This window comes from Amycolatopsis camponoti, assembly GCF_902497555.1.
In the GTDB taxonomy this organism is placed as follows: domain Bacteria; phylum Actinomycetota; class Actinomycetes; order Mycobacteriales; family Pseudonocardiaceae; genus Amycolatopsis; species Amycolatopsis camponoti.
This window is the reverse complement of record NZ_CABVGP010000001.1, coordinates 896312-949012: the sequence shown is the minus strand read 5'-3', so window position 1 is coordinate 949012 and position 52701 is coordinate 896312. Positions and strand designations below refer to the sequence as shown.

Annotated in this window: 67 protein-coding genes and 1 tRNA gene (2 of these 68 only partly in view); 26 read left to right on the top strand and 42 right to left on the bottom strand. The window is 71.3% G+C overall.

Going from position 1 to position 52701, the window contains the following annotated elements:
- A protein-coding gene (locus tag AA23TX_RS04660) for a hypothetical protein (RefSeq protein ID WP_196425409.1) crosses the window boundary here: on the top strand, nt 1-292 show its 3' portion. Its footprint begins 143 nt before the window's first position; 292 of the gene's 435 nt are visible here — the last part of the coding sequence; its start codon lies beyond the left edge, outside the window; its stop codon occupies nt 290-292.
- 3 nt (nt 293-295) lie between these two features.
- Here the strand turns inward: AA23TX_RS04660 and AA23TX_RS04655 are convergent, their stop codons facing one another.
- Nucleotides 296-517, bottom strand: coding sequence for a DUF3618 domain-containing protein (locus AA23TX_RS04655; RefSeq protein WP_155541348.1), 222 nt, complete (start codon nt 515-517; stop codon nt 296-298).
- 98 nt (nt 518-615) lie between these two features.
- On the opposite strand from AA23TX_RS04655, the gene AA23TX_RS04650 reads away from it, so the two are divergent.
- Nucleotides 616-689: transfer RNA gene (locus AA23TX_RS04650), tRNA-Leu, on the top strand.
- A gap of 172 nt (nt 690-861) precedes the next feature.
- Here the strand turns inward: AA23TX_RS04650 and AA23TX_RS04645 are convergent.
- Nucleotides 862-1809, bottom strand: coding sequence for a saccharopine dehydrogenase NADP-binding domain-containing protein (locus AA23TX_RS04645; RefSeq protein WP_155541347.1), 948 nt, complete (start codon nt 1807-1809; stop codon nt 862-864).
- A gap of 70 nt (nt 1810-1879) precedes the next feature.
- Here AA23TX_RS04645 and AA23TX_RS04640 point away from each other — a divergent pair, with 70 nt between their 5' ends.
- Complete coding sequence (locus AA23TX_RS04640; protein WP_196425179.1) at nt 1880-2797, top strand: helix-turn-helix domain-containing protein; 918 nt, start codon at nt 1880-1882, stop codon at nt 2795-2797.
- 155 nt (nt 2798-2952) lie between these two features.
- On the opposite strand, the gene AA23TX_RS04635 is transcribed toward AA23TX_RS04640, so the two are convergent.
- Nucleotides 2953-4035: an aldo/keto reductase gene (locus AA23TX_RS04635; RefSeq protein ID WP_155541345.1), complete on the bottom strand. Its 1083-nt coding sequence runs from the start codon at nt 4033-4035 to the stop codon at nt 2953-2955.
- Nucleotides 4036-4175: 140 nt separating this feature from the next.
- Here AA23TX_RS04635 and AA23TX_RS04630 point away from each other — a divergent pair, with 140 nt between their 5' ends.
- The 5 genes from AA23TX_RS04630 to bcp all read left to right on the top strand — a co-directional run bounded on the left by AA23TX_RS04630 (nt 4176) and on the right by bcp (nt 7544).
- The gene (locus tag AA23TX_RS04630) at nt 4176-5069 is read left to right on the top strand and encodes an AraC family transcriptional regulator (RefSeq protein ID WP_155541344.1); all 894 of its coding nucleotides are present in this window, start codon (nt 4176-4178) and stop codon (nt 5067-5069) included.
- 49 nt (nt 5070-5118) lie between these two features.
- Nucleotides 5119-6006 (top strand): hypothetical protein, encoded by an 888-nt coding sequence (locus AA23TX_RS04625; protein WP_155541343.1) that lies wholly within the window; start codon nt 5119-5121, stop codon nt 6004-6006.
- A gap of 134 nt (nt 6007-6140) precedes the next feature.
- Nucleotides 6141-6323, top strand: a complete 183-nt coding sequence (locus tag AA23TX_RS04620; protein WP_155541342.1) for a hypothetical protein — start codon at nt 6141-6143, stop codon at nt 6321-6323.
- A gap of 191 nt (nt 6324-6514) precedes the next feature.
- Nucleotides 6515-7054 carry a hypothetical protein gene (locus tag AA23TX_RS04615; RefSeq protein WP_155541341.1) on the top strand — a complete coding sequence of 180 codons (540 nt, stop codon included), beginning with the start codon at nt 6515-6517 and terminating at the stop codon, nt 7052-7054.
- Nucleotides 7055-7070: 16 nt separating this feature from the next.
- The gene (gene bcp, locus AA23TX_RS04610) at nt 7071-7544 is read left to right on the top strand and encodes a thioredoxin-dependent thiol peroxidase (RefSeq protein ID WP_155541340.1); all 474 of its coding nucleotides are present in this window, start codon (nt 7071-7073) and stop codon (nt 7542-7544) included.
- Nucleotides 7545-7548: 4 nt separating this feature from the next.
- Here the strand turns inward: bcp and rdgB are convergent, their stop codons facing one another.
- Genes rdgB through AA23TX_RS04585 form a run of 5 tightly spaced genes read right to left on the bottom strand, consistent with a single transcriptional unit; the run spans nt 7549 to nt 11204 of the window.
- The gene (gene rdgB / locus AA23TX_RS04605; protein WP_155541339.1) at nt 7549-8157 is read right to left on the bottom strand and encodes an RdgB/HAM1 family non-canonical purine NTP pyrophosphatase; all 609 of its coding nucleotides are present in this window, start codon (nt 8155-8157) and stop codon (nt 7549-7551) included.
- Nucleotides 8154-8930: a ribonuclease PH gene (gene rph, locus AA23TX_RS04600; RefSeq protein WP_155541338.1), complete on the bottom strand. Its 777-nt coding sequence runs from the start codon at nt 8928-8930 to the stop codon at nt 8154-8156. The genes rdgB and rph overlap by 4 nt, the downstream gene beginning before the upstream one ends.
- Before the next feature lie 23 nt (nt 8931-8953).
- Nucleotides 8954-9721, bottom strand: coding sequence for an MBL fold metallo-hydrolase (locus AA23TX_RS04595; RefSeq protein ID WP_155541337.1), 768 nt, complete (start codon nt 9719-9721; stop codon nt 8954-8956).
- Nucleotides 9722-9750: 29 nt separating this feature from the next.
- A complete protein-coding gene (gene murI / locus AA23TX_RS04590) occupies nt 9751-10557 on the bottom strand; it encodes a glutamate racemase (protein WP_155541336.1) in 807 nt (268 codons plus the stop codon).
- Nucleotides 10554-11204, bottom strand: a complete 651-nt coding sequence (locus AA23TX_RS04585) for a rhomboid family intramembrane serine protease (RefSeq protein WP_155541335.1) — start codon at nt 11202-11204, stop codon at nt 10554-10556. Before AA23TX_RS04585 ends, murI begins: the two co-directional genes overlap by 4 nt.
- 92 nt (nt 11205-11296) lie before the next feature.
- Here AA23TX_RS04585 and AA23TX_RS04580 point away from each other — a divergent pair, with 92 nt between their 5' ends.
- A complete protein-coding gene (locus tag AA23TX_RS04580; protein WP_155541334.1) occupies nt 11297-12145 on the top strand; it encodes an arylamine N-acetyltransferase family protein in 849 nt (282 codons plus the stop codon).
- Here AA23TX_RS04580 and AA23TX_RS04575 read toward each other — a convergent pair.
- Nucleotides 12135-12857 (bottom strand): aspartate/glutamate racemase family protein, encoded by a 723-nt coding sequence (locus AA23TX_RS04575; RefSeq protein ID WP_155544248.1) that lies wholly within the window; start codon nt 12855-12857, stop codon nt 12135-12137. The two genes, AA23TX_RS04580 and AA23TX_RS04575, sit on opposite strands and share 11 nt — an antisense overlap.
- A gap of 10 nt (nt 12858-12867) precedes the next feature.
- Between AA23TX_RS04575 and AA23TX_RS04570 the strand changes: the two genes are divergently transcribed.
- Nucleotides 12868-13695, top strand: coding sequence for an MBL fold metallo-hydrolase (locus AA23TX_RS04570; RefSeq protein ID WP_155541333.1), 828 nt, complete (start codon nt 12868-12870; stop codon nt 13693-13695).
- Nucleotide 13696: 1 nt separating this feature from the next.
- Here AA23TX_RS04570 and AA23TX_RS04565 read toward each other — a convergent pair whose 3' ends face one another.
- From AA23TX_RS04565 to clpS, 6 genes are all read right to left on the bottom strand, one after another.
- Nucleotides 13697-14647, bottom strand: coding sequence for a PLP-dependent cysteine synthase family protein (locus AA23TX_RS04565; RefSeq protein WP_155541332.1), 951 nt, complete (start codon nt 14645-14647; stop codon nt 13697-13699).
- Nucleotides 14648-14650: 3 nt separating this feature from the next.
- Nucleotides 14651-14923, bottom strand: a complete 273-nt coding sequence (locus AA23TX_RS04560; RefSeq protein WP_086679767.1) for a MoaD/ThiS family protein — start codon at nt 14921-14923, stop codon at nt 14651-14653.
- Nucleotides 14924-14990: 67 nt separating this feature from the next.
- On the bottom strand, nt 14991-15398 hold the full coding sequence (locus tag AA23TX_RS04555) for a M67 family metallopeptidase (RefSeq protein WP_155541331.1): 408 nt from the start codon (nt 15396-15398) through the stop codon (nt 14991-14993).
- 81 nt (nt 15399-15479) lie between these two features.
- Entirely contained in the window at nt 15480-16469 is a 990-nt protein-coding gene (locus AA23TX_RS04550; RefSeq protein WP_155541330.1) for a P1 family peptidase, read from the bottom strand.
- Nucleotides 16466-17023 carry a DUF2017 domain-containing protein gene (locus AA23TX_RS04545; RefSeq protein WP_155541329.1) on the bottom strand — a complete coding sequence of 186 codons (558 nt, stop codon included), beginning with the start codon at nt 17021-17023 and terminating at the stop codon, nt 16466-16468. The genes AA23TX_RS04550 and AA23TX_RS04545 overlap by 4 nt, the downstream gene beginning before the upstream one ends.
- On the bottom strand, nt 17020-17319 hold the full coding sequence (gene clpS, locus AA23TX_RS04540; RefSeq protein WP_155541328.1) for an ATP-dependent Clp protease adapter ClpS: 300 nt from the start codon (nt 17317-17319) through the stop codon (nt 17020-17022). The genes AA23TX_RS04545 and clpS overlap by 4 nt, the downstream gene beginning before the upstream one ends.
- 74 nt (nt 17320-17393) lie before the next feature.
- On the opposite strand from clpS, the gene AA23TX_RS04535 reads away from it, so the two are divergent.
- Genes AA23TX_RS04535 through AA23TX_RS04525 form a run of 3 tightly spaced genes read left to right on the top strand, consistent with a single transcriptional unit; the run spans nt 17394 to nt 19957 of the window.
- Nucleotides 17394-18695, top strand: coding sequence for a nicotinate phosphoribosyltransferase (locus AA23TX_RS04535; RefSeq protein WP_155541327.1), 1302 nt, complete (start codon nt 17394-17396; stop codon nt 18693-18695).
- Between the two features lie 42 nt (nt 18696-18737).
- Entirely contained in the window at nt 18738-19316 is a 579-nt protein-coding gene (locus AA23TX_RS04530) for an isochorismatase family protein (protein WP_155541326.1), read from the top strand.
- On the top strand, nt 19313-19957 hold the full coding sequence (locus AA23TX_RS04525; RefSeq protein ID WP_155541325.1) for a bifunctional 4-hydroxy-2-oxoglutarate aldolase/2-dehydro-3-deoxy-phosphogluconate aldolase: 645 nt from the start codon (nt 19313-19315) through the stop codon (nt 19955-19957). The genes AA23TX_RS04530 and AA23TX_RS04525 overlap by 4 nt, the downstream gene beginning before the upstream one ends.
- Before the next feature lie 14 nt (nt 19958-19971).
- On the opposite strand, the gene AA23TX_RS04520 is transcribed toward AA23TX_RS04525, so the two are convergent.
- Nucleotides 19972-20589 carry a choice-of-anchor P family protein gene (locus AA23TX_RS04520; protein ID WP_155544247.1) on the bottom strand — a complete coding sequence of 206 codons (618 nt, stop codon included), beginning with the start codon at nt 20587-20589 and terminating at the stop codon, nt 19972-19974.
- Nucleotides 20590-20795: 206 nt separating this feature from the next.
- Between AA23TX_RS04520 and AA23TX_RS04515 the strand changes: the two genes are divergently transcribed.
- The 3 genes from AA23TX_RS04515 (at nt 20796) to AA23TX_RS04505 (ending at nt 23932) form a co-directional block, all read left to right on the top strand.
- Nucleotides 20796-21383, top strand: coding sequence for a biotin transporter BioY (locus tag AA23TX_RS04515; RefSeq protein WP_155541324.1), 588 nt, complete (start codon nt 20796-20798; stop codon nt 21381-21383).
- 102 nt (nt 21384-21485) lie between these two features.
- On the top strand, nt 21486-23531 hold the full coding sequence (locus AA23TX_RS04510) for an ATP-dependent DNA helicase (protein WP_155541323.1): 2046 nt from the start codon (nt 21486-21488) through the stop codon (nt 23529-23531).
- 59 nt (nt 23532-23590) lie between these two features.
- Nucleotides 23591-23932 carry a hypothetical protein gene (locus tag AA23TX_RS04505; RefSeq protein ID WP_155541322.1) on the top strand — a complete coding sequence of 114 codons (342 nt, stop codon included), beginning with the start codon at nt 23591-23593 and terminating at the stop codon, nt 23930-23932.
- On the opposite strand, the gene AA23TX_RS04500 is transcribed toward AA23TX_RS04505, so the two are convergent.
- From AA23TX_RS04500 to ctaD, 4 genes are all read right to left on the bottom strand, one after another.
- Nucleotides 23929-24333: an OsmC family protein gene (locus AA23TX_RS04500; RefSeq protein ID WP_155541321.1), complete on the bottom strand. Its 405-nt coding sequence runs from the start codon at nt 24331-24333 to the stop codon at nt 23929-23931. The two genes, AA23TX_RS04505 and AA23TX_RS04500, sit on opposite strands and share 4 nt — an antisense overlap.
- A 16-nt stretch (nt 24334-24349) precedes the next feature.
- Nucleotides 24350-25129: a peptidyl-tRNA hydrolase gene (locus tag AA23TX_RS04495; protein WP_155541320.1), complete on the bottom strand. Its 780-nt coding sequence runs from the start codon at nt 25127-25129 to the stop codon at nt 24350-24352.
- Entirely contained in the window at nt 25126-26355 is a 1230-nt protein-coding gene (serB, locus tag AA23TX_RS04490) for a phosphoserine phosphatase SerB (protein WP_155541319.1), read from the bottom strand. Before serB ends, AA23TX_RS04495 begins: the two co-directional genes overlap by 4 nt.
- Nucleotides 26356-26470: 115 nt before the next feature.
- Nucleotides 26471-28261, bottom strand: coding sequence for an aa3-type cytochrome oxidase subunit I (gene ctaD, locus AA23TX_RS04485; RefSeq protein ID WP_155541318.1), 1791 nt, complete (start codon nt 28259-28261; stop codon nt 26471-26473).
- Between the two features lie 134 nt (nt 28262-28395).
- On the opposite strand from ctaD, the gene AA23TX_RS04480 reads away from it, so the two are divergent.
- Nucleotides 28396-29217: a phosphotransferase family protein gene (locus tag AA23TX_RS04480; protein ID WP_155541317.1), complete on the top strand. Its 822-nt coding sequence runs from the start codon at nt 28396-28398 to the stop codon at nt 29215-29217.
- On the opposite strand, the gene AA23TX_RS04475 is transcribed toward AA23TX_RS04480, so the two are convergent.
- Nucleotides 29205-29966, bottom strand: a complete 762-nt coding sequence (locus AA23TX_RS04475; RefSeq protein WP_155541316.1) for an alpha/beta fold hydrolase — start codon at nt 29964-29966, stop codon at nt 29205-29207. The genes AA23TX_RS04480 and AA23TX_RS04475 overlap by 13 nt on opposite strands.
- On the opposite strand from AA23TX_RS04475, the gene AA23TX_RS04470 reads away from it, so the two are divergent.
- The gene (locus tag AA23TX_RS04470) at nt 29965-30504 is read left to right on the top strand and encodes a GNAT family N-acetyltransferase (protein WP_155541315.1); all 540 of its coding nucleotides are present in this window, start codon (nt 29965-29967) and stop codon (nt 30502-30504) included. The two genes, AA23TX_RS04475 and AA23TX_RS04470, sit on opposite strands and share 2 nt — an antisense overlap.
- A 36-nt stretch (nt 30505-30540) precedes the next feature.
- On the opposite strand, the gene AA23TX_RS04465 is transcribed toward AA23TX_RS04470, so the two are convergent.
- From AA23TX_RS04465 to AA23TX_RS04455, 3 genes are all read right to left on the bottom strand, one after another.
- Entirely contained in the window at nt 30541-30846 is a 306-nt protein-coding gene (locus AA23TX_RS04465; protein WP_155541314.1) for an Rv1322 family protein, read from the bottom strand.
- 237 nt (nt 30847-31083) lie between these two features.
- Nucleotides 31084-32175 carry an NAD/NADP-dependent octopine/nopaline dehydrogenase family protein gene (locus tag AA23TX_RS04460; RefSeq protein WP_196425178.1) on the bottom strand — a complete coding sequence of 364 codons (1092 nt, stop codon included), beginning with the start codon at nt 32173-32175 and terminating at the stop codon, nt 31084-31086.
- 93 nt (nt 32176-32268) lie between these two features.
- A complete protein-coding gene (locus AA23TX_RS04455) occupies nt 32269-33393 on the bottom strand; it encodes an alkaline phosphatase family protein (RefSeq protein ID WP_155541313.1) in 1125 nt (374 codons plus the stop codon).
- Nucleotides 33394-33438: 45 nt separating this feature from the next.
- On the opposite strand from AA23TX_RS04455, the gene AA23TX_RS04450 reads away from it, so the two are divergent.
- Nucleotides 33439-33651, top strand: a complete 213-nt coding sequence (locus tag AA23TX_RS04450) for an FmdB family zinc ribbon protein (protein ID WP_155541312.1) — start codon at nt 33439-33441, stop codon at nt 33649-33651.
- Here AA23TX_RS04450 and AA23TX_RS04445 read toward each other — a convergent pair.
- Nucleotides 33648-34766 carry a trans-sulfuration enzyme family protein gene (locus AA23TX_RS04445; RefSeq protein ID WP_155541311.1) on the bottom strand — a complete coding sequence of 373 codons (1119 nt, stop codon included), beginning with the start codon at nt 34764-34766 and terminating at the stop codon, nt 33648-33650. The genes AA23TX_RS04450 and AA23TX_RS04445 overlap by 4 nt on opposite strands.
- Nucleotides 34767-34824: 58 nt before the next feature.
- Here AA23TX_RS04445 and AA23TX_RS04440 point away from each other — a divergent pair, with 58 nt between their 5' ends.
- A complete protein-coding gene (locus tag AA23TX_RS04440) occupies nt 34825-35301 on the top strand; it encodes an Lrp/AsnC family transcriptional regulator (protein ID WP_155541310.1) in 477 nt (158 codons plus the stop codon).
- Nucleotide 35302: 1 nt separating this feature from the next.
- On the opposite strand, the gene AA23TX_RS04435 is transcribed toward AA23TX_RS04440, so the two are convergent.
- The gene (locus AA23TX_RS04435; protein WP_155541309.1) at nt 35303-35827 is read right to left on the bottom strand and encodes a P-loop NTPase family protein; all 525 of its coding nucleotides are present in this window, start codon (nt 35825-35827) and stop codon (nt 35303-35305) included.
- On the bottom strand, nt 35811-36275 hold the full coding sequence (locus AA23TX_RS04430) for an Lrp/AsnC family transcriptional regulator (protein ID WP_155541308.1): 465 nt from the start codon (nt 36273-36275) through the stop codon (nt 35811-35813). Before AA23TX_RS04430 ends, AA23TX_RS04435 begins: the two co-directional genes overlap by 17 nt.
- A gap of 93 nt (nt 36276-36368) precedes the next feature.
- Between AA23TX_RS04430 and AA23TX_RS04425 the strand changes: the two genes are divergently transcribed.
- Genes AA23TX_RS04425 through tsaA form a run of 3 tightly spaced genes read left to right on the top strand, consistent with a single transcriptional unit; the run spans nt 36369 to nt 38040 of the window.
- Complete coding sequence (locus tag AA23TX_RS04425; protein ID WP_155541307.1) at nt 36369-37208, top strand: LLM class flavin-dependent oxidoreductase; 840 nt, start codon at nt 36369-36371, stop codon at nt 37206-37208.
- On the top strand, nt 37205-37633 hold the full coding sequence (locus tag AA23TX_RS04420) for a nucleoside deaminase (protein WP_155541306.1): 429 nt from the start codon (nt 37205-37207) through the stop codon (nt 37631-37633). The genes AA23TX_RS04425 and AA23TX_RS04420 overlap by 4 nt, the downstream gene beginning before the upstream one ends.
- Nucleotides 37630-38040 carry a tRNA (N6-threonylcarbamoyladenosine(37)-N6)-methyltransferase TrmO gene (gene tsaA, locus AA23TX_RS04415; RefSeq protein ID WP_230862338.1) on the top strand — a complete coding sequence of 137 codons (411 nt, stop codon included), beginning with the start codon at nt 37630-37632 and terminating at the stop codon, nt 38038-38040. Before AA23TX_RS04420 ends, tsaA begins: the two co-directional genes overlap by 4 nt.
- Nucleotides 38041-38236: 196 nt before the next feature.
- On the opposite strand, the gene AA23TX_RS04410 is transcribed toward tsaA, so the two are convergent.
- The 8 genes from AA23TX_RS04410 to AA23TX_RS04375 all read right to left on the bottom strand — a co-directional run bounded on the left by AA23TX_RS04410 (nt 38237) and on the right by AA23TX_RS04375 (nt 46523).
- The gene (locus AA23TX_RS04410; protein ID WP_155541305.1) at nt 38237-40006 is read right to left on the bottom strand and encodes a 3-hydroxyacyl-CoA dehydrogenase family protein; all 1770 of its coding nucleotides are present in this window, start codon (nt 40004-40006) and stop codon (nt 38237-38239) included.
- A 120-nt stretch (nt 40007-40126) separates the two neighbouring features.
- Entirely contained in the window at nt 40127-40810 is a 684-nt protein-coding gene (gene dhaM, locus AA23TX_RS04405; protein ID WP_155541304.1) for a dihydroxyacetone kinase phosphoryl donor subunit DhaM, read from the bottom strand.
- Entirely contained in the window at nt 40807-41436 is a 630-nt protein-coding gene (gene dhaL, locus AA23TX_RS04400) for a dihydroxyacetone kinase subunit DhaL (RefSeq protein WP_155541303.1), read from the bottom strand. Before dhaL ends, dhaM begins: the two co-directional genes overlap by 4 nt.
- Nucleotides 41436-42437 (bottom strand): dihydroxyacetone kinase subunit DhaK, encoded by a 1002-nt coding sequence (dhaK, locus tag AA23TX_RS04395; protein WP_155541302.1) that lies wholly within the window; start codon nt 42435-42437, stop codon nt 41436-41438. The genes dhaL and dhaK overlap by 1 nt, the downstream gene beginning before the upstream one ends.
- Nucleotides 42438-42514: 77 nt before the next feature.
- A complete protein-coding gene (locus AA23TX_RS04390; protein WP_230862337.1) occupies nt 42515-43519 on the bottom strand; it encodes a DUF3558 domain-containing protein in 1005 nt (334 codons plus the stop codon).
- 47 nt (nt 43520-43566) lie between these two features.
- Entirely contained in the window at nt 43567-43851 is a 285-nt protein-coding gene (locus AA23TX_RS04385) for a hypothetical protein (RefSeq protein WP_155541300.1), read from the bottom strand.
- 10 nt (nt 43852-43861) lie between these two features.
- Nucleotides 43862-45559 (bottom strand): sodium:solute symporter family protein, encoded by a 1698-nt coding sequence (locus AA23TX_RS04380; protein WP_155541299.1) that lies wholly within the window; start codon nt 45557-45559, stop codon nt 43862-43864.
- A 187-nt stretch (nt 45560-45746) separates the two neighbouring features.
- Nucleotides 45747-46523, bottom strand: a complete 777-nt coding sequence (locus AA23TX_RS04375) for a hypothetical protein (protein ID WP_155541298.1) — start codon at nt 46521-46523, stop codon at nt 45747-45749.
- Between the two features lie 432 nt (nt 46524-46955).
- Between AA23TX_RS04375 and AA23TX_RS04370 the strand changes: the two genes are divergently transcribed.
- A complete protein-coding gene (locus AA23TX_RS04370) occupies nt 46956-47546 on the top strand; it encodes a hypothetical protein (RefSeq protein ID WP_155541297.1) in 591 nt (196 codons plus the stop codon).
- Between the two features lie 3 nt (nt 47547-47549).
- Here AA23TX_RS04370 and AA23TX_RS04365 read toward each other — a convergent pair whose 3' ends face one another.
- Entirely contained in the window at nt 47550-47753 is a 204-nt protein-coding gene (locus tag AA23TX_RS04365; protein ID WP_155541296.1) for a DUF1653 domain-containing protein, read from the bottom strand.
- A gap of 2 nt (nt 47754-47755) precedes the next feature.
- A complete protein-coding gene (nucS, locus tag AA23TX_RS04360) occupies nt 47756-48415 on the bottom strand; it encodes an endonuclease NucS (protein ID WP_196425177.1) in 660 nt (219 codons plus the stop codon).
- A gap of 37 nt (nt 48416-48452) precedes the next feature.
- On the opposite strand from nucS, the gene AA23TX_RS04355 reads away from it, so the two are divergent.
- On the top strand, nt 48453-48998 hold the full coding sequence (locus AA23TX_RS04355) for an NUDIX domain-containing protein (RefSeq protein WP_155541295.1): 546 nt from the start codon (nt 48453-48455) through the stop codon (nt 48996-48998).
- Here AA23TX_RS04355 and AA23TX_RS04350 read toward each other — a convergent pair.
- From AA23TX_RS04350 to AA23TX_RS04335, 4 genes are all read right to left on the bottom strand, one after another.
- A complete protein-coding gene (locus AA23TX_RS04350; protein ID WP_155541294.1) occupies nt 48970-49434 on the bottom strand; it encodes a DUF2867 domain-containing protein in 465 nt (154 codons plus the stop codon). The genes AA23TX_RS04355 and AA23TX_RS04350 overlap by 29 nt on opposite strands.
- Nucleotides 49431-49931, bottom strand: coding sequence for a TetR/AcrR family transcriptional regulator (locus tag AA23TX_RS04345; protein ID WP_155541293.1), 501 nt, complete (start codon nt 49929-49931; stop codon nt 49431-49433). Before AA23TX_RS04345 ends, AA23TX_RS04350 begins: the two co-directional genes overlap by 4 nt.
- A gap of 67 nt (nt 49932-49998) precedes the next feature.
- Complete coding sequence (locus AA23TX_RS04340; protein ID WP_155541292.1) at nt 49999-50766, bottom strand: enoyl-CoA hydratase-related protein; 768 nt, start codon at nt 50764-50766, stop codon at nt 49999-50001.
- A complete protein-coding gene (locus AA23TX_RS04335) occupies nt 50748-51728 on the bottom strand; it encodes a GlxA family transcriptional regulator (protein ID WP_155541291.1) in 981 nt (326 codons plus the stop codon). The genes AA23TX_RS04340 and AA23TX_RS04335 overlap by 19 nt, the downstream gene beginning before the upstream one ends.
- Nucleotides 51729-51799: 71 nt before the next feature.
- Here AA23TX_RS04335 and AA23TX_RS04330 point away from each other — a divergent pair, with 71 nt between their 5' ends.
- Entirely contained in the window at nt 51800-52354 is a 555-nt protein-coding gene (locus AA23TX_RS04330) for a cysteine hydrolase family protein (protein WP_155541290.1), read from the top strand.
- Here AA23TX_RS04330 and AA23TX_RS04325 read toward each other — a convergent pair.
- A protein-coding gene (locus tag AA23TX_RS04325) for a protein meaA (protein WP_155541289.1) crosses the window boundary here: on the bottom strand, nt 52347-52701 show its final stretch. Its footprint extends 1664 nt past the window's final position; only the last 355 of its 2019 coding nucleotides appear in the window; its start codon lies off the right edge, out of view; the stop codon is at nt 52347-52349. The two genes, AA23TX_RS04330 and AA23TX_RS04325, sit on opposite strands and share 8 nt — an antisense overlap.

Here is a 52701-nt window from a genome sequence, read left to right as displayed (position 1 = left end):
CGGTGGCGACGGGAAGAACACCGTCGTCCACCTGCTCAACGGCAGCGCACTGGACTTCACCCAGGCGTACATGACCGCCCGGCTGACACTCCCGAAACAGGCACCACTCGAGATCCCGCCGCCCGGCAGCGTGCCCAAGCAGCAGACCACCGAGAAGACCCCGGAAGCCGCGGCCCCCGAGAAGAAGCCGCAGCTGCCGCCGAGCAAGCAACTCCCGAAAGCAGTCGAGGAGAGCAAGCCGGCGGCCGAGCCGGCCCCCGCCACCGAGAAAGCAGCCGAGGCCCGCGCCTGAGCGCTACTTGAGCAGCTTGCGCACCAACAGGACCACCACGAGGATCCCCCCGCCGATCAGCGGATACTTGACCTTGGGGTTGTCCAGCTTGGCGCGCAGGCCGTCCTTCGCCGACTCCGCCAGCTTCTTCGGGTCGGCCTTGACGGTCAGCTGATCGAGCGTCGAAGCCAGAGCCGTCCTGGCCTGCTCGATCTCACGCTCGATCGTCTCGGGATCGCGAGCCACGTGTCCTCCTCGCCGCAGGGACTTCCGAACCCCAACCTAGTCGACCGCCCCACCGCGGCCGCACCGGCCACGCCGCACGCTACGCTTCCCAGTGGCTGGGGCCCGTAGCCCAATTGGCAGAGGCACACGGTTTAGGTCCGTGCCAGTGAGAGTTCGAGTCTCTCCGGGCCCACGCTCATGAGTTCCGGCTTCGGCGCTTCGCGCCTTCGCCGGACTCCCTCGCTTCGTCATTGCTTCTGGGGGTGCAACCCCCAGACCCCGCCCGGGGGCTTCGCCCCCGGACCCCCAGCCGTGGTCGCCTGGCGTTGTGGCCCTCTGTTCGTGGGGGGGTCGGTCAGGTCAGGTCAGGTCAGGTTGACCGTGATGTGGGGGTTTAGGGCCTGTAGGAAGTCTTTTGCGTCGAAGATCTCTCCTGCTGAGGCCACTCCCTTTGTCTTTGTTCTTCCCGTCAGGATTCGGTCCACCGCCTCTACCGCCAGGGGTGCGCTTACCGCGTAGATGTCCTTGCCTCTTGCCGTTGCTCGGCGTTGCCTGCCTTTTGCCCGGACTGTTACCTCGACCACGAACGTCTCGGGTTCGGTGCGCTTGGTGGCTGCGGACAGGTCCTCTGCCGCCTTGGTTGTCATGTAGCTCGTTACCTTGGGGACCTTTACGTGGCTGGGGATTGTCACTATGTCGGCCATTGAGAACTCCGCCAGTACCTGGCGGGGGCCCAGTGGGGTGGGGAAGTTCCACTCTTGGGTTCGGAGGGCGTCGTTGTGGTGCTGCAGGTGGCCGTCTGTGAAACGGATTCGCTTCGCTCCTCGGCGCTCGCGGGATTTCTTGCCTGCCGCCAGGGTTCCCGGGGTGGGGTTCCAGGCGGTCAGGCCGTAGGCCACGTGGATCTCGTCCGCCTCCTTCCAGTCGTCCATCGCCGCCGTCGCCAGCAGGTCGGCCAAGCCTCCGAAGAACGCCATTGCCGGTACCACCGTTGTGTCCACCTTCATGGCGAACGTGTCCAGGTTGGCTTCGATTTCGGCCGCTACGTCGACGTACGGGATGTTGGCGCGTGCTGCTGCCTCGATCAGGGGGATTGCCGTTGTCGCGAACGGGCCCGCGCAGTTGATCACTGCCGCTGCGCCGTTCAGTGCGCGGTCCAGCGATTCCGGGTTGTCGACCGTGGCCGGGCGGCCGCCTGGGAGCCTGGTCGCGTCGCGGCCTGAGAGGATCGGGTCGAAGCCGCGTCTGTGCAGCTCAGCCACTACGAAACGTCCTGTGTGCCCGTAGGCGCCATACACCAGTACCGAAGTCATGGGGCAATCCTTCTGCGGGTTGTCCGTTGGCGACAGTGTCCGGAACGACGTGATGCGTACACTTTCGGACATGCATGCCGTCGCGCTCGCCGCCACCGATGGGATGCTGTCCTTCGAGCTGACCATCGCCGCCGAGGTTTTCGGCGAGGACCCGCGGTACGGCTTTTCCGTCTGTGGCTCGGCTCCGGTGCGGGTCGGTCGCTTCCTGCTCGAACCCGATCACGGCCTCGAACGGCTCGCGCGCGCCGGTACGGTCATCGTGCCCGGCTGGGCCGACGTCGACGCCGACCCGCCTGCGGACCTGGTCGAGGCGGTGCGGGCCGCGCACGCCGCTGGTGCGCGTGTGGCGTCTCTCTGCACCGGTGCCTTCGTACTGGCCGCCGCCGGGCTGCTGGACGGCCTCCGCGCGACGACGCACTGGGCGCACACCGAGGTCCTCGCCGCCCGGTTCCCGCGGGTGACCGTCGACGCGGACGTGCTGTACGTGGACAACGGGAGCGTGCTGACGTCGGCGGGCAAGGCCGCAGCGATGGACCTCTGCCTGCACCTCGTCCGCGCCGACCACGGCCCGGCCGCCGCCAACGCGGTCGCCCGCCGGCTCGTCGTGCCCCCGCACCGGGCCGGCGGGCAGGCCCAGTACGTGTCCACCCCGATCCCCGCCCGCGACGACCACCCGCTCGCCGCGCTGCTCCCGTGGATCACGGCCCGGCTCGACCAGCCCCTGACGGTGGAGGACCTCGCTCGCCAGGCGAAGGTCAGCACCCGCCACCTGACCCGCCACTTCCACGCGGCGACCGGCACGACGCCGCTGCGGTGGCTGCTGGTCCAGCGCATCCGCCGGGCGCAAGAGCTGCTGGAGAAGACGGACTCGGGAGTGGACACGATCGCGGCGGCGGTCGGCATGGGCACGGCGACGACGTTGCGCAGGCACTTCAACCGCACGGTGGGCGTACCCCCGGACACCTACCGGCGCACGTTCCGCGGCTAGGGTTCCCCAACGCCGAAGTCTGCGGCAGCAACCAGGACGTGCTCGACCGCGCCACCACCATCGTCGTCGCCGTGCGCCCGCGAGTCGCCGGAGAAGTGCCGGCGGGACGTCCCCACGAGCCGCGACCTCGACGAAGTCCTCGCCCGCCTCGAGAGTCAGTAGCGCACGTCGCTCTGCAGCAGCGGCGGGTACACAGTGGACGGTTCGCCGTCGACCGTCGCGCCCGCGAACTGCAGCATCGCGCGCTGGGCACCGTGCATCGGGGCCGGGTAGCCCAGCGTCGGCGCGGAAACCTCGTCCAGGCGCGCCAGATCCGCCGCCGAGAGCGTCACTTCGAGACCTTCGAGGTTGCCCGTCAGGTGTTCCAGCCGCCGGGCGCCGACGATCGGGACCACCGTCCCGGGCCGGGCGCGCAGCCACGCCAGGGAAACCGCCGCCGACGTCGTCTCCAGCGCCGAAGCGATCGAGGCCACCTCGTCGATCACGGCGTACTCCTCCGGCGAGGGACCCCCGACGAAAGCCGCGCGGGCGGAGTCCGGCACGGCGGCGTCGCGCCGGTACTTCCCCGACAGGAAGCCGTTCTTCAACGGGCTCCACGGCGTCAGCGCGATGCCCTGGTCGAGCGCGAACGGGGCCAGCTCCCCCTCCACCGTCCGCGCCAGCAGCGAATACTCCACCTGCAGCGCGACCAGCGGCGTCCAGCCCCGCAGCAGCGCCGTCGTCTGGGCCTGCGCCGTGACCCACGCCGGGGTGTTCGAGAAACCGACGTAACGGATCTTGCCCGCGCGGACGAGGTCGTCGAGGGTCCGCAGGGTCTCCTCGATCGGTGTGTGGCGGTCCCAGTTGTGCAGCCAGTACAGGTCGAGGTGGTCGGTCCGCAGCCGCCGCAGCGACTCGTCGAGCTGGGCGATGATCGACGCGCGGCCCGCGCCGCCGCCGTTGGGGTCGCCGGGGAACATGTTGCCGAAGAACTTCGACGCGAGCACCACGTGCGAGCGCAGGCCCGGCCGCGCCGCGAAGAAGTCGCCGAGGATCTTCTCCGAGTGGCCGTTCGTGTAGAAGTTGGCCGTGTCGACGAAGTTCCCGCCGCGGCCGAGGTACGTCTCGAGGATCTTCTCGGACTCTTCGACGCTGCAGCCGGCGCCACCGGCGTCCTCGCCGAAGGTCATCGCGCCGAGCGCGAACGGACTGACCCGCAGCCCGGACCGGCCGAGGGTGACGTACTGGTCGAGTGACATGGAACTCTCCTCTGGTGTCGGATTGACCACCACCAGAAAACCTTGAATCCCAGTTGAACGGTAGATTGATCGTCGCCGTCTCTTGCACGATCCTCTCGATTTCGATGGTCATCGGCAAACCGACGTGCTTTCCTTGAGGGGTGCTGACCGAGCTTCGCGACCTCGTCGCCGCCCACGCGCGCGCCGACCTTCGCACGCCGATCCCGGGCCTGCTGCTGTCCGAAGTGGACACCAGCGAGCCGCACCACTCGCTGGCCGAGCCGCTGCTGGTCGTCATGGTCCAGGGCGGCAAGCGCCTGCTGCTCGGCGAGCAGGTGCACGAGTACCGCGCGGGGCAGTACCTGCTGGTCAGCACCGATCTGCCGGTGACCGGCCACTTCGTCGGCGCGACACCGGAGACGCCGTCGCTGGGTGTGGGGCTGGCCCTGCGGCCCGCGGCCATCGCCCCGCTGCTGCTCGACGCCCCGCCCGGCCGGTTCTCGCGCACTCCGCCGGCGTCGCCGATCGCGACCGGGGACGCCGGGCCCGAGCTGCTCGACGCCGTCGTCCGGCTGGTGCGGCTGCTCGATCACCCCGCCGACGCGCGCGTGCTCGCGCCGCTGATCGAGCGGGAGATCCTTTGGCGGGTGCTGACCGGCCCGCACGGCGACCTGGTCCGGCAGATCGGCCTGGCCGACAGCGGGCTGGCCCACGTCGGCCGCGCGATCCGGTGGATCCGCGAGAACCACGCCGAGCCGATGCGGGTCGACGAGCTCGCGAAGCTGAGCGGGATGAGCCCGTCGGCGTTCCACCGGCACTTCCGCGCGGTCACGGCGATGAGCCCGCTGCAGTTCCAGAAGCGCATCCGCCTGCAGGAAGCCCGCTCGCTACTGCTGGCCGACGCGGGCGACGTCGCGGGGGTCGGGCACCTCGTCGGCTACGACAGCCCGTCGCAGTTCAACCGCGAGTACCGCCGCCTGTTCGGCGCCCCACCCGGCCAGGACGCGGCCCGGCTGCGCGCGGCCGCCGCCCCGGCCGGGCCGCGGCTGCCGTGAGGTCCGATCCGTTCAAGACCCGCGGCCGCCCCGGTGCGACGCTGGGCGCATGGCTGTGAACCTTTCCGCGGCGGCGTCGTTCATGGCGACGCACGCCCGGCTCCTCGACCGACGCCGCTTCGAGCTGCTCCGCGGCGAAACCGGCGCCGACGCCGTGCTGGCCGCCGTCGACGGCTACCGCAACCCCGACGGGGGCTACGGCTGGGGCCTGGAGCCCGACCTGCGGGCGCCGGAGAGCCAGCCCGGCGGCGCCCTCCACGCCTTCGAGGCGTTCGAAGAGGCCGGGCCGGCGACCACCCCGCACGCGGCCCGGCTCTGCGACTGGCTGGCTTCGGTTTCCACGCCGGACGGCGGCCTGCCGTTCGCCCTGCCCGTGGCGGACCCGGCGGGCTGCGCGCCCTTCTGGGTCCAGGCGGACCCGGCGCGGGCCGCTTTGCAGAGCACGGCGTTCGCCGCGAGCGCCGCCCTGCGCGTCGCCCGCCACGACCGGGCCGTGCGCGAACACCCGTGGCTCGCCGCGGCGACGGAGTACTGCTTCCGCGAAATCCGTGCGCTGGACGAGGCCCCGCACGCGATCGCGCTGTCGTTCGCGGTGGGTTTCGTGGACGCGGCCCACGACTTCCACGCCGAAGCGGCGACGCTGCTGGACCGGCTGGCGCCGTTCGTCTCGCCGGACGGCCTGGTCCCGGTGGCCGGCGGGTCCGACGGAGAAACCTTGCGCGCACTGGACTTCGCCCCGCTGCCGGACCGTCCGGCTCGCGCGTTGTTCAAGGACGCCGTGATCGACGCGGAGCTGGAGCGGCTCGCCGGCGAGCAGCACGACGACGGCGGCTGGCGGGTCGATTTCGCGAGTTATTCCCCCGCGGCGGAGCTCGAGTGGAGCGGTTACGCGACCGTCCGCGCGGTCTCGATCCTGCAGCGCAACGGCGTGCTCTGAAGATCTACACGAGCAACGTGGGAGTTCACCCGCCCGTGGCACGTCGTGTCACGGGCGGTGAGCGGTTACGCGGCTTCCGGTGAGCGTGGCCGTACCCGTACTGTGACGGGTAAGCCGGTGCCCGGAGGTGAAGCATGTCGTCGCGCAACCCGTTGAGCTGGTTCACCCGCTGGGCCGACTGGTTCGAAGAGCGCGGTGTCTACGTGCCCGGCGAAGAGAGCCGCGCGGTCGATCCGGTCCGGGATTTCGGCTGGTTGATGGCCTCCTGGGTGGTCGGTGTGGCGATCTTCATCCTGCTGTTCGCCCTCGCGGTTTAAGTGGCATGTCGGCGGTGATTGTCACCACCCGTGCCGTTCCGGTCACGGATTGGCCACGGCGCGGCACCAGGTGCGCGACAACCCCCCGTGTCTCCTCGTAACCACGCGCGATCACGGCCACAGTGGAGCGGGTTCGCCCGGCACGCCCCGTTGCCGAACGGCACCCCGAACCGCCGACTGGAGTACCCGCGATGGCGCTCGCGCGCACGTGCAAGATCATGTTCACCACAGGACTGCTTTCCCTGGCGGTGGCGTGCGGGGTCCCCGCGGCGCAGGAGGGCACCGCGGCGCTCGGCGCGGGCGGCGGCCAGGCGGGTGCGAGCGCGGCGCAGGCGGGCAACGACCTCAAGTTCGGCGCCGACCACCGGTTCGCCAGCGGCGTCACCATTTCGGTCGGCTCGCCGGAGTCGTTCCAGCCCAGCGCGTCGGCGTACCCGCGCAGCTCGCGCGGCGCGGCCTTCGACGTCCAGCTGACGAACGACGGCGCGACGACGTACAAGCTCTCCGGCCTCACCGTCACCGCGACCTCGGCGGGCAAGCCGGTCAAGCAGGTCGTCGACACGACCCAGGGGTTCACCGGCATCACCGACGCGGGCAAGGACATCCCGCCCGGCCGCTCGGTGCACGTGACCCTGGCGTTCGCGGTACCGCAGGAGCCGACGCAGCTGCGCCTGCAGATCCGGCCGAGCGCGACCGAGGCCGCCGCCGTCACGTACTGCGGTCCGGCTTGAGGTTAGGCTCGGCCCTATGACCGAGCGACTTTCCCCCGGCGACGAAGCCCCGGACTTCACCCTGCCCGACAGCGAGGGCAAGGACGTCTCGCTGCGCGACTTCCGCGGCAAGTCCGTCGTCGTGTACTTCTACCCGGCGGCGAGCACGCCGGGCTGCACCAAGCAGGCCTGCGACTTCCGCGACAACCTCGCCGAGCTGAACGACGCCGGCTACCAGGTGATCGGCATTTCGCCGGACAAGCAGGCGAAGCTCGCGAAGTTCGTCGAGACCGAGAAGCTGACGTTCCCGATGCTGGGCGACCCGGACAAGGGCGTCATCGAGGCCTGGGGCGCGTACGGCGAGAAGAAGAACTACGGCAAGACGTACCTGGGCGTCATCCGCTCGACGTTCGTCGTCGACGCCGAGGGCAAGATCGCCCACGCCTTCTACAACGTCCGCGCGACCGGGCACGTGGCGAAGCTGATCCGCGACCTCGGCGTGGCTTCCTGAGGCGTCAGCCTTCCGCGAGCTCCCGCAGCGCCGGGAGCAGGGCCCGCAACGCCCTGCCCCGGTGCGAGACGGCGTCCTTTTCGGACGGTTCCAGCTCCGCCGACGTCCGCGATTCGCCGTCCGGCTGGAAGATCGGGTCGTAGCCGAACCCGTTGGTTCCTCGCGGCGAGCGCACCATCGTCCCGCGCCACTCGCCGCGGACCACCGTCTCCTCGCCCGACACCAGGACCAACGCCGCCGCGCACACGAACTGCGCCCCGCGGCGCTCGTCCGGGACGTCGCCCAGCTGGCCCAGCACCAGGTTCAGGTTCGCCTCGTCGTCGCCGTGACGGCCCGACCAGCGGGCCGACAGCACGCCCGGCATGCCGTTCAACGCGTCGATCGCGAGGCCCGAGTCGTCGGCGATGGCCGGCAAGCCGCACGCCGCCACCGCGTCGCGGGCCTTCGCCACCGCGTTGCCCTCGAAGTCCGGCGCCGTCTCGGGCGCCTCCGGGAACTCGGGGACGTCCGCGAGACCGAGGACCTCGATCCCCGAAATGCCTTCGGCGGCAAGGATTCGCTCGAGCTCGCCGAGCTTCTTCGCGTTGCGCGTGGCCAGAAGCAGCTTCGTCACTTCGAGCCCTTCTTCTTGTCCGGACGCGGCTCCGGCAGCTCGCCCGGGTAGGGCAGCGCCAGCGCCTCGTTCTGCAGCCGGGTCAGCTCTTCGCAGCCCGCCTGCGCCAGGTCCAGCATCTTGTCCAAAGTGGACCGCGCGAAGGTCGCGCCCTCGCCGGTGCCCTGGACCTCGATCAGCGTGCCCGCGTCGGTGGCCACCACGTTCATGTCGACCTCGGCACGCGAGTCCTCCTCGTACGGCAGGTCGAGCCGCACGCGGCCGTCGACCACGCCGACGCTCACCGCGGCCACCGACGACGACAGCGGCTGCGGGTCGTTGAGCCGGTTCGCCGCGCCCAGCCAGGTGATGGCGTCGGCCAGCGCCACGTAACCGCCGGTCACCGCGGCCGTGCGGGTGCCGCCGTCGGCCTGGATGACGTCGCAGTCGATGACGATCGTGTTCTCGCCCAGCGCCGCCAGGTCGATGCAGGCGCGCAGCGAGCGGCCGATCAGCCGCGAGATCTCGTGCGTGCGCCCGCCGATCCGGCCCTTGACCGATTCGCGGTCACCGCGGGTGTTGGTCGCGGACGGCAGCATCGCGTACTCGGCGGTCACCCACCCGAGCCCGGACCCGGCCCGCCAGCGCGGCACGCCTTCGGTGACGCTCGCCGCGCAGAGCACCCGGGTGTTGCCGAATTCGATCAGCACCGACCCCGCCGGCCACTGCTGGAACCCCCGGGTGATCTTGATGTCACGGAGCTGGTCGTCGTTCCTGCCATCTTTTCGAGCCACGGGAGCACTCTAGAACCGGCGGCTCAGACGTCGTAGACGGCACCCTGCTTGACGACCTCGGCCCCCGGGAACTCCACCGACGCCTCGGCCAGTACCGCGCCCGCGTCCGTCCACGGCGCGATGTGCGTCAGCAGCAGCCGCCCGACCGCGGCGTCGCGCGCCAGCTCGCCCGCCTGCTTGCCCGACAGGTGCACGCCGGCCGGGCGTTCGGCCGAATCCGTCCAGGACGCCTCGGCGAGCAGCAGGTCGACGCCGTCCGCGAGCTCGTTCAGCGCCGCGCACGGACCGGTGTCGCCGGTGAACGCGAGGATCCGGCCGCCGTAGGAGATGCGCAGGCCGTACGCCGGGGTCGGGTGGTCGACCTCGACCGCGACGACCTCGAACGGCCCGATCCGGAACGGCTCCGGCCGCAGCGGGCGGAAGGCGTAGACGTCGGTGAGGTCGGTGGTGGCCCGCTCGGTCTCGTTGGGCGCGTACGCGTTCGCGAGCCGCAGGGGCGCGTCGTGCGGCGCGTACAGCGGCAGCAGGCGCGGGCGGGCCGGGTACGGCGGCGCCGGGTGGTAGCGCCGCAGGACGGTGAGCGCGCTGACGTCGGCGCAGTGGTCGGGGTGCAGGTGCGTGAGCACGAGGGCGTCCAGGTCGAACGGGTCGGCCACGGCCTGCAGTTGCGCCAGCGTGCCGTTGCCGAGTTCGAGGCCGAGCAGGAAGCCCTCCGCCTCGACCAGGTAGCCGGACGCGGCGGTGTTCGGCCCGGGGATGCTGCCGGAGCACCCGAGGATGGTCAGTCGCACTTCGACACCCTAAGCGCCAAGACGCCTGATCACGCGGTGGTGGGAGCGAGGACACCCGGGGCGAACCCCATGAACCGCGCGGCCAGCCGGGTGAACGGCTCGGCCGAGCCGGTGGCGAGGAATTCGTGCCGCGGCGGCGTCTCCCGCGTCGTCAGCAGGTCCCGTTCGGTGAGGATCCGGACGACGTCCTTGGCCGTCTCGTCCGCGCTCGAAACCAGGGTGACCTCCTGGCCCATCACGATCTGCAGCACCCCCTGCAGGAGCGGGTAGTGCGTGCAGCCCAGCACGAGCGTGTCGACCTCGGCGTCGAGCAGCGGCTGGAGGTAGCCCTGCGCGAGCCCGAGGACCTGGCGCCCGGAGGTGATGCCGCGCTCCACGAAGTCGACGAACCGCGGACAGGCGACGCTGGTGAGCGTGATGCCGGGCGCGGCGGCGAACGCGTCCTCGTAGGCGCGCGACCGCACGGTGCCCTCGGTGCCGATCACGCCGACGCGGCCGGTGTGCGTGGCCACGACGGCGCGCCGCGCGGCGGGCAGGACGACCTCGATCACCGGCACGTCGTAGCGCTCGCGGGCGTCGCGCAGGCAGGCCGCGGACGCCGTGTTGCAGGCGATGACCAGGGCTTTCACGCCGCTCTCGACGATCTCGTCGAGGGCCGCGAGCGCGTAGCTGCGGGCGGTGGCGATCGGCAGCGGGCCGTACGGGTTGTGCGCCGTGTCGCCGACGTAGCGGAGCTGCTCGGCGGGCAGCTGCTCGAGGAGCGCCCTCGCGACCGTCAGCCCGCCGACGCCGGAATCGAACACGCCGATCGGGGCATCAGCAGACGGAGACGTCACCCTTCGAGGTTACCCGCAGCCGGGGGTACGGCTTTGCGCGACTTCCCCGTGCGGCTGGTCAGCCACGCCGCGAGGACGCCGGCCAGCGCGCCGAAGACGTGTCCCTGCCAGGAAACGCCCGGGTTGCCGGGCAGCAGGCCGGCGAGCATGCCGCTCCACACGCCGAGCAGGACGACGGCGACCAGGATCTGCCCGGCCGCGCGGTTGAAGATGCCGCGCACCAGCAGGTAGGCGAGCCAGCCGAAGGCCAGCCCGGACGCGCCGACCGTGACGGTGTCGGCCGGCCCGATCAGCCACACCCCGAGCCCGGACACCACCCAGATGATGGCCGTGACCAGGGCGAACCGGCCGATCCCGGCGGCCATGGCGAGGAAGGAGAACACGAGCACCGGCACGGTGTTCGCGAACAGGTGCGACCAGCCGGCGTGCAGCAGCGGCGCGAACAGCACGCCGTCGAGGCCGGACAGCATCCGCGAGTGGATGCCGCCCTGGTCCAGGTCGCCGGGCAGGATCACGTCCACCAGCTCGACCAGGTAGAGCAGCAGGGTGAACGAGAGCGCGACGAGCGCGGCCGCCTTCGGTCTCGGCGGCAGCACGCGTTTCGCGGCGTCGGTTTCCGGGTCCGGGTTCACGGGCAGTGTGCTCACGTGATCGACGCTACGTCGGTCCCGGCCCACGCACCTCGGGTGAAATCCCTGATCCCGGCTTTTTGTCGGTACCCACCGCTAGCGTCTCGGGCATGGGGAACTTCGACGTTCATGGATACCTGAAGCGGCTCGGCCTCGACGCGGAGCCGCCGAGCGTGGCCGCGCTGCGGCGGTTGCACACGGCGCAGGTCGAGCGCGTGCCGTACGAGGCGCTGGAAATCCAGCTCGGGCGGCCGACGCCGCTGGAGCCGTCGGCGTCGCTCGCGCGGATCCTGCGTGGCCGCGGCGGGTACTGCTACCACTTGAACGGCGCCTTCTCGGCCTTGCTGCGCGAGCTCGGCTACCAGGTCACGCGCCACCTCGGCGGGGTTCAGGGCGGTCCGGGCGACGCGCCGAACGTCGACCGCAACCACCTGGCGCTGACCGTCACCGGGGTGCCGGACGAGCCGGGGACGACGTGGCTGGTGGACGCCGGGCTGGGCGACGGCATCCACGAGCCGCTCCCCCTACGGGAAGGCACCTACCGGCAAGGCCCGCACACCTACCGGCTGCGGCCCTCGGAGGTGGCGCCGGGCGGCTGGCGGTTCGACCACGACCCGTCGGGCAGCTTCGCCGGCTTCGACTTCGCGGCGGGCGCGGCGGAGATGGCCGACTTCGCGGCGAAGCACGCGTGGCTGTCGACGGCACCGGAGTCCGGGTTCGTCCGGGTCTGCGTGCTGCAACGCCGGGACGCGACGGGCGTCGACACCCTGCGGGCGCGGACCCTGAACCGCCACGGCACCAAGGAGTTCGTCGAGTTGCCGGCGGACTGGTGGACGGCCGCGGCGGACGTCTTCGGCATCACGCCGGACCTGTTCACGGCCGAGGAGCGCGAGCGGCTGTGGCGGCAGGTCGTGGCGCAGCACGAAGCCCACGCGGGAGGGCCGGTCGTCAGCGTGTGACCGGGGCCGGCGGCAGCGGGGCCTTGCCGAGCGCGAAGTCGACGGCGGCGTCGGCGTGCAGGCGGGTCGTCGGGAAGGTCGGCACGGGCGAGTCCTCCGGGCCGACCAGCAGCTCGATCTCGGTGCACCCGTAGATCACGCCCTCGGCCCCCGCCTCGACCAGCCGCGCGATCACGCAGCGGTAGGCGGTCCTGGACTCGGGCTTCACCACGCCGAGCACCAGCTCGTCGTAGATGACGCGGTGGACGAGGTCACGGTCTTGCGCGCTCGGCACGAGCACGTCGAGGCCGTGCGCGGCGAGCCGGTCGCGGTAGAACGGCTGCCCCATGGTGAACCCGGTCCCGAGCAGCCCGACCCGCCGGATCCCGGCGGCGCCGACGGCCGCGGCGGTGACGTCGCCGAGGTGCAGCAGCGGGATGCCGAGGCCGTCTTCCAGCTGCTCGGCCACCTTGTGCATGGTGTTGGTGCAGAGCACGACGAAGTCCGCTCCCGCCGCTTCGAGCGCGCGAGCCGCGCGGTTCAGCTCGGCGCCGGCGTCGTCCCAGCGGTCTTCGGCCTGCATCGCTTCGATGGCGGCGAAGTCGACGGAGTAGAGGATCGTGTGGGCGGAGTGGAACCCGCCGAGGGCGTTCTTCACCCGTTCGTTCAGCAGCCGGTAGTACTCGGCCGAAGATTCCCAGCTCATCCCGCCGAGCAGCCCGATGACCTTCATGCTGTTCAGCATGCCCGAACTGCGCACGGCTTTCGCCGGGGTGTCGAACGTCCTGGTCACCGACGGCACCTCCGGCGTGCTGGTCGACGGCTTCTTCTCGCGGCCGTCCCTGCTCAAGATGGCGAGGCGCGTAGCGCCGGACCGCGAGCGCATCGACGAGGCCCTGAGCCGGCTCGGTGTCACGGAGCTCGACGCCGTCCTGGTGGCGCATTCGCACGTCGACCACGTCCTCGACGCGCCGGTCGTCGCGCGGCTCACCGGCGCCACGCTGGCCGGCTCGCCGTCGACCCGGAAGGTCCAGGAGGGCTACGACCTGGCCGCGGAGCCGTTCGAAGAGCTGGTGCCGGGCGAGCCGGTGGAGTTCGGCGCGTTCACCGTGACCCCGATCGACACCAGGCACAGCGCCGGCGACCGGGTGCCGGGCGAGATCACCGAGCCGGTCCGGCTGCCGGCCAAGGCGAAGGACTTCAAGACCGGGCGGTGCTACTCGTTCCACATCGCGCACGCGGCGGGCAGCGTCGTCGTCCACGCGTCCGCGAACTTCGTGCCCGGGGCGCTCGCCGGCCACTCCGCTGACGTCGTCTACCTCGGCGCGGGAGCGGCCGGCAAGCAGACCGAGGAATGGCGGGAGGAGTACTGGCGGGAGACCGTCGGCGCGCTCGGACCGCGCAAGGTCCGCCCGATCCACTGGGACGCCTTCTGGCGCCCGCTGTCCAAGCCGCTGAAGCTGCTGCCGAAGGTGTTCGACGACCTGGGGGCGACCATGGCCACCTTCGAGCGGCTGGCCGGGGCCGACGGCGTCGACCTGGCTCTGCCCGAGCTGTGGAAGGCCGAGTGACTCAGGCCCAGAGCTGCCCGTCGAGCCGCGCGGCGGCCTCGTCGAGCGACCCCGCGTAGGCACCCGTCGACAGGTACTTCCACCCGGCGTCGGCGACGACGAAAGCGACGTCCGCTTGCTCGCCCCGGGCCGCGGCCTTCTCGGCCACCGCCAGCGCCGCGTGCAGTACCGCGCCCGTCGAGATGCCCGCGAAGATGCCTTCGTTCTCGAGCAGCTCACGCGTGCGGCGAAGCGCGTCGTACGCGCCCACGGAGTAGCGGCCGTTCAGCACCGAAGCGTCGTACAGCTCCGGGACGAACCCCTCGTCGAGGTTGCGGAGGCCGTACACCAGTTCGCCGTAGCGCGGCTCGGCCGCGATGACCTGGACGTCCGGCTTCGCCTCGTGCAGGTACCGGCCGACGCCCACCAGGGTCCCGGTCGTGCCGAGGCCGCCGACGAAGTGCGTCAGCGTAGGCAGGTCCTTGAGCAGCTCCGGGCCGGTGCCGCGGTAGTGCGCGTCGGCGTTGGCCGGGTTGCCGTACTGGTAGAGCATCACCCACTCGGGGTTCGCCTCCGCCAGTTCCTTCGCCCGCCGGACGGCCTCGTTCGAGCCGCCCGCGGCCGGGGAGAACACGATCCGCGCGCCGTAGGCCTGCAGCAGCTGCTTGCGCTCGGTCGAGGTGTTCTCCGGCATGACGCAGACCAGCCCGTAGCCCTTGAGCTTGGCGGCCATGGCCAGCGAGATGCCGGTGTTGCCCGACGTCGGCTCCAGGATCGTGGAGCCGCGCCGCAGCTTGCCCTCGCGCTCGGCGGCTTCGATCATGGCCAGCGCGGGGCGGTCCTTGATCGAGCCGGTCGGGTTGCGGTCCTCCAGCTTCGCCCAGAGGCGTACGTCGTGCGTGGGCGAGAGCCGGGGCAGCCCGACCAGCGGGGTGCCGCCGAGCGCGTCGAGCAGGGACTCGAAGCGAGCCATCGATCAGCCACCGGCCACGGCGGGGAGGATGGTCAGGGTGTCGCCGTCCTTGACCTCGGCCTCGAGGCCGCCGGCGAAGCGCACGTCCTCGTCGTTGACGTAGACGTTGATGAAGCGGTGCAGCTTCTCCTCCTTCACCAGGCGGCCCTTGATGCCGGCGTGGCGGGACTCGACGTCGTCGATGACCTCGAGGACGGTCGCGCCCTTCGCCTCGACGGACTTCTCGCCGCCGGTGTGGGTGCGCAGGATCGTCGGGATGGAGACGGTCACGGCCATGGGTTCTTACCTCCGGTGGGTTCTTACACGCAGACGCCGGTGGCGCGGCGGTTTATTCCGGCGGGGCTCAGTCGACGATCTCGACCGGCTCCTCGGTGATCTCGGCGTCCACGATCCGGTACGACCGGAATTCGTGCACTTCGGGGTCGCGGGTGGAGACGAGCACGTAGTGCGCGTCCGGCTCGGCCGCGATGTTCGCGTCGGTCCGCGACGGGTAGGCCTCGGTCGCGGTGTGCGAGTGGTAGATCACCACGGGCACCTCGTCGTTGGCGTCCATCTCCCGGTAGAGCTTCAGCAGGTCACCGGAGTCGAACTCGTAGAACGTCGGCGACCGCGCGGCGTTCAGCATGGGGATGAAGCGCTCGGCCGAGTCGGACCCTGCGGGCCCGGCGATGACGCCGCACGCCTCGTCGGGATGGTCACGGCGGGCATGGGCGACGATCTCGTCGACGAGTTCACGGCGGATCCGGAGCACACCGACATCTTAGGTGGTGGACAAAGCACGTCCAGATGATGAGATATTGCGCTCAGTGGGCCCGATCGTGTCCGAAGATCCTTATCCGGGCTGACCGAACGCTTCCGGCCAGACGTCCCGGTAGGCCGGCACGCCACCGGCCGTCGTCGCCGCCAGCAACCCGTGCACCATCGCCCGCGCGAACACCCTCGCCGCCGCCGAGCACAGCGCGTCCAGCGCCGCCGGACGCGCCGCTGCGCCGAACGGGCCGCTCGCGTCCGGCAGCTCGTGCGCTCCCGTGGCCAGCGCGAACACCGTGTCGCCGTCGAACATCGTGTGGGCCGGGCGCACCGCGCGCGCCAGCCCGTCCTGGGCCGCGACCGCGATCCGCCGCGCCTCGGCCTTCGACAGCGCCGCGTCCACCGCGACCACGCCGATCGTCGTGTTCAGGTCGGTCCGCCGCGACGGCAGGTCAGCGGCGCGCGAAGGCCACGTCACGCCGAAGTCGCCGTGGTCGGCCGCGAACGCGCGGCCCGTCGAGAGGTCCACGGCCTCGCCCGCCGCGTTGACCGCCGCGATCGCCCCGACCGTGAACTCGCCGACGACCTCGCTCGCGGACCCGATCCCGCCCTTCAGCGACCCGACGGCCGCCCCCGCGCCCGCACCGACCGTCCCCGAAGCGAACGACTCCGAAGCCGCTTCACAGGCCGCGTAGCCGAAGGACGCGTCAGGCCGGTTGCCCCACTCGCTGCGCGGCAGGTCGAACAGCACCGCCGCGGGCACGATCGGCACGACCTCGTGCGGCTGCGCGCCCACCGGGAAACCCAGGTTCCGCTCGGCGAGCCACCGCATGACGCCGTCGGCCGCGGCCAGCCCGTACGCCGACCCACCCGAGAGGCAGACCGCGTTGACCCGCTGCACCAGGTTCTCCGGCTCCAGCAGGTTCGTCTCGCGCGTGCCGGGCGCGCCGCCGCGCTGGTCGACCGCGCCGACCGCGCCGTCGGGGACCAGGACCACCGTCGTCCCGGTGGCCCAGCCGTCGCCGACCCGCTCGTGGTGCCCGACCAGGACACCCGGCACGTCGGTGATCATCCGGTCAGCGCCTGGATCAGCGTCTCCTGCACCCAGGTCAGCCAGTGGTAGACGCCGAGGTGCGGCGCCCGCGGGTCGTCTTCGGGCAGCTCGTCGGGCATGTCGTCGGTGACGTCGAGCGCGGTGCCGAGCGCCAGCCGGACGTCGTTGAGCGCGCCGAGCCAGGCGTCGGCCTGCTCCTCGGTCAGCCGGACGTGACCGCCGTCGCGGGGCAGCGTGTCGAGCACGATCTTGGCCACGCCGACCTTCATGTCCAGCAGCTCCGGCTCGTGCAGCGAACGCATCGCCGCGGCGGAGTCGAGGTCCTCGCGGGTCGGGTTGTCCGGGTCGAGCTTGTGGAAGTCCGGGAGCAGCCGCGAAAGCACGGGGTCGTCCGGGGACTCGGTCGGCCCGATCCGGATGCCGGTCAGCTCGGCGAGCTCGTCCTGGGGCGCCTCTTCGGCGCGCGCGGTGAGCATGTCCTCGAGCTGGCTGACCAGCCCGCGCAGCACCGCGGCTTCCTGCTGCTCGAAGCCCGCGTGGATCACCGCGCCCTTGCGCCGCCACCCGTTCACGAGGTCTGCTCCATCGTGGCCCACAGGCCCGCCGCGTGGAGCTTCGCCACGTCGGTCTCCACCTTCTCCTTGGTGCCGGACGAGACGATCGCCTTGCCCTTGTGGTGCACGTCCAGCATGAGCTTGGTGGCGTGGTCGCGCCCGTACCCGAACAGCTTCTGGAAGACGTACGTGACGTACGACATCAGGTTGACGGGGTCGTTCCACACCACCGTCCGCCAGGGTGTGTCCGACTCGGCGAGCTCGGCACCGGCCGGCTCGACCTGCGTCTGCTCGGCTGCGACAGGCATGGACATGCACCCCATGGTGTCACGGGGGCGACAGGGTACGCCGCGCCAGGTCCGGCCATGTGGGTGAATAGGCTGACCCCATGGGTTCACCGGAGCCGGCCACGACCAGCACTGCGCTGCTCACCGACCACTACGAGCTGACCATGCTGGGCAGCGCGCTCGCCGATGGGACGCACGCGCGGCCCTGCGTGTTCGAGGTGTTCGCCCGGCGCTTGCCGGACGGACGCCGCTACGGCGTCGTCGCGGGTACCGCCCGTGTCCTCGACGCGATCGCGGACTTCCGCTTCACCGACGCCGAGCTGTCGCAGCTGGAGGCGACCGCGGTCGTCGACGACGCGACGCTCTCCTGGCTCGCCGGCTACGAGTTCTCGGGCGACATCGACGGCTACCCCGAGGGCGAGCTGTACTTCCCCGGTTCGCCGCTGCTCACCGTCTCCGGCTCGTTCGCCGAGTGCGTGCTGCTCGAGACGCTGGTGCTGTCGATCCTCAACCACGACAGCGCGATCGCGTCCGCGGCGGCCCGGATGTCCGGGGCCGCGCACGGCCGCCCGATCATCGAGATGGGCGGGCGACGCACGCACGAATACGCGGCGGTCGCGGCGGCGCGGGCCGCCTACCTGGCCGGCTTCGCGACGACGTCCAACCTCGAAGCCGGGCGCCGCTACGGAATCCCGACGCGCGGCACCGTCGCGCACGCCTTCACACTGCTGCACGACAGCGAGGAAGAGGCGTTCCGCTCGCAGGTCGACAAGATGGGTGCGGACACGACGCTGCTCGTCGACACCTACGACATCACCGCCGGCATCGAGACGGCGGTCCGCGTCGCCGGGCCCGAGCTGGGCGCGATCCGGATCGACTCGGGTGACGTCGGCCCGCTCGCCCGCCGCGCCCGCGAGCAGCTGGACTCCCTCGGGGCGAAGGACACCCGGATCGTCGTCTCCGGCGACCTCGACGAGCACGCCATCGCGGCGCTGCGCGCGGAGCCCGTGGACGCGTACGGCGTCGGCACCTCGGTGGTCACCGGCTCCGGCGCGCCGACCGCCGGGATGGTCTACAAGCTGGTCGAGGTGGACGGCAAGCCGGTCGCCAAGCGCAGCGCCCACAAGGAGTCGCGCGGCGGGCGCAAGTCCGCGCTGCGGCGCCACCGCGGCACCGGCACGGCGGTCGAGGAGGTCGTGTGGACCACGGCGGGCGGCGCGCCCGAGCCCGAGCCCACCGACCGCCCGCTGCAGATCCCGCTGATCCGCGGTGGCCGCGTGGAGGCGGACCTGCCTACGCTCGACGATGCCAGGCAGCGGCTGCGCCGCGGCCTGGTCAGCCTGCCGTGGGAGGGCCTCAAGCTCTCTCACGGCGAGCCCGCCATCCCGACCCAGTTCTTGTAAAGACTTTTTGTAAAGACACTGTCTCTGAAACGGAGTCCGACCATGGGTACCGCGCTGATCGTGGTGGACGTGCAGAACGACTTCTGCGAAGGGGGTTCGCTCGGCCTGCCGGGCGGGGCCGCCGCGGCCGCCGCCATCTCGAAGCAGGCCGCCGAGGGCGGGTACAGCCACGTCGTGGCCACCCGGGACAACCACATCGACCCGGGCGCCCACTTCAGCGAGACGCCCGACTTCAAGGACAGCTGGCCGGTGCACTGCGTCGCCGGCACGCCGGGCGCGTCGTTCCACCCCGCGCTCGACGTCGTCCCGATCGGCGAGGTCTTCTCCAAGGGCGAGTACAGCGCCGCCTACTCCGGCTTCGAGGGCGCGGCCCGCGACGGGAAGTCCCTGGAAGCCTGGCTGCGCGAGCACGACGTCACCGACGTCGACGTCGTCGGCATCGCCACGGACTTCTGCGTCCGCGCGACGGCGCTCGACGCGGCTCGTGCCGGCTTCGGGGTCCGGGTGCTGCTGGACCTGACCGTCGGCGGCTCGCAGCCGACGGTGGACGCGACGATCGAGGACTTCGACCAGGCCGGGGTCACCCACACCGGCATGGCGTTCGTCGGGTCGGCGGAGTGAAGGACCTGCGGGCCTCGCTGGCCGAACACCGGCTGGTCGCGATCCTGCGCGCGCCCGACGCGGCCCGCTTCGCCGACGCGGCGATGGTGCTGCACGCGGCGGGCGTCCGCCTGCTCGAAGCGACGCTGACGACGCCGGGCGCGCCCGCGGCGATCACCGCGCTGCGCCTCGCTCTCGGCGAAGACGCGCTGATCGGCGCGGGCAGCGTCCGCGAACCGTCCGATGTGGACATCGCGGTCGACGCGGGCGCCGCGTACCTGATCACGCCGACGGTGAACCCGGCCGTCCTGGAGCGCGCCGCCGACCTGGACACCCCGGTGGTCTGCGGCGCGCTGACGCCGACGGAGATCGACCAGGCCTGGCGCCTCGGCGCAGCCGCGGTCAAGGTGTTCCCGGTCGCGGCGGTGGGCGGGGTCGCCTACCTGCGCGCGATCCGGGCGCCGCTGCCGGACGTCCCGCTGGTCCCGACCGGCGGCGTCCACCTGGCCGACGTCGAGGGCTACCTGCGAGCGGGCGCGATCGCGATCGCGGCGGCGACCCCGTTGCTGGGCGACGCGCTCTCGCCGAGCGGCAGCCTGCCGGACCTGGCCGCGCGGGCGGGCGAGTTCGTCGCGGCGGCCGGCCGCTTCGCCACGGCTTGACCGGCCCCGAGGCGCTACTTCTTCCCGAACGGGTCGCAGGCGGCCGTGCCCAGGTAGATGTCGCCGCTCGCCGGGCCGCCCTGCGGGAACAGCTTGATGTGCACCGCGTGCGTCACCAGGCTGCCGTCCGGCGGCTGGGGCGTCACGGTCTCGTTGAGGATCACCGTCGCCAGCGCGGTGCCCGCCGGGCCGCCCGGGATGACGATCCGGTCGTTCGGCGGGATCTGCGCGGGCACGGTGATCCCCTCGACCGCGCCGATCGCGACCTCGCCGAGGCTGCCGGTCTCCGTCGTCGCGCACTTGGCCGAGTAGGTGCGCACGGACAGCGCCGGGCCACCGAAGCGCTTCAGCACGCTGGTCGCGAACCGGTGCCCGGACGCCTGCGCGACCGACACCGCGCCGGACCGGCCGCAGCCGGTCTCGCCGACGCCGAACACCGCGATGTCGCCGGTCTCGCCGCCGGGCGTCCGGGCGCTGTAGGGACCGTCGACGGTGCATTTCGCCAGCTCACCGGTGACGATGTGCTCGTTGTCGATGGTCACGTCGATCGCGCCGGAAGACGCCCATCCGGTGGACGCGCCCGACGCGGCGGCGGCCAGGAACGGCGTGGCCAGCGTCGTCACCGCCAGCAACCGGAATGTCCTCTTCCTGGCGTTTCGCATGCACCGGCCTCCTCGGTCGCGTGACAGTTCGTAGTCACCCCCTTCGTCATCGGCAGGCCCGGGGCCATCCCTGATCGGGTCCACCCGGACGAGTGGACGGTGAGGAACGCAACTTCCGGGTTTTTCCCGAGGTAACGAGCGTTAACGTCGGCTGTCTGATCACCCAGGGAGGTTCTGTGTCTTCGCTGTCCTTCGCCGGCAAGCGGCCCGTGCTGGCCGACCTCGTGCCCGGCTCCCTCGTCCGGGACATCGCGCTGGTCGCCGGCGGTGCCGTGCTCACCGGTGCCGCCGCGCAGCTGACCATCCCGGTGCCGGGCAGCCCGGTGCCGATGACCGGCCAGACGTTCGCCGCGCTGCTCGTCGGCGCGTCGCTCGGCATGTCGCGCGGCGCCGCGTCGATGCTCGTGTACCTGCTCGTCGGCGCCGTGGGCGTGCCGTGGTTCCAGCACGGCACCGCGGGCCTGTCCGGCGCGAGCGCCGGCTACATCGTCGGGTTCGTCTTCGCCGGCGCGCTGGTCGGCGCGCTCGCCGGCCGCGGCGGCGACCGGACGCCGGTGCGCACCGCGGGCACCATGGTGCTCGGCAACGTCGTGATCTACGCGTTCGGCGTGCCGTGGCTGATGGCGTCCACCGGGTTCGACCTGTCGACGGCGTTCGCCAAGGGCGTGACGCCGTTCCTGGTCGGGGACGCGATCAAGATCGTCGTGGCCGCCGGCCTGCTGCCGCTGACCTGGAAGCTGGTCTCCGGCCGTAATCAGGACTGAGTGCTCGCCGCGGGACCTTCCGCACGGGAGGTCCCGCGACGCGAGTGGCCCGTTCGCGACGGAGCGCCGCTCTTTGTCGGAGGCGGCGGCTAATGTGTCGCTGTGCCCGCTCGAACTGACTTCCCCGGCGTCCTCGAACTCCTCACCCACGCGGTGGAGTCCGTCGGAGGTGCCGAGCGCCCGGGGCAGGTCGAGATGGCGGACGCCGTCGGCCGCGCCATCCGCACCGGCGAGCACCTGGCCGTGCAGGCCGGCACCGGCACCGGCAAGTCCTTGGCCTACCTCGTTCCCGCGATCCGGCACGCCGTCGAGAAGGAAGCCACCGTCGTGGTCTCGACGGCGACGATCGCGTTGCAGCGCCAGCTCGTCGACCGCGATCTCCCGCGCCTGGCGAAGGCGCTGAAGAAGCCGCTGGGCCGCGAACCGACCTTCGCGATCCTCAAGGGCCGCCGCAACTACATGTGCCTGCACCGCCTGGACTCCGGCGCGCCGGACGAGCCGGAGGACGCCCAGCTCTTCGATCCGTTCGCGGTGTCGCGCCTCGGCAAGGAGGTCACGCGGCTGCGGGAGTGGGCGTCGGACACCGAAACCGGCGACCGCGACGAGCTCGTCCCCGGCGTCACCGACCAGGCGTGGCGCCAGGTGTCCGTGACGGCGAAGGAATGTCTCGGCGCTTCGCGCTGCCCGATCGGCACGGACTGCTTCGCCGAGAAGGCCCGCGCCGAGGCCGGCCGCGCCGACGTCATCGTCACCAACCACGCGCTGCTGGCGATCGACGCCCTGCAGGGCTACCAGGTCCTGCCGGACCACGACGTCGTGATCATCGACGAGGCGCACGACCTCGTCGACCGCGTCACTTCCGTCGCCACCGGCGAGCTGACCAGCGCGATGTGCGCGTCGGCCGCGCGCCGCTGCGGCAAGCTGATCGACGCCGACGTCGCCGACAGCCTCCTGGAAGCGGGAGACGGGCTGGCGCTGATCGTCGACGACCTGCCCCCGGGCCGGATGGACGAGCTGCCGCAGCCGCTGAAGGGGGCCATCCCGGCGATCCGCGACGCCGCGCACCGGTGCATCACGTCGCTGGGATCCGATCGCAAGGAGGACCTCGAAGGGGCCACCGCGCGGAAGCTGGCGCGCTCGCTGCTCGACGAGGTGCACGACACCGCGGTCCGCCTGCTGGAGGCGTTCGACGACGACCAGGCGCACCAGCGCGACGTCGTCTGGCTCGCCGGCGACAAGTACGCGTCGAACCCGCGGCCGCCGGCGCTGAAGGTGGCGCCGCTGGGCGTCGCCGGGCTGTTGCGCGAGCGCGTCTTCAACCTGCACACGACGGTCCTGACGTCGGCGACGCTGACCCTCGGCGGGACGTTCGACACCATGGCGCGCCAGTGGGGCCTCCCGCCGGCCGCTCGCGTCGAAAAGGCGCCAGGAGCCGCGACCGACAAGGAAGCGCCGTCCGACGACTCCGGCCCGAAGTGGACCGGCCTGGACGTCGGGTCGCCGTTCGACCACCGGAAGAACGGCATCCTGTACCTGGCCAAGCACCTGCCGCCGCCGGGCCGCGACGGCCTCGCGACGTCCACAATGGACGAACTGGCCGAGCTGATCGAGGCCGCGGGCGGGCGCACGCTGGGGCTGTTCTCCTCGATGCGCGCGGCCAAGCAGGCGGCCGAGGAGATGCGCGAGCGGCTCGACTTCCCGATCCTCTGCCAGGGCGAGGACGCGACGTCGCTGCTGGTCCAGAAGTTCTCCGAGGACGTCCGCACGTGCCTGTTCGGCACGCTGAGCCTGTGGCAGGGCGTGGACGTCCCCGGTCCGTCGCTGCAGCTCGTGGTGGTCGACCGGATCCCGTTCCCGCGCCCGGACGACCCGGTCTCCTCGGCCCGGCAGCGCGCGGTGGAAGCCCGCGGCGGCAACGGGTTCCTCACCGTGGCGGCCACGCACGCGGCTTTGCTGCTGGCGCAGGGCACCGGCCGGCTGCACCGTTCGGTCAGCGACCGCGGGGTGGTCGCGGTGCTGGATTCGCGGCTCGCGAACGCCCGCTACGGCGGATTCCTCCGTGCTTCGCTGCCTCCGTTCTGGCCGACGATGGACCCGAAGGTCGCGCGCGAAGCGCTGCGCCGGCTGGACGCAGCCGCGCCCGCGTGACGCGGTCCACAACACCGACCGGTACGGTGAAGCAACCGAAGCAATAAAGGGAGCACCGGTTGACCCAGGATTCGTCCAGCGCACAGTCCCGGACCGTCAGTGTCGACGACACCGGCGTACGGCGGCGGCTCGCGGACGGCAGCGAAGAAGCTGTCACGTGGGCCGGCCTGTCGTCGGTGATGGTCCGCGTGATCCCCGACGGCCCGTGGAACGAAGACGTGTTCTTCATGCTGGTCGGAACGGACGGCAAGGGCACGGCGGTCCCGAGCGGCGACCCGGCGGCCGACGCCCTGATCGAGCGCCTGCAGTCCTTGCCCGGCTTCGACAACGAGAAGTTCATCGAGGCCATGACGACCGACGCCGACCAGGCTTACGTGGTCTGGGAATCCAGCGAGAACTAGGCCTCCGGGAAGCTCTCCGTCACCGGAATCCCCTTCTTGAGCGTCCGGCTCACCGTGCACAGCCGCTCGATCGCGCGATCCACGGCACCGGCCAGCGCCTCCCGCTGATCCGCCGCCAAAGTCGACACGTCGACATCGAAGGCCACGTGCACCGCGTCCAGCTCCGAAGCGCCCTCACGGCGATCGGCACTCACGGCCACGCGGAACTTCGCGTCTTCGCCCACTCGCCGCGTGATCAGCTCCTCGGCGGTCACCGCACTGCAGCCCGCTGCCGCGATCTGCAGCAGTTCCGCGGGCGAGAACGCCCCTTCGGCGCCGGTGCGGCCCAGCCGCACCTCGGCGCCCCGGTCGTTGCGGCCGACGAAGGAGTGCTTGCCGTCGCGCTGTACTTCGAGTCCCATGCCCGCTCCAACCCGGTCAGGAAACCGCTTGTTCCGGCTCCCACTGGGCAAGAACCGTGATCGTGCCCGGATCGACCTCGGTGAACCCGGCGTCCCGGACGGCCACGACACGATCGCGCCGCCACGCTCCCTCCGGGTCGTCGCCGGGGTGCAGTTCCTTCCACTGCACCGGGCTCGCGGTGCGCACGGCGGTCCGGTATCCCCGCTCGGCCCAGCCGGCCAGCGCGGCGTCGTCCAGCAGCGCCGCGAGGATCATCGTGGCGTGCCCGACCTGCGCGGCGGCCTTGCCGACGGTCATCGGCGCGTGCGGGTTGAGCAGGAGCAGCGGGACGCCGGCGGGCAGCGGCCCGGGCTCGTCGGGCGGCAGCTCACTGCCCGAGATCTGCAGCCGCGAGACCTCCTTGGGCGCCTCGGCGACCAGGCCCGGCACCAGGGCCCGCGCCTCGGCGCCGTCGATCTCGACGGTGATGCCCGGCAGGTCCTGCACCGCCGCCCAGTGCGCACCTCGCGCGCGCCGCGCCACCTTGCGGATCCGGTTGTCCAGCCACGCGTGCATCGGCTCGGCCCACTCGCCACCGGGCTCCGAACGCTCATCGAGGCAGACCGCCAGCGCGGCGGCCGCGGCGGCCTCCAGCAGCGGCGTGCGGCCGGGCGGCTCGGCCCGTTCGATGCGCAGGATCACCGGCATCGCCCGGACTTCCTCCGGGAGCTCGTCGGAAGTGTCCGAAGTGTCTTCGGCCGGGAGCCCCAGCCAATACGCGTAGCGGGCGCCCAGGGGGTCGAGAACGCTGCTCACGGACGCATCAGCTCGAGCCCGTCGGCGGCGTCGGCCGCTTCGACCTCGCCGCGCGTGAGGCCGAGCACGAACAGCACGGCGTCGAGGTACGGGTGCGAGAGCGCCGTGTCAGCCACTTCGCGCAGCGCGGGCTTGGCGTTGAACGCGACGCCCATACCGGCCGCCGAAAGCATGTCGATGTCGTTGGCGCCATCCCCGACCGCGACGCACTGCTCGAGCGGGATGTCGTACTCGCCGGCGAAGCGGCGAAGCACCTTCGCCTTGCCGGCGCGGTCGACGACCTCCCCGACCACGCGCCCGGTGAGCTTGCCGTCGACGATCTCGAGCTCGTTCGCCGCCGCGAAGTCGAGGCCCAGCTCCTCCACCAGACGACCGATGACCTGCGTGAACCCGCCGGACACCACCCCGGTCTTGAACCCCATCCGCTTGAGCGTGCGGATCGTCGTGCGCGCCCCCGGGGTCAGCTCGATGGACGCGGCGACCTCGTCGATCGCCGACGCGGGCAGGCCCTCCAGCAGCGCGACCCGCCGTTCGAGCGATTCGGTGAAGTTCAGCTCACCGCGCATGGCGGCCTCGGTGATCTCGCGGATCTCCGGCTCGACGCCGGCGTGCGCGCCCAGCATTTCGATGACCTCGCCCTGGATGAGCGTCGAGTCGACGTCGAAGACGACCATCCGCTTCGCCCGGCGCGTGATCCCGGCCCGCTCGACGGCGATGTCGACGCCCACCTCGACCGCGGCGTCGGCGAGCTCCGAGCGCAGGGCGGCGTCGGCCTCCCGGGTGTCCCGGTCGACCGAGACGTACAGCTCCAGCCCGGTCACCGGGTAGTCGGCGACGCTGCGGATCGCGTCGATGTTGGCGCCCAGCGAAGCCAGCCGGCGCGCGACCTCCGAGAAGCCCCGCGCGGTGACCGGACGGCCCAGCACCACCAGCACGTGGGTGGAGTCGCTGCGGCCCAGCGCGAACGGGTCGTCCCCGATCGCCGAGCCGATCTTGACCTCGACCTGCATGCCGACGGACGCCATCGCCTGCTCGACCGACTCCTGCAGGCCCTCCGGGTCGCGGTACACGCCGGCGAGCACGCCGAGCACCAGCTGCCCGCGGATGACGACCTGCTCGACGTCGAGCACGTCGACGTCGTGGCGGGTCAGCACGGCGAACAGCACGGACGAGACGCCCGGCTTGTCGGGGCCGGTGGTCGTGATCAGGACGGGGGTCTGGGTCACTGGTCATCCCTCGTTCGGCGACGCTGCACAGTCAGTCTGCCGGTCCGGCCGCGGACATAAGTAGAGCGCGTGCCCGGCTTCACAAAAGCCGGGCACGCGCTCACTCGATCAGGTGCTACTTGTCGTCGCCTTGCTCGCTCGCGTTGTCCTTGGAGTGGTCTCCCGGGATCACCGCTTCGGTGAGCAGCTGCGACGGGGCCGAGTGGCTGTTGACCTTCTGCTTCCCGAAGAAGCCGATCTCACCCTCGTTGTGGATGCGTTCGATCATGTGCGGGTAGTGCAGCTCGAACGCGGGCCGCTCGGAGCGGATCCGGGGCAGCTCGGTGAAGTTGTGCCGCGGCGGCGGGCAGGACGTCGCCCATTCGAGCGAGTTGCCGTAGCCCCACGGGTCGTCCACCGTGACGATCTCGCCGTACCGGTAGCTCTTGAAGACGTTCCAGATGAACGGCAGCGTCGAGGCACCGAGGATGTACGCGCCGATCGTCGAGATCGTGTTCAGCGTGGTGAAACCGTCACTGGTCAGGTAGTCCGCGTACCGGCGCGGCATGCCCTCCGCGCCCAGCCAGTGCTGGACGAGGAACGTGCCGTGGAAGCCGATGAACGTGGTCCAGAAGTGCCACTTGCCGAGCTTCTCGTCCATCATCCGGCCGGTGATCTTCGGGAACCAGAAGTAGATGCCGGCGAAGGTGGCGAACACGATCGTGCCGTAGAGCACGTAGTGGAAGTGCGCGACGACGAAGTAGCTGTCCGACACGTGGAAGTCGATCGCCGGCGCGGCCAGCATGATGCCGGTCAGGCCGCCGAAGAGGAACGTGACGATGAAGCCCATCGAGAAGATCATCGGCGTCTCGAAGGACAGCTGGCCCTTCCACATCGTGCCGATCCAGTTGAAGAACTTCACGCCGGTCGGGACCGCGATCAGGAACGTCATGAAGGAGAAGAACGGCAGCAGCACGGCGCCGGTGGCGTACATGTGGTGCGCCCACACCGCGACCGACAGCGCCGCGATGGCCAGCGTCGCCCAGACCAGGCTCTTGTAGCCGAACATGGGCTTGCGGCTGAACACCGGGAAGATCTCAGACACGATCCCGAAGAACGGTAGCGCGACGATGTAGACCTCTGGATGGCCGAAGAACCAGAACAGGTGCTGCCAGAGGATCACCCCGCCGTTTTCGGGGTCGAACACATGCGCACCCAAGTGCCGGTCCGCCAGCAGGCCCATCAGGGCCGCGGTCAGGATCGGGAAGGCGAGCAGGATCAGGATCGACGTCACCAGGATGTTCCAGGTGAAGATCGGCATCCGGTACATCGTCATGCCCGGCGCGCGCAGGCAGACCACGGTGGTGACCATGTTGACCGCGCCGAGGATGGTGCCGAGACCGGAGACCACCAGGCCGGAGATCCACAGGTCCGCGCCGACGCCCGGCGAGTGGATCGCGTCCGACAGCGGGGTGTAGGCGAACCAGCCGAAGTCGGCGGCGCCACCCGGCGTCAGGAAGCCCGACAGCACGATCAGGCCGCCGAAGAGGTACAGCCAGTACGAGAACGCGTTCAGCCGCGGGAACGCGACGTCCGGCGAGCCGATCTGCAGCGGGAGCACGAAGTTCGCGAAGCCGAAGAGGATCGGGGTCGCGTACAGCAGCAGCATCACCGTGCCGTGCATGGTGAACAACTGGTTGTACTGCTCCTGCGACAGGAACTGCTGCCCGGGTCGCGCCAGCTCGGTACGGATGAGCATGGCCATCGCGCCGCCCGCCATGAAGAAGGCGAACGACGTGACCAGGTACATGATCCCGATCTGCTTGTGGTCCGTCGTGCGGAACAACCGCAGCAGGTACGAACCCTTGACCGACTCGCGCGCGGGGTACGGGCGCGTCGCGATCGGCTTGGGGGCTACGGCCGTCACTCCTGCCTCCAACACTCAAACCTCGTGGTGGTCATCGTCCGGCCGCCGAGGTGGGCAACGCCCGGTTCAGCGGTCAAGGGGGATCGTAGCCCTCGCTACCGACAGTCGCGCGCACCGGCTGGCAAGATCGGTCCGTGGCCGACGAATACACGCGCGCCGCGGTTCGCGCGGCACTGACCGTGACCTCCCGGCTGGGCCTGCGCGAGCACGAGCCCGAGGTCCTCCACGAACGCTCGAACGTGCTGGTGAAGCTGGGTCCGCTGGTCGCGCGGGTGCCGGGGACCACCCGCCTCGCGCGACCCGGGCCGGCCTGGCAGGAGCGGGACGTGGCCCTCTCCCGGTTCCTCACCGAACGTGGTGTGCTCGTCGTCTCACCGGCCACGGATCCCCCGGTCGGAACGCATTTCGCCGAGGGCCTGCCGGTCACGCTCTGGCACCACACCCCGCACGATCCGGACCACCGGTACGCACCGGACGTCGTCGCGCGCTCGCTCGCCGAAGTGCACTCCGCGTTGCGGGACTACCCGGGCGAACTGCCCCGGCGAGGCCCGCTCGACGACCTCGATCGGATCTTCGACCGGCACGACCTGGACGGCGAAGCGCCCCGGTTGCGCGCGGAGGCCGACCGGCTCGCCGAGGCGCTCCCGGACGTCGCCGTGCAGCCACTGCACGGCGATGCGCACCCCGGCAACCTGATCGCCACCCCCGCCGGCCCCTGCTGGCTGGACTTCGAGGACACCTGGCTCGGGCCGCTGGCCTGGGACCTCGGGATCCTCGCCCGGCAGGGCGGCCCGGAGTTCCTGGCCGCCTACCCCGGCGAGCCGGCCGGCGCCTCGGTCGAGCCCTGGGTCCGCCTCCGCGAGCTCTACTCGGTCGTGTGGCAGTACGTCATCGCGATCCGGTTCCCGCACCGGCTCCCCGGCGCCCGTTCGGCGCTCGCCGCCTACTTCTCGTGAGTCGCCGGGTACCAGGAGAGGATCGCCTCGACCACGCCCGCCGGGTCCTCCAGCGGGGTCAGGTGCCCGACTTCGGGGAGCACCACGAGCGTCGCGCCAGGCATGGCCTCGACCATCGCGCTCGCCGCCGCGACCGGGGTGATCGGGTCCTCTTCGCCGACGACGACCAGCGCGGGGACGCCCGCGTCGCGCAGCAGCTCGAGGGAATCCGGCCGGGTCCGCAGCGCCAGTGCCGTCCACGAGATCCCGGCGGACGGCTGTGATTCGATGATCACCCGGACGTCCTCGACGATGTCCGGCCGACGCTCGCGCGTCGACCCGGCCAGCAGGTTCGGCAGGTTGGCCTCAGCGAGCCAGCCGCCGATGCCCTCGTCGTCGACGCGCTTGGCCACGTCGAGCCGGCTTTGCGCGGCCTCGGGCGTGTCGGGCGTCGCCTTGGTGTCGATGAGCACGAGCCCGCCGACCCGCTCGGGTGCCAGCCGCAGCACGGCCATCGCGAGGTAGCCGCCCATCGAGCAGCCGCCGAGCACGACCCGGTCCAGCTCCAGGCGGTCCAGCAGAGCGACGACGTCGCGCGCGGCGTCCTCGAGACTCGGCTCGCGATCGGACTCCGGCAGCGGCGAGCGGCCCAGCCCGCGCTGGTCCGGGGTGATCACCCGAAGGTGTGATGCGAGGGGCTCGCGCACCGCGTTCCACATGCGGGCGTCCAGGGGAAAGGCGTGGAGGAGAACCAGCGGCAGTTCCGTCATGCGGGCCATTTTGTCGGACCCCCGCGCTAGCTTCGCCGATGTGTTCACCGACATCGAAACCGACCGGCTGCTGCTGCGTCCGCTCCACGAGGCGGACCGGCAGGCGATGGTCGACATCCACACGGATCCGCGCACCAACCGCTTCCACCCGGACCCGCCCGACGTCCCGCGCGCGTCGGCGATGTTCTCGGAGTGGCTGGCGCACTGGGCCGAGCACGGCTTCGGCTACCCGGCGGTGACCGAGCGCGGCGGCACCGAGGTGATCGGCATGTGCGGAGTGCGGCTGCGGGAGTTCCACGGCGAGAAGGTGCTGAACCTCGGCTACCGGTTCCGGCCGTCGGCGTGGGGCAAGGGGTACGCGGGCGAGGCCGGGCTGGCGGTCCTCGGGTGGTGTGCCCGCGAGCTGCCGTCCGTGCCGGTGCTGGCGAGCGTGAGCGTCGACAACAAGCCGTCGCTGCGGGTGGCGGAGCGGCTCGGCTTCACCGAGTACACGGAGGAGATGTACGACGGCGCGATGTCGCGGCACTACCGGCGCTGAGCCGGGCGATCTTTGACAACTCCAGAAGGAATGGCGTCACCGGCGGCGGTTCGGCCGCCGGCGCGCCCGGGCGTCCCAGCAGGCCCGGTGCCAGTGCCGCCGGTCGGCGACGGAGCCGGTCTCGTCGGCGGGCCAGACGACGAGGTGCGGCGTGCCCGGCCGGATCTCGTGGTCGCAGCCGGGGCACCGGTAGTCCTTGGTGGCCTGCGAGCCGGGCACGGTCCGCACGAGCCAGTCGCCGTCGGACCCGGACTCGGCGCGGGCCCAGCCGGTCGCGGCACCGAGTTCGCGTTCGGGCGGCCCGCCGTCCGCGCGGCGGCCGGGACGATTCCGTCGAGGCACCCCCGAACGGTAACCGCCACCCGCTCCCGCCCACCCGCCCCTCCAGACCCACGAGTCGTCCACCCAGGTACGCGTGTCGTCCACCCAGGTACGCGAGTCGTCCATCTGGATACGCGAGTCGTCCGCCCGAGTACGCGAGTCGACCCTCCAATCACGCGTGATGCCCCTCCAATCACGCGAGATGCCCCCGCAATCACGCGAGATGCCCGTCCCGTCACGCGTGATGCCCGTCGGTGCTCAAGCCGCGACCCGGCCACCGGCCCGCAGCCGGCGCCGGATCCCGTCGTGGCCGAGCCCGTCCCAGCCGAGCCGGGCCAGCGTCCGGCCGGTCAGCCGGAAATCCTCGCCCCCGAGCACGGACATGATCGTGATGGCGGCGTCGACCATCGGCGTGACGACCCCGGCGCACCGCGCGAGTGCCTGCAGCGGCACGAGCGTGGAGCGGATGTCCTCGGTCAGGAACCGGTGGTCGAGGCTGGTCGGCGCGGCGATCGTCCGGTACGGCTCCACCGTCCGCAACGCGTCGAGCAACGTCGTGGCTGGGCAGCCGTAGTAGCGGTCGAGGATCTCGGTCATGGGCAGCAGCCGGGCACCGTACGCCCGCGCGACGGCGGCGAACTCGGCCTCGGTCCGCTCCAGCAACGCGATCGTGCGGTGCGAAACGCCTTCGACGTAGAAGAGCAGGTCCTCCGCGCGGTCGATGGTGCCGAGGTTGGCCAGCGCGATCGGCACGTGCGCGACCGCGCCGAAGTCGTGCAGGCCGCGTTCGACGGGGTTCCGCGCGACCTCCAGCATCGGGAACCACTCGCGCAGCAGCCCGGCGTGCCGTCCGACCGCGGACGGCGTGCTGCCGGAGATCAGGTTCCAGCCCTTGGCCCCCAGCACCGTCACCCCGCCGGTCCCGGACGGCCGGGCGGCGAACAGCGCGTCGGTCTCGACGACGTCGACCGCCGGTGCCCCGGCGGCGGCGAGCGCGTGCGCGAACTCGACGCTCCCGCACAGCTTGCTGGAGAACAGCACCACCACCTGCCCCGGGCGAAGGTGCGGCGCCAGCCGGACCGCGACCTCCGGATAGGCGGTGGTCACCGTCGCGACCAGCACCACGGCCCGCCCGGCCAACGACGCGGGGTCCGCCGTCACCTCCCGCAGCGGGAACCGACCGTCGAGCACCCCGCTCGCGACGATCTCCCGCCGGCGCGCGATGTCCCGCACAGCCGACAGATCCCGTGTGCAGAGGTGCACGGGCAACCCCAGTGACGCGAGGTGGGCCGCGACCGCCCGTCCCTCACCACCGGCCCCGACGACCCCGATCCCGTCCAGCCCGCTCATCCCGCCCACTCCCGTCACTCGGTACGCAGTGGACAGGTCGGCACACCGATCGGGAAAGTTCCCGCCGGAGCACGTTCCCGGAAATCCGCCCGCTCACCCCTGGGCGAGCGCCAGCGGCACCAGCTGTTCGGCCGTGGTGAGCGACCCGTGCTGCCCGATCAGCGACGTCTCCACGGCCTCGGCCAGCCCCCGCACCATCCCGAACCGCCCCCGGGCCGCCGCGACGACGTCGCCGATCCGCGGCAGCACCCGGTCGCTGACGGTGTGCCCGAACCACCCCTCGGCGACGGCCTCCTCGCGCGACCGCACCCAGGCCCGCTCACCCAGCACCGCCCGCCAGGCCGCGAGGACGTCCGCGGCCGCGCCCGGCTCGGTGTAGACGTGCCGGGCCCGCACCTCGCCCCCGAAGGTCCGGACCCCGGAAAGCAGCTCCGGGACGTCTTCGAGGTCGAGCTGGTCGTCGACGGCGACCATCCCGTGGTCGGCGACCACCGCGAGCAGGGCACCGGCCGGCAGACCGTCCACAAGGGACTCGACGAGCCGGTCGACCTGCCGCAGCTGCGCCCGCCACGCGGCCGAGCCGGGGCCGTAGACGTGCCCCAGCAGGTCGAGGTCACCGTGGTAGGCGTAGCAGAACGCGCGCCCGTCGAGCACGGACAGCGTCCGCGCGGCGAGGTCACCGAGCGCGTGCACCCCGGCGTACCGCGCTCCGCTCTGCGTGGCCAGGGTCAGGGCGGTGTCGCGGAACTTGGCGGCCGACACCACGGCCGCGTCGATGCCCGCCGCGGCGGCCCGCTCGAACGTCGTCGGCAGCGGCTGCACCTCGCGGGGCGGGAGGGCGCCACGCAGGTCGCTGCCGTCTTCGTGGCTGCACCAGCGCAACGCGTTCAGCACGCCGGTGCCCGGCATCTCGAACGTGTAGCCGACCATGCCGTGCTCGCCGGAGGCGAGCCCGGTGCCGATCGCCGCCACCCCGGCGGCCGTCGTGGACGGGAAACCCACGCGCAGCGGCTCCCGGGCCAGCTCGGTCAGCACCGGCGCGTCCGCCGCGTGCTCGGCCAGCAGCTCCCAGCCGAGCCCGTCCACCAGCAGGACCCCGGCGCTGCGGGCCTCCGGCAACCTCAGCGTGTTCCCGCAGCCGGGCACCCCGAGCGCGGCGAGCAGGGACGGGACGACCTGGCCGAGGTGCGGGACGTCGGCGAGCGTGGGCGGCTGCACGCGCCCAGCTTCCCACCCGCGGGGCACTCCGGCGATAATCGCGGCATGCCGACCTACGCCTACCGCTGCCGCGAGTGCACCGAGACCTTCGAGCTCCTGCGCCCGATGAGCGAATCGAGCGCGCCGGCGGCCTGCCCGGAGGGCCACGCCGACACCGTCAAGCTGCTCACCACGATCGCCCTCACCGGGGCCGCGAGCGGATCCACGGTCCCGGCGGGCGGTGGCGGTGGCTGTTGTGGCGGCGGCTGCTGCGGCTAGAGCACCTTCAGCGCCTGCTCCAGGTCGGCCCAGAGGTCCTCGACGTCCTCGAGCCCGGCCGACAGGCGGATCAGCTGGTCGGACACGCCCGCGTCGTGCCGGTCGCCCGCGTCGACGATCCGGTGGCTGATCGACCCCGGGTGCTGGATCAGGGTGTCGACGCTGCCGAGGCTGACGGCCGGCGTGATCAGCCGGACCGCGCCGATCAGGGCGTGCGGGTCGCCGTCGACCTCGAACGCCACCAGCGGCCCGCCGAGACGCGGGTAGTGGACGGCCGTCACCGCCGGGTGGTCGCCGAGCCGTGAGGCCAGCGTCGCCGCGGTGGTCGAAGCGGCGTTGACGCGCAAAGGCAGCGTGGAAAGCCCGCGCAGCAACAGGTATCCGGCGAGCGGGTGCAGCACACCACCGGTCGCGAAGCGGATCTGCCGGAGCCGGGCGGCTTCCTCGGCGTCGCACGCCACGATCCCGCCCATCACGTCGCCGTGGCCGCCGAGGAACTTCGTCGCGCTGTGCAACACGATCCGCGCACCGTGGCGGCCCGGGCGCTGGAGCACCGGGGTCGCGAAGGTGTTGTCCACCAAGAGAGGCACGTCCCCGCAGGCGGCCGCCAGCGCGGCGATGTCGGTCTCGGCGAGCGTCGGGTTCGCCGGCGTCTCGACGAACACCAGCCCGGTGTCGGGCCGCAGCGCGGCGGCGACGGCGTCCGGCGCGGCCCAGGTGACCTCGGTGCCGAGCAGCCCGGACTCGAGCAGGTGGTCGCTGCAGCCGTAGAGCGGGCGGACGGCGACGACGTGCCGTTTCCCTTGCGCCACCGCGGAAAGCAGGCAGGCCGAGACGGCGGCCATCCCGCTGGCGAACGCGACGCCGTGCTCGAAGCCTTCGAGCTCGGCGAGCGCCCGCTCGAACCGTTCGACGGTCGGGTTCCCGACCCGGCCGTAGATCGGCGGGCCGTCGAGTTCGCCACCGGCGGCGAACTCGTCGATCCGGGCGGCTTCGGCGGCACTGTCGCGGGAGGGGTAGGTCGTCGACAGGTCGAGCGGGACGGCGTGCACCCCGAGGTCCGTGAGGTCGTCACGGCCGGCGTGGACGGCACGCGTGCGCAGCGAGGAAGTCATGGCAGCATGGTCGAGCTTTCACCGGATCCGAGGCAACAGTCTCGGATATCATTCGCCGATGTCCGATTCTGTCGAACTGAGTCCGGTCGACCTCGAGATTCTGCGCCTGCTCCAGAACGATGCCCGGGTCACCAACAAGGACCTGGCGGCCGCGGTCGGCATCGCGCCGTCGACGTGCCTGGACCGCGTCGCCCGGCTGCGGGACACCGGCGTGATCACCGGGCAGCACGCGTCCGTCGACGCGGCGAAGCTGGGCCGTCCACTGGAGGCGTTCCTGTTCGTGCAGGTCCGCCCGCACCGGCGGCCGCTGGTGGACCCGTTCATCGAGCACCTGCTGTCCCTGCCCGAGGTGCGCGCGGTCTACCATCTGACCGGGCCGGACGACTTCCTCGCGCACGTCGCGACCAGCTCCGCCGGCGAGCTGCAGCGCCTGGTCCTCGACGAGCTGACCTCCCGGGACGAGGTCGCCCGCGTGCACACGAACCTCGTCTTCCAGCACTGGAGCGGTGGACCGCTGCTCCCGCCGGGTGCCTGAGTCACAGCGTCGCGAACCAGCGGCGGGTCTCGCGCGCGGACGTCAGCCGGACGACCGCGGGGCACGGCGGTTCGGCGGCCCAGCCCCGGATGGTCGCCCGCTTCTTCGCGAACGACCTGAAGTGCCAGCGGATGATCGAGTCCGTGGAGAACATCTGACGGAACGACTCGACGTTGCCGTTGCAGATCCGCTCTCGGGTCACCGAGCGCAGGGCGGTCCGGCGCACCAGGCGGGCCAGCGAAAGCCAGCGCGGGTAGTCGAGACCCACGATGAGCTGCGTGCGCGGCAGCACGACGTCCTTCCACCTGCTGTACGCCGCGTCGAGGACCCAGCGCTCCCCCGCGCACACCTCGGCGAGGCGGCGGCGCTGCTCCTCGTCGGGCACCTGGACCCAGCCCGGCTGCCAGGTCAGGTCGTCGGCCGAGACGTAGGGCAGGCCGGTGCGCTCGGCGATGCGGGCCGCGAGCGTCGACTTGCCCGAGCCGGTCACGCCGTAGACGACGATCCGCTCAGGCGTCGAGATCACGGGCGGGCTCCCGCGGTCCGCGGTAGGGCAGTGTCTGGCTGTAGACGATGCTCGTGGTCGTGCTGCCGAACTGGGCCAGCTCGTCCATCGTGTGCTCGAGGTGGGCCATCGAGGCCGCCGCGACCTTGAGCGTGTAGCAGTCGTCGCCGGTGGTGCGCAGGCATTCGAGGATCTCGAGGCGCTCGCCGAGCAGCTTGTGCAGCGCGTCGTGCCGGCTGCCGGGGTACTTGAGCCGGACGACGGCGAGCACCGGGTAGCCGACCTTGCCGAGGTCGATGTCGGCGCGGTAGCCGGTGATCACCCCGGCCGACTCGAGCCGCCGGAGCCGTTCGGTCGTGGCCGACGCGCTGAGGTTCACGCGGCGGCCCAGTTCGGTGAGCGGCAGCCGGGCGTCCTGCTGGAGCTCGACCAGGATGGCCCAGTCCGTCTGATCGAGAGTCTCGGTCACCGGGCGAATCTACCGCGAGATCCACGGCCGGAGCCGCCGAACACCGTGATCATTCCCTTCCGATCACGGCTTTGACCTCGATAGCCTTTCGTGGTGAAGATCGGCGTGAACGTCCCCAACTTCGGTCCCGGCACCGACCCCGGCGTGCTGCGCGCCTGGGCGCGGACCGTGGAAGGCCTCGGCTACGACCTGCTGATGGTTTCCGACCACGTCGCGATCACGCCGGACGTCGCCGGCCAGTACCCGGCGCCGTTCTACGAGCCGTTCACGACGTTGTCGTGGCTCGCGGGCGTCACCGAGTGGGTGCGGCTCGGCACCACCGTGCTGGTCGTGCCGTACCGGCATCCCCTGCTGGTGGCCCGGATGGCGGCGAACCTCGACGCGCTCAGCGGCGGCCGGCTCGTGCTCGGCGCCGGCATCGGCTGGGCGAAGCAGGAGTTCGACGCGCTCGGCGTCCCGTTCGAGCAGCGCGGGAAGCTCACCAGCGAATACCTCCGGACGATCCGCGCGGCCTGGGCCGACCACGACGACTACCGGGCCGGCCCGATCCCGCTGTGGCTGGGCGGGCACAGCGACGCCGGGCTGCGCCGTGCGGTGGAGCTCGGCGACGCGTGGCACCCGTTGCGGATGACGATGTCCGGGTTCCGGGAAGGCCTGGAGCGCCTGCAAAACGTGGCCGGCGACCGGCCGGTGCCGGCGTTCGCGCCGCGGATCCTCTTGCGGGTGACAGGAACCGCGGTGACCGGACCGGAGCGGCGTGCCGGGGAAGGCACTCTCGACCAGGTCCTCGACGACCTGGCGCAGTTGCGGATGCTCGGCGCGGACACCGTCGTGCTCGACCCGTTCGATGCGGACCCCGCCGAGACCCTCCACCCGGAGGTCGCGTGGCGGGACTTGGCGGCCGTGGCCGCGTCTTGGAAGGAGATCCGGTGAAGGACACCGAAGAAGCCCTGTTGCGGCGCGCGATCGAGCTCGCCCGTGAAGCGCGCGAGGAACACGGCAACCCGCCGTTCGGCTCCCTGCTGGCCGACGCGGACGGCAAGGTCCTCGCCGAGGACCGCAACACCTCGTTGACCGACAACGACATCACGGCGCACCCGGAGCTGAAGCTCGCCCGCTGGGCGGCGCAGAACCTGGCACCGGAGGCCGCCGCGGCGACCACGATGTTCACCAGCACCCAGCCGTGCGGGATGTGCACCGGCGCGATCGAGCGGTCCGGGCTCGGCCGCGTCGTGTACGCGCTGTCGACGGAACAGTTCCTCACGCTGCGCCCGCCGGTCACGTGGGGCGGGCACGAGCTCCAGGGCCCGGCACTGTTCGACGAGGCTCGCGTGCCGGTCGAGGGTTATTACCGGTGACGAGCTACGAGGTGCGGCCGGTGGCGCACGTCGAGTCGTCGCTCCAGGACCGTGGGACGGCCCCGAAGCAGGGCGACGAGGGCGCCCCACCGGCCCGGGTGGTGTTCGCCCCGGAGTTCCACCCGGCGGCGGCCGACCTCCGCCCGGGCGACCGCCTGGTCCTGCTGACGTGGCTGCACGAAGCCGACCGCGACGTCCAGTCGGTGCACCCGCGCAGCGACCCGGGCCGCCCCCGCGAAGGGGTCTTCTCGACGCGCTCCCCGGACCGCCCGAACCCGATCGGCCTCCACACCGTGACGGTGACGGCGGTCGAGAACGGCACGCTCACGGTGACGGGCCTGGAAGCCATCGACGGCACCCCGGTCCTGGACGTGAAACCGGTCCTCGTCGAGGTCGCCGGCCGCTGAGCCGCACGTTCACGCTGAACAGCGGCGGGTACGCCTACAGCACCTGTGGCCGCTCCGGCGGATACTCGGACATTACGACCGGGACGACGGTCACGGTCTACAACGCCGCGGGAACCGTGCTCCCCCAAGGCGCACTCGGGACGGGACGCTCAGGCGGCGCCGGCACGGGAACGTCGCGCTGAGCCTGGGAAGCTGATCAGTAATCCTTGAAGCCCTTCCCGGTCTTCCGGCCCAGCCGTCCGGCCGTCACGAGGTGCTCCAGCAGCGGCGCCGGTGCGAAACCCTCCTCGCGGAACTCGTTGTACAGCGTCCGCTGGATGGCCAGCGACACGTCCAGCCCGACCACGTCCAGTAGCTCGAACGGGCCCATCGGCAGGCCGCAGCCCACCTTCATCGCCGTGTCGATGTCGTTCGCCCCCGCGTAGTGGGCCTCCAGCATCTTCACCGCGTCGTTCAGGTACGGGAACAGCAGCGCGTTGACGATGAAACCCGCGCGGTCTCCACAGTGGACAGCGTGCTTGCCCACCGCCGAACAGACCGCGCTCGCCGTCGCGACCACGTCCGGGGCGGTCGCGATCGTCGAGACCACCTCCACCAGCTTCATCACCGGGGCCGGGTTGAAGAAGTGGAGACCGATCACGTCGGACGGCCGGGACGTCGCCGCCGCGCACTCGATCACCGGCAGCGAAGACGTCGTCGTCGCCAGCACCGCGCCCGGGCGGACGACTTCGTCCAGCGCCGCGAACACCGCCTGCTTCACCGGCAGCTCCTCGGCCACGGCTTCGACGACCAAGTCGACGTCGGCCAGCGCCTCGAAGTCGGTCACCGGGGTGATCCGCCCCAGTGCGAGAGCGGCGTCCTCTTCGGACAGCTTGCCCTTGACCACAGCCTTGTCGAGCGACTTCTTGACGCGAGCCACCGACGCCTGCGCCTTCTCCAGGCTCCGGGCGCGCAGCACGACCTCGAGACCGCGCTTGGCGAACACCTCCGCGATGCCGGTCGCCATCGTCCCCGTGCCGACCACGCCGACCCGGGCCACCGGCCGCGGCGGCACACCCTCCACTGTGGACTTCACAGAAGCGTCCGAGACCACGGTGGGCGAATCCGGCGCGTCGTAGGCGTAGAAGCCGCGGCCGGTCTTGCGTCCCAGCTGGCCCGCCGTGATCATCTGCTTGAGCAGCGGCGCCGGCGCGTGCAGCCGGTTGCGGGACTGGTGGTACATCGTGTCGAGGATCTCGTACGCGGTGTCGAGGCCGATCAGGTCGAGCAGCGCGAGCGGCCCCATCGGGTACCCGCAGCCGAAGCGCATCGCGGCGTCGAGGTCCTCGCGCGTGGCGTAGCGCTGCTCGTACATCCGCACCGCGTGGTTGAGGTAGCCGAACAGCAGCGCGTTCGCGATGAAGCCGGCCCGGTCGCCGATCACCACCGGCACCTTGCCGAGCCGCTCGGCGAACGCCACCACCTCGGTGACCACCTCCGGCTCGGTGACCACGGTCTTCACGATCTCGACGAGCTTCTGCACCGGCGCCGGGTTGAAGAAGTGCATGCCGACGACCTTGCCGGGCCGCGTGGTGTGCACCCCGATCTCGGTGATCGACAGCGACGACGTGTTGGACGCGAACACGACCTCGGGCCGGGTGATCTTGTCCAGCTCCGTGAGGACGTCCGCCTTCAGTTCCAGGCTCTCCGGGATCGCCTCGATCACGAGGTCCACATCGGACAGATCGGAGAGCGAGGTGCTGTACCGGATCCGGCCGAGCAGCTCCGCGCGCCCGTCCGCGTCGAGCTTGCCGCCGGAAAGAGCGCGCTCGGTCGAGTGCTCGAGGTGCCCGCGGCCCCGGGCGACGCCGGCTTCGTCGAGCTCGACCGTGACGACGTCGAGCCCGCTGCGCGCGAGCACTTCGGCGATCCCGGCCCCCATCGTGCCCAGGCCGACCACTCCGACCGTCGAGATGTCCCGCGCCATCGAGGCCTCCAGAGATGTTACTCGCTGGTAATTGGCCCCTGACTCTGCCACACGGGACCGTCGGAAGCCCAGACGGAATCGAGTCAGTACCGCGCAAGTCACCCGGTCGGCGAGCCGGATTCACTCGCCGAAGTTGCCGTCCACCAGCTCTTTCGCCTTGTCCAGGGCGGCGGGCGCCTGCGGTCCGCGTGCCCGTACGCGGATCCGGTCGCCCTGGCGGGCACCGAGCGACATCAGCGCCAGCACGCTGTGGGCGTCGGCCTCCTGGTCACCGAGCCGGACGGAGACCTCGGCGTCGAACGCGCTCAGGGCACGCGCCAGCACCGCGGCCGGCCGCGCGTGCAGCCCGACCTCGTTCCGCAGCACCAGCTCGACCTCGCCGCCATCACCGCCATCGCCGGGGGCGGGCTCGGCCGGAGTGAGGTCCTCGGGCATCCCGGCGGCCGCGGCGGCCTCCGCCACCGCCTTGCGGTCCTTGCCCGACTGCGCCGCGACCGCCGCCGCGATCGCGCCTTCGACCAGCGGGCCGTCCGCGACCAGGGCGGCCGAGGGGTCGGCCAGCGATTCGACGGCCAGCTCGGCGGTCATCTGCGCGCTGCCGAGGTCGTAGAGCAGCACGACGCCGTCGCCGGAGTCGGCGCGCTGCGTGGCCGCGACGACCTCGTCGTAGTCCGTGCCGATCGAGCCGTCGGAAAGACCCCCCGCGGCCAAGATGGTGACGTCCGGCGCCATCTGGGCGGCCAGCTCCGCCAGCCCCTCGGCGAGCTTCGAGCTGTGCGAGACGAGCACGATGCCGACGCTCACCGGGCAGCCTCGGCGAACGCGCGCAGCAGCAGTGCCGACGACCGCGCGCCGGGATCCAGGTGCCCCACCGCCCGCTCGCCCAGGTAGGACGCCCGGCCCTTGCGCGGCACCAGGTCCACAGTGGACTCCGCGCCGCGGTCGGCCGCGTCGGCCGCCGCCGTCAGCACCGCGGCGACGCCCCCGCCGTCCTCGGCCGCCTTCTCCGCGGCCGAGACCGCCGGGATCAGGGCGTCGACCATGGTCGCGTCGCCGCCCACGGCCTTCCCCCGGGCCTGGACGCCCTCGAGTCCCGCGCGCAACGCCTCCAGGAGGGCCGGAACGTCGAGGTCCTCGGCAGTACCGAGCTTCGTCGAGGCCCGCAGGAAAGCCGTGCCGTACAACGGTCCCGCGGCCCCGCCGACCTTGGAGATCAACGTCGTCGCGACGAGCTTGAGGACCGCACCCGGCGTGTCCGGCGGGCTCGCGTCCAGAGCCGCGACGACGGCGGTGAACCCCCGGTTCAGGTTCTCGCCGTGGTCGCCGTCGCCGATCGCGCGGTCGAGGTCGATCAGCTCGGCGCGGTGCTCGGCGACGACGGCCGCCGCGGCGCGCACGGCCGCCGCGACCCCGTCGGCCTTGCAGGTCATCAGACCCCCCACCGCAGCGCCGCGGTGTTCACCGGGGCGTCCCAGAGCTCGGTCAGCTCGTCGTCCAGTTTGAGCAACGTCAGACTCATCCCCTGCATCTCGAGGCTGGTGATGTACGGGCCGACCAGCCGGCGTTCGACCACGATCCCACGCTCGGCCAGCAGCCGCTCGGCGATGCCGTGCGCCAGGTACAGCTCGACGAGCGGGGTTGCGCCCATCGAGTTGGTGAACAGCAGCACGCGGTCACCGGATTCGAACGGCAGGTCCTCCACCACCGCCTGGACCAGCCGCGCCACCAGCGCGTCGGCCGGTTCGAGCGGGATCCGCTCGCGGCCGGGCTCGCCGTGGATGCCGATGCCGAACTCGATCTCGCCGTCGCCGAGGTCGAAGCTCGGGGTGCCGGCGTGCGGCACGGTCGGCGCGGTCAGCGCGACGCCGATCGACCGCACCTGGCCGATCACCTTCTGCGCCAGCGCGGTCACGGCGTCGAGCGAGTCGCCGCGCTCGGCGGCCGCGCCGGTGATCTTCTCCAGCAGCACCGTGCCGCCGACCCCGCGGCGGCCCGCGGTGTAGGTCGAGTCCTTGACCGCGACGTCGTCGTCGATCACGACGCTGCGCACCTCCAGGCCGTCGGCGGCGGCCAGCTCGGCGGCCGTCTCGAAGTTCAGCACGTCGCCGGTGTAGTTCTTGACGATGAGCAGGGCGCCCGCGTCGCCGGTGGTCGCGGTGACGGCGGCCTGCACGGCGTCGGGCGTCGGTGAGGTGAACACCGCGCCGGGCACGGCGGCGGCGAGCATGCCCTGGCCGACGAACCCGCCGTGCAGCGGCTCGTGCCCGGAGCCACCCCCGGAGATGACGGCGACCTGGCCGGCCACCGGCGCGTCGGCGCGGACCACGACGTCCGGATCCTCCTGGACGCGCAGGATGTCGGCGTGCGCGGCGGCGAGGCCCCGCAGCGACTCCGCGACGACGTTCGCCGGATCGTTGATGATCTTCTTCACGGCAGCCTCCGGCAACTTCGGCGGGTGGGTGTCCCCTTCCTACCTCTCCGCGCGGCCCGCCGCCAGGTCAAGGCCGGTCAGGGTTTGGGGAGCTTCGTGACGACGTTCTTCGCGACGGTGACCGCCTTGCCGCACGGGTCGTCGGTGTCCGGCTTGGCGTTGTAGTTCTCGTAGTCCACTTGGGCCAGTTCGACGTCGTCGCCCTGCCACGGCCGGTGCTGCCACTCCACCGAGCACCGCGACGCGCTCCCGTCGGCCTGCTTCCGGAAGGCCGTCACGCCGTTGCCGAGGTCCACCTTGGAGTAACCGTCCCCGGCGATCGGCGGCAGTCCCGGTTGGAACTCGACGGTCACGGCCGGGTTGGCGCCGTTGCTCCGCCACTGGCAGGAGTGCAGGCCCGAGGGCGCGGACTTCGCCGACGGCACGGTGGCGGCCACCGCCGTCGTGTCGGCCATCGCGCAGGGGTCGGCGGTCAGCAGCGTGCCCGCCGGCGTCGAGTACTTCTCCGGCGAGTTGTGCACCTTCTGCACGATGGCGTCCATCAGCGTCCGGCCGGGCCGGCACGGGTCGCCGGGGTAGGTGACCGTGAGCGTCAGGGCCATGTCCGGGTTCAGGGCCGTCATGGTCGCGACCGTGCAGCTGGTCTCGTCGGTCTTGTCGACGCGCAGTGGCAGCCCGCCGGCCTGCCCGGTCGTCTTGTCCGCGTGCGGCAGCAGGGTGTTGCCGATCTCGAAGTCGAGCCGGATCTCCTTGCCGCCGGGGTCCTTCACCTTGTTGCCGCACCGGTCGAAGGCGATCGACGACGGCGACGGGTCGTCCTCGACCGTGCCGAGACCCAGCGCGCCGAGCGCCTCCTTGGTCAGGAACTGGCACGGCTTGATCGTGCGCAGCACGTTCGCCGCCACGGCGGCGTCGGTGATCGGGCCGTCGGAGATCTGGCCGGCGCCGGCCGCCGCGGGCACCGTCGTCCGCGCGAAGTTGGACTTGCCGAGGTCCTGCCCGCACGCGGTCAGCGGCAGCGCGAGGGCGGTGACCAGCAGGAACAGCTTCAGGAGACGGCGGCGTCGAACGTCAGGGAGCACGCGGTGCACGGTAGCCGGAACCTCGCGTCCCTGTCCGGACAACCCGGCTATTCGACCTTCGCGGGCGGTGTGTCGGCGTCCTCGGGCTCGGCCGGCACGACGAGCGGCCGGACCCGCGCCCAGATGATGAACGCCGCGGAGACCACCAGCATGCCGAGGCCCGCCCACAGGTTGATGTTCACCCCGGCCGCCTTCTCCCGCTCGGCGTCGGACGTGAACCAGAGGCCCATCACCGTGAGGATCACGCCGTAGACGCCGATCAGCAGGGCGATGATCAGCCGGATGTCGAAAGCGCCCGCCTTCCGCGGTCGCGCGCCGGACTCGGTAGCCATGACGGACCTCCTAGAAGATGACGTTGAGGGCGATGGTCAGGATGAGCACGATGCCGGCGAGCAGGCCCGGCCTGCGGTACCAGCCCGCGTTCTCGCCGGTGTCGTCGTGCTTGCGCGTTTCCTTCGGGGTCAGCGAGTAGACCAGCCCCACCAGCTCTTCGTCCGGCTTCGGCTTGGTCGCCAGCGACACCGCGACGCTCACCACGATGTCGACGACGAACGCGGTCCCCGCGGCGACGAAGCTGGTGCCCTGGCCGCTCAGGCCGATCACCCCGGCCTGCGACAGTCCCCAAACGGTGATCGCGGACGCGGTACCGAGCACGAGGCCGCTCCAGCCGGCGTGCGGCGTCATCCGCTTCCAGAACATGCCCAGGATGAACGTCGCGAACAACGGCGCGTTGAAGAAGGAGAACAGATCCTGCAGGTAGTTCAGGATGTTGCCGGAGTTCGACGCGATGAACGCGGTGCCGATGGCGAGGATCGTGCCGACCGACGTCACCACGCGCCCGAGGCGCAGGTAGTAGCCATCCGGCTTGTCCTTCTTGATGTACGTCTGCCAGATGTCGTACGTGAAGACCGTGTTGAAGGAGCTGAGGTTCGCGGCCATGCCGGCCATGAACGAGGCCAGCAGACCGGCGATCGCGATGCCGAGCATGCCGTTCGGCAGCAGGTCGCGCATCAGCAGCAGGAGTGCGTTGTTGAACGTGACGCCGCTTTCCGCCTTGCCGCCGTCGAGCAGGACCTGCTTGTCCTTGACGTACTCGGAGACGGTGACGGCGGCGATCATGCCCGGGATGATCACGATGAACGGGACCAGCATCTTCGGGAACGCGCCGATGATCGGCGTGCGCCGCGCGGCGGACATGCTCTTCGACGCCATCGCGCGCTGGACCTCGACGAAGTTCGTCGTCCAGTAACCGAACGACAGCACGAAGCCGAGACCGAACACGATGCCGAGGATCGACAGGATGTTGTTGCCGAAGCCGGTCAGGTTGTCACCGGGCCACGAGTGCAGCTGCGCGGTGCCGCCCGGGCTGTTGGTGACCTTGTCGACCAGGCCCTGCCAGCCGCCGACCTTGACCAGGCCGATGATGGTCAGCGGGACCAGGGCGATGACGATCACGAAGAACTGCAGGACCTCGTTGTAGATCGCCGCGGAGAGACCGCCGAGCGCGGTGTAGGAGAGCACGATCGCGGCGGCGACGATGATCGACACCCAGAGCGGCCAGCCGAGCAGCAGGTTCACCACGCTGGCCAGCAGGAACAGGTTCGCGCCCGCGATCAGGATCTGAGCGGCGGCGAAGCTGACGCCGTTGACGAGGTGGGCCGGCTTGCCGAAGCGGCGGCGCATGAACTCGGGAACGCTGCGGACCTTGGAGCCGTAGTAGAACGGCATCATCACGATGCCGAGGAACAGCATCGCCGGGATCGCGCCGATCCAGAAGTAGTGGACGGTCGGCAGGCCGTACTGGGCGCCGTTGGCCGACATGCCCATGACCTCGACCGCGCCGAGGTTCGCCGAGATGAACGCCAGGCCGGTGACCCAGGCGGGCAGCGAGCGGCCCGACAGGAAGAAGTCGAGACTGCTGGACACCTGACGCCGTGCCAGGTACCCGATGCCGAGCACCAGCACGAAGTAGAACGCCAACTCGATGTAATCGATCGCGCTCGCGTCGAGTCGCAGGTTCGCATCGGCTAGGACGAGCATCCGACCCACCTCTTTTCAACTGGACAACAACCCACAGGAATCACCACTGTCCTGTCGGATCCGGACAGTACTGCATGGATTCAGGGTCGGCACGCCGACGTGTCCAAAGTGGTCAGAAGGCGCGTCCCCCCTGCCTTTGAGCTGGGGAAACGCGCCTTCTGTCACGCACCGCGGGAGCGGTTGTGGATCACCGGTCGGTGGGAACCGCGATCTCGCCGTCTTCTTCGATCAGCTTGGCGAGCACGGCGTCGGGCAGGTAGGTGCGGTGCGGGTAGCCCGGGCCCCACGAGTTGAGCAGCGGCACCGCGCCGAGCTCGTCGGCCCGCGGGTTGGCGAGCACCGAGTGCACGTCGTCGACCGACTTGGCCCAGCGGAACGCTTTGATGCCCTGCTTGGCCTCGGGCGGGTACTTCTCGCGCGCCTGCCAGTCGTCGTTGGCGTACGAGTCGTCCCAGAGGACGTGCCCGGCCTCCTTGAGCACTTCGGCCGCGGCGCGGACCGACGTGCCGTTGTCGTCGCCGGGGTTGGTCTCGGGCCACTCGTCGCGCTTCTTGGCCGAGTCCCAGAGCCAGCGGGCGGTGTACTCGCTGCCGTTGAAGATCGACATGCAGCGCGACCAGCCGAAGCCGACGCAGGCGCCTTCCTTGCCCTGGTCGTAGAACGCGTAGTTGGCGTCGGTGTCCGGGGTGCCGCCCGGCTCGAGGCAGACGCAGTGGCCGCCGCGGATCCGGCCCAGCTTCTTGACGCCGGCCTTGGCGATGAAGAACTCGCCGGAGGCCTCGTCCTTCTCCGGGGTGTCGAACGCGGAGTACCAGTTCACCCCGATCACGACGGGCGCCTGCGTGGGCCGGTCGTCGTCGGACAGCGCGGTGAGCGGATACCTTTCCACGTGCCGCCAGTCGTCCGGAATGAACCGGCCCAGGCGCGGGTCGGCCGGATCGGAACCGAGTGGGCGGTAACGCATGACTTCCTCCTCCGTGCAGGCGAAAACGCGCGCGCACCGGCCGGACAGGCGCGCGCACACGAGCTCGAAGGCGGACTGAAACGTAGGCACGACAAAGAAAGACGGCCGAGCGCACCACCCTCCGGCCACGCCGGACGCGCCGGCGGAACCCCTCGAAATGAGTGTGCCACTGGCGCACGTGAAAGGATCCCGAACTCACCCGAACAGCGCAAAAAGGCAGGTCAGAAAGGAGCCGATCACTTCTCGGACGCCTATCGGGTTAACGATTTCCTTGCGGAGGAATCATCCGGGAATCAGATACCGCAATTGGGCATCGATCCGGTATCGGCGCTGGGCCCGCCCCTCGGGCCGAGCGGAGGCACCGAGGTCACCCGCACCTGAAACAACGGGCGCGCTTCCCGCGATCTTCTTCCCACGATCACGGAGGTGCCGATGAAGCGAACGATCGTCGCGATGATGGCCACGGCAGGGCTGCTGGCCGGCTGCTCGGGCGGGACTGCCGCGCCGGCGGCCACCACGACCGTGACCGTCACGACCACCCAGCCCGCGGCCGAGCCGTCCGCCGCCGGTGTCGCGGCACCCGCGGCACCGGGCCGGATCACCAAGCAGGTCGGGGAGCAGATGGGCAGCTACCCCGAGGCGCAGGGCTCGCCGTCCGGTCCCGCCACCGCGACGGGCACCATCACCGAGATCAAGAAGTCGCGCAGCCGGTTCACCGGTGAGTTCGCGCTGCGCGTGTCCGCGACCGTGCGGACGGGCAACGACGACGACACCAACGCGGACGCCATGCGGGTCTGGTGGTGCGGCTCGGGAGCCTGGTCCACCCTCGACCCCGATACCGGCGAGCAGCTATCGCCACGCGGCGGCATGATGATCAAGGGTGAGAACCACATCTCGAGTTTCGCTCGCGGCAAAACCTACTCGTGCACCTTCGACGCCGACGGCCTCGCGGACCACGGCCTGCTCATCCTCGGCGACCTGTCGACGCCCGGCACCTACGCGATCGCCTTCGACGTGCGATGAACCTCAATCCACCCGCCGGAAGCGCGGCACCACGCCGTCCGGGGTCTCGACCGTCTCTCCGAACATCGCTTCCGGACGCACCCACAACCCGCGCGCTCCATACAGCGCCCGGTACACGACCAGCTCTTCTTCCGTCTCGCTGTGCCGCGCGACCCCGAGCACCTCGTACTCGCCGCCCTTGTAGTGCACGTACCGTCCGGGTTCCACCGTCAGAACAGCCGGAACTCGTCGGACTCGATGCCGCGCAGCTCGTCGTAGTCCAACGTCAAGCAGCGGATTCCGCGGTCCTCCGCCAGCGTTCGCGCCTGGGGCTTGATGATCTGGGCCGCGAACACGCCCTGGACCGGGGCCAGCAGCGGGTCGCGGTTCAGCAGCTCCAGGTACCTCGTCAGCTGCTCCACCCCGTCGATCTCGCCGCGGCGCTTGATCTCCACCGCCACCGACTTGCCGTCCGCGTCGCGGGCCATGATGTCGACCGGGCCGATCGCCGTCGGGAACTCGCGGCGGACCAGCGTGTAGCCGTCGCCCAGGGTCTTGATGTGCTCGGCCAGCAGCTCCTGCAGGTGGGCCTCGACGCCGTCTTTCTGCAGACCCGGTTCCACGCCCAGCGCCTGGGAGTAGTCGTGGAAGACCTGCTCGATGGAGATCACCAGCTTCTCGCCCTGCTTGTTCTCGACGATCCAGAGATTGCCGTCCTCGATCAGCCAGCAGGGCGGGCTCATCCAGTTCAACGGCTTGTACGCGCGGTCGTCGGAGTGGACCGACACCGACCCGTCGGACTTCACGAGCAACAGGCGGGTGGCCATCGGCAGGTGGGCGGTGAGCCGGCCGGCGTAGTCGACCTGGCACCGCGCGATCACGAGACGCACCCGAGGAGGGTAGGACAGGGTCGGTGATACTGGGCGCGTGGACCCCATTCAGCGTGTCGCGTCCCGCGAGGTGTATCGGAACAACTGGATGACCGTGCGGGAAGACGACATCCGCCGCCCCGACGGCTCCGCGGGCGTCTACGGCGTGATCGACAAGCCGGACTACGCCCTCGTCATCGCCCAGGACGGCGACCGGTTCCGGCTGGTCGAGCAGTTCCGCTACCCGCTCGACGAACGCCGCTGGGAGTTCCCGCAGGGCACCGCGCCCGATCTGGCCGACGTGCCGCCCGCCGAGCTGGCCGCGCGGGAGCTGCGCGAAGAGACGGGCCTGCGCGCCGGCTCGATGGTGCCGCTCGGCAAGCTCGACGTCGCCGCCGGCATGAGCAGCCAGCGCGGCTGGGTGTTCCTCGCCACGGACCTCACCGAAGGCGAGCCCGAGCGCGAGCTCGAGGAGCAGGACATGCGCAGCGCGTGGTTCTCGCGCGCGGACCTCGAGAAGATGATCCTGGCCGGCGAGATCACCGACGCGCAGTCGATCGCCGCGTGGGCGCAGCTCATGCTGTTCGAGCGGCACCGGCCCTGAGCATCCCGCGGATCACCAGGTGGTGGAACGGCTTGATCAGCGCAAAGTAGGCCGGGCCGACGCGGTTGTGGAAGTGCACGATCGTGCCGAGCCGGAAGCCACGAGGCACGGCTTCGACCGTCAAGTACCCGCTCAGGTGGCTGTCGTCCGCGCCCGCGACCAGGTAGCGCTCCGGGTCGCCGGCCCGGACCGTGAAGAACGCGACCCGGTCGCCGGGCGCGAACCCGATGTCCTCGGGCCGGAGCCGGCCGGTGCGCGGAACGGCCGCGGTGTCCAGCCGCAGCGCTTTGGCCAGCAGGTACCGGGCGCCGAACAGGACTTTCACCCAGGCGGGCGACCAGCCGAACACGCCGGCGACGAACTCGCGCAGGCTGTTCTCGCTTTCGATCTCCTTGAACTCGACGTAGTCGGCACCCTCGACGAACGGTTCGGTCATTTCCTTCTCCCCAGAACGAGTTCAAGCGCACTCTTCAGCTGCCGGCCGGACAGCGGCGGCACGACCTGCCCGGCACCGACGACGATCAGGTACAGCGCCTGCGCCAGGCCGGCGTCGCCGCTGACCTCGGTCAGGTAAGCCACGCGCGCTCGGTCGACACGCTCCTGGACCGCCCTCGCTTCGGCGTCCTGCAGGGCCCACGCCCGGACGGCGATCTCGAGCCCGAGGCCGGGTCCGGGCGCGAGAACGAGCTTCAGCAACGCGCCCAAGCGGTCCCCCGAGGCCGCCTCGGCCTGCTCGACGAAGCGGGTCGTGCGCTCGGTCTCGAAGTGCTCCAGCAGGGCCGTGCGGAAGCCGCCCGTGCCCTTGAAGTGGTGGTAGAAGGAGCCTTTCGACAGGCCGAGCCGCTCGGCCAGCCGCTCGATCGTCACCGCCGGCGCGCCCTGCTCCGCCAGCAGCACCAACCCCGCGTCCAGCCAGTCCCGCTTGCTCACCATGAGCCAGACCATACCGTATGGTATGGACCTCGGCCACGACGAAACCCCCGCCGGGACGCGGGTGGGCTCAGTCAGGCCAGGAGGGCTTGCGCTTCTCCAAGAAGGCGGCCATGCCTTCGCGGGCGCCGGGCAGCTGCGACGCCGCGGCCATGACCTCCAGCGCGATGGCGTAGGCGTCGGCCTCGGGCCGGTCGAGCTGGGCATAGAGCGTCACCTTGCCCATCGACTTGCTGGCCCGGCTGCCGCGCGTCGCCCGCGCCAGCAGATCCCCGACGGCGTCGTCGAGCTGCTCGTCCGGGACGACCCGGTTGACCAGGCCCCAGTCGAGCGCGGTCGCCGCGTCGATGACGTCGCCCGTCAGCGCCAGCTCCATGAGCCGCTTGCGGCCGATCGAACGCGCCACCGGCACCGCCGGCGTGTGGCAGAACCAGCCGCCCTTGCCGCCCGGCAGCGCGAAGCCCGCCGACTCGGCGGCGACAGCCAGGTCGCACGACGCCACGAGCTGACAGCCCGCCGCGGTGGCCAGGCCGTGCACCCGCGCGATGACCACCTGCGGAATCGACTGCATGGTCTTCATCAGTTCGGTGCACACCGTCAGCAGCTCGCGCACGCCCATAAGGTCGCGCTTGGCCACGTCCCCGAAGTCGTGCCCCGCGGAGAACACCGGTCCCGCGCCGGCCAGCACGACGCCGGTGGCGTCGGACGTCCCCGCCGCGCGGAACGCGGCGAGCAGCTCGGCGAGGTGATCCGCGGACAGCGAGTTGCGCCGCTCCGGCCGGTTCATGGTGATCGTGACGGTGTCGCCGTCCCGGTTCATCAGGAGGTGCTCGTACATTCCCCGACCGTAGCCCTTCCGGACCGGAAGGTGCGCCGATAGCTGTCCGGGCCGACACCCACTTCGGCACGCATCCGGCGGCGCAGGTTCGCCGCCGTCCCCAGCCCGGACCGCTCGGCGACGCGCTCGACCGGCAGCGCCGTCGTCTCCAGCAGGCGCTGCGCGAGCCGGACGCGCTGCACGCGCAGCCAGCGCCCCGGCGTCACCCCGGTCGCCGCGGCGAACTCGCGGTGGAACGTCCGTTCGCTCATCCGCGCGTGCCCGACGAGGTCCTCGACCCCGATGCCGGAACCGAGCCGCGCCATCGCCCAGTCCATTGTGGACGACAATCCGGGCTGCGTGGCGGAAGGCACCGGACTGTCGACGTACTGCCGCTGCCCGCCTTCACGCGCCGGCGGCATCACCAGCCGCCGTGCGAGGGCGGCGGCGACGTCCGCGCCGTGGTCGCGCCGGACCAGGTGCAGGCAGAGGTCGAGGCCGCCGACGACACCCGCCGACGTAAGGACGCCGCCGTCGTCGGTGTAGAGAACGTCGCGCTGGAGGTCGGCCCGCGGTGCGGCGACGGTCAAGGCGTCGAAGTCGCGCCAGTGCGTGGTCGCCGGGCGGCCGTCGAGCAGGCCGGCCGCGGCCAGCGTGAACGCGCCCGAGCACAACGCGGCGACGGTCGTCCCCGCGCGGTGCGCCCGCCGCAGTGCCGCGGCGGCGGCCGGCGGCACCTCGGCGAGCGGGTCGTCGCGGCCCGGCGCCAGGACGAGGTCGCAGCCGTCGAGGCCGGTCAGCCCGTGCGTCGCCGCGACGTCGCCGAACGGCGAGACGGCCGTGCGGACCCGGCCCTGGCTGCACAACCGCAGGGTGAACGGGCCGATCCCGCTGTCGGTCCGGTCCTGGCCCCAGACCTCGCCGATCACCGCGAGGTCGAACATCCGGGTGCCCGGCAACAGGAGAACGCCGATCGTGCGCATGGCAGGAAAGTACCGCATCGCGCGTCTTCTGCCGCTCCCCTGCGAGACCGCAGCCCGCGAAACTCGACGTCATGACCGAAACGGCACTGATCCTGATCGACGTCCAGCGCGGGTTCGACGAGCCCGTCTGGGGCCCGCGCAACAACCCCGGCGCGGAGGCGAACATGAAGGCCCTGCTCGACGCGTGGCAGGAGCGGCGGCTCCCGGTCGTGCTCGTGCACCACGACTCGACCGGGCCGAAGTCGCCGCTGCGGCCCGGCCAGCCCGGCAACGACTTCAAGCCCGAACTCGACGGCGCCCGCCCGGACCTCGTGTTCGGCAAGAAGGTCAACTCGGCGTTCATCGGCGACGTCGACCTCGACGCGTGGCTGCGCAAGCGGGGCATCACGAGCTTCGTCCTCGCCGGGATCCAGACGAACTTCTGCTGCGAAACCACCGCGCGGATGGGCGGGAACCTCGGCTACGACGTGACTTTCGCGCTCGACGCGACGTTCACGTTCGACCTGCCGGGCGTTGACGGCGACGTAGTCACCGCCGACGAGCTGTACCGAGTCACGGCGGCGAACCTGGCGAACCAGTTCGCCACCGTGAAGTCCACGAAGGAGATCCTGGCCGGCCTCAGCTGAGGCCGTTGCGCTCCCGGATCAGCGAGACGATGCCGTCCATGATCCCGGTCAGCTCGTAGTCCTTCGGCGTGAACACGCGGGCGATGCCGCGCTCGGTCAGCAGCGCGGCGTCGTCCGGCGGGATGATGCCGCCGACGATCACCGGGACGTCGCCCGCACCCGCGGCACGCAGGCCGTCGACGACGTGCGGGACGACCTCCAGGTGCGAACCGGAGAGCACCGACAGCCCGACGACGTGCACGCCCTCCTGCACCGCGGCCGCGACGATCTGCTCGGGCGTCAGCCGGATGCCCTGGTAGACGACCTCGAAGCCGACGTCGCGCGCCCGGACGGCGACCTGCTCGGCG

What these genes read in the sequence shown, in the direction of transcription:
- AA23TX_RS04645 (WP_155541347.1), bottom strand. Translation starts at nt 1,809, where the DNA reads ATGACTTCGGTACTGGTGTATGGCGCCTACGGGCACACAGGACGTTTC.
- AA23TX_RS04640 (WP_196425179.1), top strand. Translation starts at nt 1,880, where the DNA reads ATGCATGCCGTCGCGCTCGCCGCCACCGATGGGATGCTGTCCTTCGAG.
- AA23TX_RS04635 (WP_155541345.1), bottom strand. Translation starts at nt 4,035, where the DNA reads ATGTCACTCGACCAGTACGTCACCCTCGGCCGGTCCGGGCTGCGGGTC.
- AA23TX_RS04625 (WP_155541343.1), top strand. Translation starts at nt 5,119, where the DNA reads ATGGCTGTGAACCTTTCCGCGGCGGCGTCGTTCATGGCGACGCACGCC.
- AA23TX_RS04620 (WP_155541342.1), top strand. Translation starts at nt 6,141, where the DNA reads ATGTCGTCGCGCAACCCGTTGAGCTGGTTCACCCGCTGGGCCGACTGG.
- AA23TX_RS04615 (WP_155541341.1), top strand. Translation starts at nt 6,515, where the DNA reads ATGGCGCTCGCGCGCACGTGCAAGATCATGTTCACCACAGGACTGCTT.
- bcp (WP_155541340.1), top strand. Translation starts at nt 7,071, where the DNA reads ATGACCGAGCGACTTTCCCCCGGCGACGAAGCCCCGGACTTCACCCTG.
- AA23TX_RS04580 (WP_155541334.1), top strand. Translation starts at nt 11,297, where the DNA reads ATGGGGAACTTCGACGTTCATGGATACCTGAAGCGGCTCGGCCTCGAC.
- AA23TX_RS04575 (WP_155544248.1), bottom strand. Translation starts at nt 12,857, where the DNA reads ATGAAGGTCATCGGGCTGCTCGGCGGGATGAGCTGGGAATCTTCGGCC.
- AA23TX_RS04570 (WP_155541333.1), top strand. Translation starts at nt 12,868, where the DNA reads ATGCCCGAACTGCGCACGGCTTTCGCCGGGGTGTCGAACGTCCTGGTC.
- AA23TX_RS04565 (WP_155541332.1), bottom strand. Translation starts at nt 14,647, where the DNA reads ATGGCTCGCTTCGAGTCCCTGCTCGACGCGCTCGGCGGCACCCCGCTG.
- AA23TX_RS04560 (WP_086679767.1), bottom strand. Translation starts at nt 14,923, where the DNA reads ATGGCCGTGACCGTCTCCATCCCGACGATCCTGCGCACCCACACCGGC.
- AA23TX_RS04550 (WP_155541330.1), bottom strand. Translation starts at nt 16,469, where the DNA reads ATGATCACCGACGTGCCGGGTGTCCTGGTCGGGCACCACGAGCGGGTC.
- clpS (WP_155541328.1), bottom strand. Translation starts at nt 17,319, where the DNA reads ATGTCCATGCCTGTCGCAGCCGAGCAGACGCAGGTCGAGCCGGCCGGT.
- AA23TX_RS04535 (WP_155541327.1), top strand. Translation starts at nt 17,394, where the DNA reads ATGGGTTCACCGGAGCCGGCCACGACCAGCACTGCGCTGCTCACCGAC.
- AA23TX_RS04530 (WP_155541326.1), top strand. Translation starts at nt 18,738, where the DNA reads ATGGGTACCGCGCTGATCGTGGTGGACGTGCAGAACGACTTCTGCGAA.
- AA23TX_RS04500 (WP_155541321.1), bottom strand. Translation starts at nt 24,333, where the DNA reads ATGGGACTCGAAGTACAGCGCGACGGCAAGCACTCCTTCGTCGGCCGC.
- AA23TX_RS04470 (WP_155541315.1), top strand. Translation starts at nt 29,965, where the DNA reads ATGCGGGCCATTTTGTCGGACCCCCGCGCTAGCTTCGCCGATGTGTTC.
- AA23TX_RS04475 (WP_155541316.1), bottom strand. Translation starts at nt 29,966, where the DNA reads ATGACGGAACTGCCGCTGGTTCTCCTCCACGCCTTTCCCCTGGACGCC.
- AA23TX_RS04460 (WP_196425178.1), bottom strand. Translation starts at nt 32,175, where the DNA reads ATGAGCGGGCTGGACGGGATCGGGGTCGTCGGGGCCGGTGGTGAGGGA.
- AA23TX_RS04450 (WP_155541312.1), top strand. Translation starts at nt 33,439, where the DNA reads ATGCCGACCTACGCCTACCGCTGCCGCGAGTGCACCGAGACCTTCGAG.
- AA23TX_RS04445 (WP_155541311.1), bottom strand. Translation starts at nt 34,766, where the DNA reads ATGACTTCCTCGCTGCGCACGCGTGCCGTCCACGCCGGCCGTGACGAC.
- AA23TX_RS04440 (WP_155541310.1), top strand. Translation starts at nt 34,825, where the DNA reads ATGTCCGATTCTGTCGAACTGAGTCCGGTCGACCTCGAGATTCTGCGC.
- AA23TX_RS04410 (WP_155541305.1), bottom strand. Translation starts at nt 40,006, where the DNA reads ATGGCGCGGGACATCTCGACGGTCGGAGTGGTCGGCCTGGGCACGATG.
- dhaL (WP_155541303.1), bottom strand. Translation starts at nt 41,436, where the DNA reads ATGACCTGCAAGGCCGACGGGGTCGCGGCGGCCGTGCGCGCCGCGGCG.
- AA23TX_RS04385 (WP_155541300.1), bottom strand. Translation starts at nt 43,851, where the DNA reads ATGGCTACCGAGTCCGGCGCGCGACCGCGGAAGGCGGGCGCTTTCGAC.
- AA23TX_RS04380 (WP_155541299.1), bottom strand. Translation starts at nt 45,559, where the DNA reads ATGCTCGTCCTAGCCGATGCGAACCTGCGACTCGACGCGAGCGCGATC.
- AA23TX_RS04375 (WP_155541298.1), bottom strand. Translation starts at nt 46,523, where the DNA reads ATGCGTTACCGCCCACTCGGTTCCGATCCGGCCGACCCGCGCCTGGGC.
- AA23TX_RS04370 (WP_155541297.1), top strand. Translation starts at nt 46,956, where the DNA reads ATGAAGCGAACGATCGTCGCGATGATGGCCACGGCAGGGCTGCTGGCC.
- AA23TX_RS04350 (WP_155541294.1), bottom strand. Translation starts at nt 49,434, where the DNA reads ATGACCGAACCGTTCGTCGAGGGTGCCGACTACGTCGAGTTCAAGGAG.
- AA23TX_RS04345 (WP_155541293.1), bottom strand. Translation starts at nt 49,931, where the DNA reads ATGGTGAGCAAGCGGGACTGGCTGGACGCGGGGTTGGTGCTGCTGGCG.
- AA23TX_RS04340 (WP_155541292.1), bottom strand. Translation starts at nt 50,766, where the DNA reads ATGTACGAGCACCTCCTGATGAACCGGGACGGCGACACCGTCACGATC.
- AA23TX_RS04335 (WP_155541291.1), bottom strand. Translation starts at nt 51,728, where the DNA reads ATGCGCACGATCGGCGTTCTCCTGTTGCCGGGCACCCGGATGTTCGAC.
- AA23TX_RS04330 (WP_155541290.1), top strand. Translation starts at nt 51,800, where the DNA reads ATGACCGAAACGGCACTGATCCTGATCGACGTCCAGCGCGGGTTCGAC.